The sequence below is a fragment of the Leifsonia sp. GW821-FHT13C09 genome, from assembly GCF_058806435.1.
Genome location: NZ_JBXAPS010000002.1, coordinates 501,345 through 553,881 on the forward strand (window position 1 = coordinate 501,345; position 52,537 = coordinate 553,881).

A 52,537-nucleotide genomic window follows, 5' to 3' on the forward strand; every position below is an offset into this window, starting at 1 on the left:
CGCCGACAACGGCCCGGGCGTCCCGAGCACCGAGCTGCCGCGGATCTTCGAGAACGGCTACTCGACCAAGCGCGGGTCGCTCGTGCGGCACAGCGGGCTCGGGCTGTCCCTCGTGCACTCGACGGTGACCAAGCTCGGTGGGACCGTGACGGTGTCGGACGGCCCGGGAGCGACGTTCACGATCGTGCTGCCGCGGGAGGTCGTATCCGGGCCCGCGTCGGCCCCGGAGACGCACCGGGAAGGAGCCGCACGATGAGCGGGCAGACCCCAACGCCGTCGAGGTCAGCGTCCCCGTCGCTGAGCGTGCTGGTGGTCGACGACGACTACCGGGTCGCATCCGTGCACGTCGGATTCGTGGAGGCCGTTCCCGGCTTCCGCGTCGCCGGGCAGGCGCACACCGCGGCCGACGCCCTCCGCCTGGCGGGCGAACTGCGGCCGGACCTCGTGCTGATGGACGTGTACCTGCCCGACGGGGACGGCCTCCAGGTCGTCCGGAGCCTGCTCGGCGAGCCGTCGGCGCCCGCGGTCATCGTCATCTCGGCGGCCAACGACATCGCCACCGTGCGGAAGGCCGTGCAACTCGGCGCGCTGCACTACCTCGTGAAGCCGTTCGGGTTCGCGCAGCTCGCGGAGCGGCTGCAGGCGTTCCGGCGGGCCGACGAGGATCTGGGCGGCTTCCCCGAGGAGCCGACGCAGCACGACATCGACCGGGTCTTCGACCTGCTGCGGCCCGCGACGATCGGCCAGCAGGAGGAGCTGCGCCGGCTGGCGCCCACCCTCCAGTCCGTCTACGACGCGGTCGCGGCCGGCGACGGGAGCCTGTCGGCGAACGATGTCGCCGCGGCGGTCGGGATCAGCCGCACCACGGCGCAGCGCGCGCTCACCCAGCTGGAGCAGAGCGACGTCCTCAAGCTCGAGCTCCGCTACGGCGCGACCGGCCGCCCCGAGCACCGCTACGGCGTCAAGCGCCGCTGAGCGGCATCCGCCTGGCAGGACATGCCGCGACGCACGGTCACGAGGCGGCGTGTTCTGCCAAGCGGATGCGTGTCAGCAGGGCGGCGGCGGCGACCGCGGCGCCCGCGATGAGGGCGAGCGCGATGTAGACCAGCGTGCGGCTGGCGCGCTGCTCGGTGCGCTGAAGGGACTGGCCGGCGACGAGGACGCCCGACGCGTCGGGCTTCGCGACGATCGCGAACCGGAGGCCCTGCTCGGGCTCCCAGCTGACGGCGTCCTCACCTGTCGCCTTCGCGGTGCCCAGGACGCCGTGCGGGACCTGGGCGAGCGCGCCGTCGAGGTAGCCGTTCCCGGCGATCGGGGCGCCGTGCGCGTCGTACTGCACCCAGAACGTGCCGAGGTACGAGGTCAGGTCGACCCGGTCGGGTTGGGTGGCGGCTGCCGTGGCCTCCCCCGCGGAGAGCAGCGCGCGCGGGGCGTCCTCCACCGCGCTGCGGCCGGCCTGCTGCTCGACGACGTAGAGCGTGGCGAGGCCGCCCGCGAAGAGCGCGTACGCCGCGGCTGCGACGATGATCCTGCGAAACCACATGCCCGCATGTTGCGCTCGCGCGCGGACCGGCGGCATCCGCCTCGCGAACGATTCTGCCCGGAACGCGGTCGCGCCCTCGCCTCCAACCGATCCGGAGGAGGCGAGGGCGCAACGCACGGCGTCCTCAGGGGCCCTCCAACCGATCCGGCGGAGGCGAGGGCGCAACGCACGGCGTCCTCAGGGGCCCTCCAACCGATCCGGAGGAGGCGAGGGCGCGTAGCAGCACAGCGCTTAGTGGGCCGTGGTGACCGCCGACTCGATCTGGTCGGCGACCTGCTGGACCTGCGAGCCGTAGCCGCCGCTGAGGGCGGTGGTCGCGAGGTGCTGAAGGTCGGCGGTCTGCGCCGAGGCCGGAGCCGAGGCGAGCTGCGACAGGTCGTTGCGCAGCGAGTCCGGGAGCTTCGACGCGAGCTGGCTGTCGCCGGTCACGGTCGACGCGATGCTCGTGATCTCCGTGCTGAGCTGCGAGCCGGCGTCCGAGGTGGAGCCGAGGAGGTCGCCGCTCTGCAGGCCCGAGATCAGGCCCTTGACGTCGAGGCCCTTCAGGTCGGCGTCGCCGCGGGTCTTCGAGTCCTCCGAGCCGCTGGCCGTCGCCGAGCCCTTGAGCTGCTCGGCGAGCTTCTGGATGGCGGTGCCGTAGCCGCCGTTCAGCGCGGTCGAGACGACCTTCTTGGCGTCTGCGGTGCGGTCCTGCGACGCCGCGTTCGCCAGCGTCTTCAGGTCGCTCTGCAGGGTGTCGGGCAGCAGCGAGAAGACCGGGGCGTCGGCGACGACCTTCTTGGCGAACTTCTGCGCCTTGGCGCCGTTGATGTGGCCGTTGAACAGCGCGTGGACCTGGCCGAACAGCGAGTGGCCGTGGTCGAGGTCGAACGAGGCCGAGCCTCCGGCCGACGCCGAGCCCGAGACGCCAGGGGTGGACGTCGAGGTGGAGACCGTCGCCGAGCCGGAGCCCGCAGCACCGGTGTCGCCGGTGGCCGCGAAAGCCCCCTGCGCCCCCACGCCGATGAGTGCTCCAGCCGCCACGATCGAGGCGGCGCCGATCACGACGCGACGAGCGCCGAACGCGGTGCGAGTGGTTCCGGAGGTGTTCTGGATGGTGTTCTTCACGTGGATCCTTTCCGTTGCCCCCGACGAGGCCGGCAGGGGTGCCGGCCTGGGTCGACCGAGGGCATTCGGCGACGTTACGAGACCCGTCTGGACCTCCCGTCCGTACCCTCTGCGAGGTCGCGAAGAGCACTTGAAGCCGTCCGGGCATCGCGGTAGTCGGGGAGCATACCGACCGGTATGGAGTGCCGTGCGGGGTACCGCGAGCGGGCTCCGCGGGTGCACCATGAGGGCAACGGCGGGCCAGGCCGCCCGGCCGAGCCGTGAGACAAGAGCGGGAGCACCGGGTTTCAGGCGACCCGCCCCACGGGCAGCGCCAAGCAGACCGCGGCTGGTCCCACCCGCCGCCGGGCGGCCACGCAGAGAGGGGACGCACGATGAAAGATCTGGAGGGCACGGCGGCCGAGCGGCTCGATCGGCTCGAGCACCTCGATCCCGGTGAGGCGACACCGGAGTGGATGCGGCAGCAGCTCGAACGAGCGCTGCGGGACTGGGCGCTCGACCAGGACACCTTGTCGGTGCTGCAGGAGGCCCGGGAGGACTACTGACGGCGCTCGGCGCTTCGGGTCAGGCGCATGACGTTTGATTTCACACCGTTGCGAAGACTCTAGACAAGCGCGCTCCCACGGCGATACCGTCCGAGAAGACCGTCCGCCTCACCAGAAGGAGCCAGCGATGTCCAGCACTCAGCCCTCCGCTTTCGCGTCGTTCTCGCTCAACGGGCAGGACCTGACGAAGGCGGCCATCAACAGCATCCGCGTCGCGCTCGGCATCAGCGGCGCCGTCGCGCTCATCATCGGGGTCATCATCGTGTTCTGGCCCAAGACCGCCGCGGCCGGCCTCACCATCCTGATCGCCATCTCGTTGCTCATCTCCGGGATCGCCTACCTCGGCATCGGCATCTTCGCCCGCGGGATCGGCGGCGGGGCGAGGGCGCTCGACATCGTCTTCGGCATCCTGCTGATCATCGGCGCGATCGTGGCGTTCGCCAACCTGGCGGCCACGACGGCGTTCCTCGCTGTCTTCATCGGCATCCTGGTCGGCATCGCCTGGATCGTGGAGGGCGCGGTCGCACTCGCCCAGCTCGGCGACTCGCCCTCGCGCGGCTGGTCGATCTTCTTCGGCATCCTGAGCATCGTCGCCGGCATCGTGCTGCTGTTCAGCCCGCTGTGGGGGATCGTCGTGCTGTTCATCCTCGCGGGGATCAGCCTCATCGTGCTGGGGATCGTGCAGATCGTGCGCGCCATCACGTTCGGGCGCGGGATCGCGACGCCTGCGAGCTGATCCAGGAGGGCGACGGCGTCGGCGGCCGGTGGCACACTGGGCGTGTGCTCCTCGACACGATCGTCACCACGCTGGAGACCGTCGCGGGAACGCGCTCGCGGCTGGCGAAAGTCGACGCCCTCGCGGGCCTGCTCGGCGACCTGCAGCCCGACGAGATCGCCCCGACGGTCGGGTTCCTGGTCGGCAAGCCGCGCCAGGGCCGGGTCGGCGTCGGCTGGCGCAGCGTGGGCGCCGTGCTCGGCGAGCCGGCTGACTCGCCCACGCTGACCGTCTTCGATCTGGACACGCTGCTCGGCGAGCTGGCCGCGCTCGGCGGGGAGGGCTCCGCTGGCGCACGGAGTGCCGCGCTGCGCGACTTCGCGGCCCGCGCGACCGCGGGCGAGCAGGACCTCCTGGCCCGCGTCCTGCTCGGGGAGATGCGCACCGGCGCACTCGAGGGCGTGCTCCTCGACGCGATCGCCCGCACCGCCGACCGGCCGGGGCCCGACGTGCGCCGGGCGGCCATGCTCACCGGCGACCTCGGCGCGACCGCGGTGCTGGCGCTGACCGGGACGGCGGAGGAGCTCGCGTCGGTCGGCCTGGAGGTCGGCCGCCCGGTGCTGCCGATGCTCGCGGCCACCGCGCCCTCCGCCGCGGCCGCGCTGGAGACGACCGGCCGTGCGTCGGTCGAGTACAAGCTCGACGGCGCGCGCATCCAGGTGCACCGCTCGGGCGACAGCGTGCGCGTCTTCACCCGGACGCTCGCGGACATCACCCACCGCGTCCCGGAGGTGGTGGAGATCGTGCGGCGGCTGCCCGCCCGGGACCTCGTCCTCGACGGCGAGACGCTCGCGCTGGACGAGGACGGCGGCCCGCGGCCGTTCCAGGAGACCATGAGCCGCTTCGGCGCGGAGGGCCGCGAGACCTTGTTGCACCCGTGGTTCTTCGACATCCTCCACGTGGACGGGCGCGACCTGCTGGACGAGCCGCTGTCCGTCCGCCTGGCGGAGCTGGAGCGCGTCGCGGGCGAGCACCGCATCCCCGGCGAGGTCACCGACGACCCGGACACGGCCGAGCGGGTCTCCCGCGACGCCCTCGCCGCCGGGCAGGAGGGCGTCGTCGTCAAGGCGATCGACTCGCCCTACGCCGCGGGACGGCGCGGCGCGAGCTGGATCAAGGTCAAGCCGGTGCTCACCTACGACCTGGTCGTCCTCGCCTGCGAGTGGGGCTCCGGGCGGCGGGCCGGGATGCTCTCCAACCTCCACCTGGGCGCGCGCGACCCGGATGGCGCGTTCGGCGAGCCGGGCGGCTTCGTGATGGTCGGCAAGACGTTCAAGGGCCTCACCGACGAGCTGCTGCGCTGGCAGACCGAGGAGTTCCAGAAGATCGAGGTGCGCCGCACGCCTGGCACGGTCTGGGTGGCGCCGATGACCGTGGTCGAGATCGCGATCGACGGCGTCCAGCGCTCGTCGCGCTACCCGGGCGGCATCGCGCTGCGCTTCGCCCGTGTCAAGCGCTACCGTGACGACAAGCCCGCGGCCGAGGTCGACACGATCGGCACGCTCCGCGCGCTGCTCCGCGAGTAGCGGCCGCGCCGCCACCCCCGATACCGCCTCGCCCGGCGCAGCCTCCCCCGCCGCGCAGCCACCCCCGCACGCCACCTCCCCGGACGCAGCCAACGTGTCGGCCGCCATCTCCTCCCTTCGCAACGGATGTGGGCAACGGAGGAGATGCGGGGCGACACGCCGGGAGAGGGCAGCCAATGGAGGAGTTCCCGGGCGTGCGGGGTGCGATCTCCTCCGTTGGCTGCGTGCGGGGGGGGCGGGGCGGGGCGGGGGCGGGAGGCGAAGGACGCCGAGGAGGAGCGGCTCGAACCGCGAAGATGAGCAGCGGCTCCGCTAGCGGCGGGCCGTCGCGCGCGCGCCGGCGTTGTGCGGGAGCTGGAAGGCGCCCGCCAGCGGGATCAACAGCAGCGCCGCCGCGAGCGCGAACGCCCAGTGGTACCCCGGCAGCGGCGACCCGGTGACGCCCTCCGACACCGCGGTGGACGCGCGCACGAACACGGCCACCACCGCGAGGCCCAGCGCGGTCGCGACCTGCTGCAGCGCGGAGGCGAGGGTGTTCGCGTTGTTGGTGTCCGTGGCCTCCACGTCCGCGAACTGGAGGGTGTTGTAGGCGCTGAACCCGATCGACCGGAACACGCCGCTCGCCACCAGCAGCAGGAGCAGCACCGGCAGGGGCGCGGCGGGACCGATGCCGACGAACGCGGCGAGCACCAGCATCCCGAGCAGGTTCGACCAGATCAGCACCGTCCGGAAGCCGTACCGGCGGATGAGCGGCGTCGTGAACGGCTTGATCGCCAGGTTCCCGACGAAGATCGCGATCACCGTGAGCCCGGCGACGGTCGCGGACCAGCCGTAGGCGAGCTGGAACAGCAGGGTGAACAGGAACGGCGCGCCCGTGATGATCATCCGGTAGACGCCGCCGCTGATGTTCCCTGCGCGGAACGAGTGCAGCCGCAGCACGCTCCAGTCGAACAGCGCGTGCTCGCGGCCGCGCGACCACGAGATCGCGGCCCAGCCGACCGCGATGGCGACCAGAATGGCCGCGCCACCGGCGAGCTGGAGCCGGCCGTCCTCGGCGCTCAGGCCCTCCGCGCCCGCGGTCAGCAGCACCAGCGCGACCGCGATCGCCGCGTAGCCGCGGCCGTCGAACGGGAGGTCGCGCTGCCGTTCGGTGTGCGGCACGAGCACCAGCCCTGCCACGATCGCGGCGACGCCGAACGGGAGGTTGATCAGGAAGATCCAGCGCCAGCCGATCGTGTCCGACAGGATGCCGCCGAGCGCCGGCGCGATCACCGGGGCGATCAGCGCTGGCCAGGTGAGGTAGGCGATCGCGTCGAGGAGGTCGACGGGGTCGATGTCGCGCAGCACCGCCAGCCTCCCGACCGGCACCATGAGCGCTCCGCCGATCCCCTGCAGCACCCGCGCGACCGTCAGCAGCGTCAGCGACGGCGCGAACGCGCACAGCAGCGACGCCAGCGTGAACACGACGATCGCGGTCAGCAGCACCGGCCGGATCCCGAGCCGGCGGGACAGCCAGCCGGTCGCCGGGATGCCCGCGGCCACGGCCAGCAGGTAGGCGACCATCGCGACGCTCACGTCGGCCGGGGCGACGCCGAACTCGCGCGCCATCGTCGGGGCGGCGGTCTGGATGATGGTGCCGTCCAGGTTCTCCATGAAGAACGTGGCGGCCACGAGGAGCGCGAGGCCGCGGCTGAACGACACGGCCATGCGCGTCACGCTACGGCCTGCCTCTATTGCGGCGCCGGACATCCCGCGGCGCACGCCCCGCGAGGAACGAGCGCCCAGGGTCGACGACGAAGCCCTGCCGCAGCGCCTCCCGCCCCACGAGCATCCGGAAGCCCATCTGGTCGCGGTTGCTCAGTGTGGTCTCGGCGAGGACGGTCCGTCCGGCGAGCACGAGCTCCAGCAGCACGACGATCCGGTCCTCGGCGTGACCCGACGAACTGCGCACGACGCGGCGGTCGTGGATGGGCACCTCGACCACCGACGCGTCGGTGTCCGCGTCCTGCCACGGGTGCACCATGAACCGGACGCGGTCGCCGGGCAGCTCCTCCAGGTCGAATGCGTGCAGGGCCGAACTGCGGGCCCCGGTGTCGATCTTGACTTTGATCCACGGAATGCCGATGCTGGGCAGGCTCGCCCATTCACGCCACCCCACGACGAGGGTGTTTGAATGGAGGTCACCGGCCATCCCCCTATCTTTGCAGGATCCATCGATGAAGCTCGCCATCCTCTCCCGCGCTCCGCACGCGTACTCGACCCAGCGGCTGCGTGCGGCCGCGCGCGACCGCGGCCACACCGTCAAGGTGCTGAACACGCTCCGCTTCGCGATCGACCTCTCCGGCGAAGAGCCTGACCTGCAGTACCGCGGCCGGCTGCTGTCCGACTACGACGCCGTCCTGCCGCGCATCGGCAACTCGATCACCTACTACGGCACCGCCGTCGTCCGGCAGTTCGAGCAGATGGACGTCTACACGCCCAACACGGCGAACGGCATCACCAACTCGCGCGACAAGCTGCGGGCCAACCAGATCCTGTCGCGGCACAACATCGGGATGCCGGCGACCACGTTCGTGAACAGCCGCGCCGACGTGCGCATGGCGATCGAGCAGGTCGGCGGCGCGCCCGTCGTCATCAAGCTGCTGGAGGGCACCCAGGGCATCGGCGTCATCCTCGCGCCGGAGGCGAAGATCGCCGAGTCGATCGTGGAGACGCTGCACTCCACCAAGCAGAACGTCCTCATCCAGAGCTTCATCTCGGAGAGCCGCGGCCGCGACATCCGCGCGCTCGTGGTCGGCGACCGCGTGGTCGCGGCCATGCGTCGGGTGGCGAGCGGCGACGAGTTCCGCTCCAACGTCCACCGCGGCGGCACGGTCGAGAAGGTCGAGCTGACGCCGGAGTACGAGGAGGCCGCGGTGCGCTCGGCCCAGATCATGGGCCTCCGGGTCGCCGGCGTGGACATGCTGGAGGGCAACGAGGGGCCGCTGGTGATGGAGGTCAACTCCTCCCCCGGCCTGGAGGGCATCGAGCGGGCGACCGGCCTCGACGTCGCAGGCGCGATCATCGACTTCATCGACAATCAGGTGGCGTTCCCGGAGATCGACGTCCGCCAGCGCCTGAGCGTCTCCCGCGGCTACGGCGTCGCCGAACTCCTCGTGCACGGCAACGCCGACCTGATCGGCAAGACGATCAAGGAGTCCGGGCTGTGGGACCGCGACATCACGGTGCTCACGCTGCACCGCGGCGCGACGGTGATCCCGAACCCGCGCAGCGGCGTCGAACTGCAGGCCGGCGACCGGCTGCTCTGCTTCGGCAAGCTGGAGGAGATGCGGTCGATGATCCCCGACCGGCGGAAGCGGCGCCAGAAGGTGCGGAGGCTGCCGAAGGACCACCTGGCGGAGGCGGCCACCACGTCGGTGTGAGTCAGGCCGCGGGCGTGCCCGCGTCCCACCAGCGCAGCACGCGCAGCGCCCGCAGCGTGATCCAGCGGCTCGGCATCCCCTCGTTCTCGCCGAAGTCGAACCAGGTCGGACCCTCGTGCCGGTTCTCCAGGTTCCAGAGCCCGTCGGCGTCGGCCTTGCCGCGCAGCAGCTCCACGGCCTCCGCGAGGCGCGGGTCGCGGCGGTCGACGGTGCGGAAGTGCTCCAGCCCGCGCAGGATGTCGTGGAACCAGCGCACCGGGTGACTGACCATGGTCATCCGCGGGTCGGCGACCTCGCCTGTGCTCAGCCGCCGGAACAGGCCGCGGGCCAGGAGGTACTCCTCGCCCGTGCGCTGCGCCTCGGCCGTCATCGCGTCACCGCGGCCGGTCGCGTTCCAGGCGGCCAGGCCCTCCACGGCGCAGATCGTGGAGTGGAACGACGACACCCGGGCGCCGTACTCGGCCCAGCAGTTCCAGGCTCCGTCGTCGAGGCGGCCGGCGGCGAGGGTGGCGGCGACGTTCGCGCCGTCCTGGCCGAAGTAGACGGCGAGCGCCAGCACGACGCCGTTGACGCACGGCTCGGTCTCGCCGTCGAAGTAGGGTTCGCCGGCATGGTCCCACCGGACGTGGTCGCGCACGTGGGAGAGGGCCTCCAGTGCGCGCGGGTGCGCAGGGTCGACGCCGAAGTCGGCGAGCTGCTGCAGGGTGAAGTGGGTGGCGGTCCAGGCGTCGAAGAAGGGGCGGTCCTCCTGCGCCCAGCCCGGCCGGTAGACGCCGCCGTCCCAGGTGCCGTCGGGTCCCTGGGCGTCGAGGAGCCGCGCTCCCCAGCCTTCGGTGGCGACCCGGTCGCGTTCGGCGGCGACGGTCTCGTCGGACGCGCCGGCGAGGTCGCGGAGCACCTGCCAGCGGATGCTCGGGTCGGAGTCGAGGAGCCACTCGATGGTGTCCATGCCAGGCATGCTACTCAGACCCTCGGCCGGTCGGGAGTCAGCGCCGCGCTCGCTCGGCCACCAACACGAGCACGACGATCGCGATGAGCGCCCCGATGAGGGCGACGCCGGGCAGCTCGCCGGCCCGCAGCGGCAGCATCCACGCTGCGAGAAAGCCTGCTGCGAGGCTGCCCGCGGCGCCGATGAGCCGGTACGTCCACGGCCCGAGCCGCAGCTCACGACGGTACTCGGCGTCCCCGACCAGGTAGACCGCGACGCCTCCGGAGAGCAACCAGGCCGCGGCGGGGGTCACCGGGGCGAAGGCGTCCTCGAGCGACAGGTGCAGGCCGGCCGCGACGCCGACCAGGCCGAACAGCATGACGAAATGGGCGACGTAGTACGCGGTGAGGGCGAGCGTCGTGCCGCGCCGTCCGGTCGCCCTGCCGAACGACCGCTCGGCCCGCTCGTCGTCGCCGGAGAAGTAGCACCACCACAGCGCCGCGACCATCGCGACCGTGGCCACGGCGCCGAGGACCACCTGCGGGCGAAGGCCGGACGCCGTGAGCCCGGCGCCGACCGAGACGATCGACTCGCCGAACGCGATGATCATCAGGAGGCCGTGCCGCTCGACGAAGTGCGAGGCGCCGATGGCGAACGGGCTCGACCGCGCGAGCAGGCCGCTCACCAGGAACAGCAGCAGCGGTGCGAGGAACAGCACCCACTCCAGCCAGCCGGTCGCGTAGCCGGCGGCGATCAGCAGCAGCGCCGCGACGGCGTTCAGCGGCCCGACGCGCAGCATCACGCGCACGGAGCCGCGGCCTCCCCGGGCGATGAAGAGCCCCGAGTGGATGATCACGACCGTCAGGTAGGCGACCCCGAACAGCACGCCCGAGCCGGTGAACACGTCGGGGATGGCGAGCGACAGCACGAGGAAGGCGGCCATCGCGGCGATCAGCAGCAGCCGGACGGGGACGGTGTCGGGCACGGCCTGGTTGGTGAGCCAGGCGAACGCGTCGTACATCCACCAGACGACGGCGAGGATGGCGGCGGCCCGCAGCACGGCCTCCACGCCGGGGTTCTGCACGATCACGGCGGTGAGCTGGCCGATCGTGAACACGAACACCAGGTCGAACAGCAGCTCGATCGTGGACACCCGCGACGCCACCCGCGCGATCCGGCCTCCGGTCACCCCGCTCACAGGGCAAAGGTAGCGGTGGGGGCGCCGTCTAGGCTGGCCCCATGCCCACACCTTTCGTCGCCGATCCGGCCCGCTACGACTCGATGCCCTACCGCCGCGCCGGACTCAGCGGACTCCAGCTCCCGCCGCTCTCGCTCGGGCTGTGGCAGAACTTCGGCACCGCGCGGTCGTTCGAGACCCAGCGCGCGATCGTCCTGCGGGCCTTCGACCTGGGCGTGACGCACTTCGACCTGGCCAACAACTACGGACCGCCTCCCGGCGCCGCCGAGGAGTTCTTCGGCCGGATCCTCGCCACCGACCTGCGCGCCTACCGCGGCGAGATCGTGGTGTCGACCAAGGCCGGCTACCTGATGTGGCCGGGGCCGTACGGCGACTTCGGCTCGCGCAAGTACCTGCTGTCCTCGCTCGACCAGAGCCTCCGCCGGCTGGGGCTGGAGTACGTGGACGTGTTCTACCACCACCGTCCGGACCCGCAGACGCCCCTGGAGGAGACGATGGGCGCGCTGACGACGGCCGTCGCGCAGGGCAAGGCGCTCTACACCGGGGTCTCCAACTACGACCCCGAGCAGACCACGGCTGCGGCGGCGCTGCTCGCCGACGCCGGGACGCCGCTGCTGCTGCACCAGCCGCGGTACTCGATGTTCGACCGGCACGTAGAGGACGGCGTCCTGGACGCGGTGGAGGCCGCGGGCGCGGCGGCGATCGTCTTCTCGCCGCTGGCCCAGGGGATGCTGACGGACCGCTACCTGAACGGGGTGCCGGAGGGCTCCCGCGCGGTGACCAGCGTGTTCCTGCACGAGTCGGATCTGACCGAGGACGTGCTGGCGAAGGTGCGCGCACTGAACGACATCGCCGCGGGGCGCGGGCAGACCCTGGCGCAGCTCGCGCTGCAGTGGGTGCTGCGGAACCCGGTGGTGGTGTCCGCGATCATCGGCGCGAGCAGCGTCGCGCAGCTCGAGCAGAACCTCGGTGCGCTGACCGCGCCCGCGCTGACCGCCGACGAGCTCGCCGCGATCGACCGCGTGCTCGCCTAGCGCGGTCGCTCCGCAGGCATCCACCTGGCAGGACATGCCGCGCGGGCGCGCCGCGAGGCGGCGTGTCCTGCCAATTCGATGGGTGAGGGCTACGCGAGGGTGGGGAGGGTCGCGAGGGCCTGCTCGACGTGGGACGTGAGCGTCGCGTCGGCGGGGCCAGCGATCCACTGGGCGAAGCCCACGTGGAACGCGCCCACCGCGGCCTGACCCGCGAGGCTGGCGGCCGGCTCGCCGACGCCGCGCGCGCGCAGCGCCTCGCCGGAGGCGGTGGCGAGCGCGGCCAGCTTCAGCAGCTCGCGCTCCTGCAGGCTCGGGTTCGCCGCGATGACCGCGGAGCGGCGGCGCGGGAACTCCCCGCCGGCGCTGTCGATCAGTGCGGCCGCGGCGCGCATCCCGGCCGCGGCGACGGCGAACGGCGGCGCGTCCTCCGGAGCGGCGGCGATGGCGGAGAGCACGGCGTCCTGCAGGGCGGTCGAGCCGGCGAACAGCACCTCGCGCTTGTCCGCGTAGTGCCGGAAGAAGGTGCGCTCGGTGACCCCGGCGCGCTCGGCGATGTCGGCGACCGTGGTCCCCTCGAAGCCGCGCTCGGTGTACAGCTCGATCGCCGCCTGCGCCAGGCGGCCGCGCGCATCCGGTGTCCAGCGTCCCACGCCGCAATCTTAGCGGTTTCCGGCGAAGTGACGACAGCTGCTGACATCAGTGCTATCGTGATGTCAGTCACTGACGACAGTCACTGACATCAACAAACACCACCCACGATCCCATGACTCGGGAGGTCATCCCCATGCGCGTCTTCGTCACTGGAGCATCCGGCTGGATCGGCTCCGCCGTCGTCCCCGAACTCCTCGCCGCCGGTCACGAGGTGACCGGTCTCGCCCGCTCCGAGGCCTCCGCCGAGCGGATCCGCGCCACCGGCGCGACCGCCGTCCCCGGGTCGCTCGACGACCTGGAGTGCATCCGCTCCGGCGCCGCCGCCTCCGACGCGGTCATCCACCTCGGCTTCAAGCACGACTTCTCCGACTACGCCGGCGCCGGCCGCACCGAGCGCGCCGTGGTCGCCACGATCGGCGACGAGCTCGCCGGCTCCGACCGGCCGTTCCTGTTCGCGTCGGGCATCGTGGCACGTCCCGGCGAGGTGCTGACCGAGGACGTCCCGTCGCCCTACGTCGGCGCGGACGCTCCGCGCGGCGGCGGCGAGGCGTTCGCGTTCGAGTACGCCGAGCGCGGCGTGCGGCCTGTCGCGCTGCGGTTCTCCCCAACGGTCCACGGCCGCGGCGACCACGGCTTCAGCGCCGAGCTGGTCCGCGTCGCCCGCGAGAAGGGCGTCGCCGGCTACGTCGGCGACGGCTCCAACCGCTGGCCGGCCGTCCACCGGCTCGACGCCGCCCGGCTGGTCCGGCTGGCGCTGGAGCAGGCCACCCCGGCGGCGCGTGTGCACGCGGTCGGCGAGGAGGGCATCCCGGCCCGCGACATCGCGGCGGCGATCGGCGAGGGGCTCGGCCTCCCGGTCGAGTCCATCGCGCCGGAGGACGTGGACGCGCATTTCGGCTGGATCGGCCGGTTCTTCGGAATGGACATCCCGGCCTCCAGCGCACTCACCCGCGAGCGCTACGGCTGGACGCCGACCGGGCCGACCCTGCTGGAGGACTTCGCATCCGGCTCCTACTTCGAGGCCGTCGCCGCGCGCTGAGCTGCATCGACCGGCAGTAGGCCGAGCACGGCGGCGGCGAGGAAGCAGACCGCGCCGCCGACCGTGCCCACCCCCGTCCAGAACGAGCTGAGGAGGGTGTCGGTCCCCGGCAGCTCGAACGCCCCGACGGCCGCGAAGCCGAACAGGACGGAGCCGAGCAGGTTGAGCACAGCGCCGGCTCCGTCCCGGCGCGACCCGCGCTGCCGGGCGACCGCGGCCACCGCGATCAGGCTGGAGACGAGGAAGCAGATCGACCCGTAGGCGTCCGGCCTCCAACCGGTGCCGCCGCGCGCTCCCGCGGAAATCGCCGCGGCGAGCGCGATCGACGTGCTGAGGTTGAAGAACAGCGTCCCGACGAACTGGATGATGGACGAGCTCCGGTTCGGCACACCGAGCGCCAACCCCGCGCCCAGGGTGAAGAACACCGAGCCGACCACGAACACCACGTTCGTGGCGACCGCCCCGAGCGCGGCCGCGACCGACGGCAGCGCTGCGACCGCGAAACACACCGACCCCGCGGCGAAGGAGGCGTCGGAGAGCAGGAGTCTCCTCCGCTCCCCGGCGCCCCCTCCGTCGCTCACGCCGGCCCGCTAGTGCGCGAAGTGCGTCCGCGTGCGGGCGGACTCCGTCGCCTTGGCGGCGACCTCGGTCGTGCCGGCCTTCTCGGCCTGCTCCCCCAGCTCGGCGCACACCGCGCGGATGTCGTTCACGAGGTCCTGGGCGAGGTCGGCATTGAAGCCGTCGCGCACGACGATCCGCAACACGGCGACGTCGGTCGCGTCATCGGGCATCGTGTACGCGGGCACCTGCCAGCCGCGGGCACGGAGCTCGTGCGACACCTGGAAGACCGTGTACGGCGTGCCGTCCTTCAGCGCGAACGCGATGACGGGGATCGCGGAGCCGTCGGTGATGACCTCGATCGCCCGGTCCTCGGCGAGACCCCTCGAGATCAGCAGCGCGGTGTCCCGCAGCGCCTCCATGATCGCGGTGTACCCCGACCGGCCGAGCCGCACGAAGTTGTAGTACTGCCCGACGATCTGGTTGCCGGGGCGGGAGAAGTTGAGCGTGAAGGTCGGCATGTCCCCGCCGAGGTAGTTGACCCGGAAGACCAGGTCCTCCGGCAGGTACTCCGGCGAGCGCCACACCACGAACCCGATCCCCGGGTACGTCAGCCCGTACTTGTGGCCGCTGACGTTGATCGACACCACCCGCGGGAGCCGGAAGTCCCACTCCAGGTGCGGGTGCAGGAACGGCACCACGAAGCCGCCGCTCGCCGCGTCCACGTGCACGGGCACGTCGGGTCCACCCGAGGCGGCGAGCGCGTCGAGCGCGTCGCAGATCGCCGCGATGGGCTCCAGCTCGCCGGTGTAGGTGGTGCCGAGGATGCCGACGACGCCGATCGTGTTCTCGTCGACCGCGGAGGTGACCTGCTCCGGAGTGATGACGTAGCGGCCCCTCGCGACCGGGAGGTAGCGCGGCTCCACCTCGAAGTAGCGGCAGAACTTCTCCCACACCACCTGCACGTTCGAGCCGAGCACGAGGTTCGGCACGCCACCCGGGTCGCTGCTCCCGGAGACCCCGGCCCGCTTCGCCCGCCAGCGCCACTTCATCGCGAGGCCGGCGAGCATGACGGCCTCGCTCGACCCGATCGTCGCGGCCCCGGTCGGGTCGCCGGGCTCGGCATGGAAGAGGTCCGAGACGATGGAGACGCAGCGGCGCTCCATCGCCGCGGTGGCCGGGTACTCGTCCTTGTCGATCATGTTCTTGTCGAACGCCTCGGCCATCAGGATCTCGGCCTCCGGGTCCATCCACGTCGTGACGAAAGTGGCGAGGTTGAGGCGCGAGCTGCCGTCGAGGAGCAGCTCGTCGTGGATCAGCCGGTAGGCGCTGGACGGATCGGTGGCGTCGTCCGGCAGGATCTCCGGCGGGCTCTTCCGCGACAGGCGGCCGGTGTAGGCGGGGGCGAGCCGGGTGTCACCGCTCGCCGTCTGGATGTCTGACTCGAGCCGCGCCATGCGCCGCCCCTCTCTGCCTCGGCTCCGCCACGGGTCGGCGGGGCCTGCCTGTCGGCAGCGCGATCATTTCGACTTCTCGAGCGTCCCGATCTTGCTGCCGCTGATGTTGTAGACGGTCAGGGTGTTGCCGCTGGCCGTCCCGGAGGCGGCCTTCGCCAGCCACTCGTCGATCCCCTGGCACGCCATCATGGTGCTGGCGATCGGGCCGAAGGTGATGGTGTCGCCGTCGATGGACCCCTTGCCGGTCAGACGGTTGCACCCGTCCGTGCCGGAGAAGGCGCCGTCGTTCTGGATGGTGAGGTTCGGCTGCGACGCGGCCGTCGAGCCCCAGGTGCCGACAAGCGTCGCGCCGCTCGGGGTGCCGGCGCAGCCGGCGAGGAGGGCGAGGGCCGCGGTGGCGAGGAGGCCGGTGGCGAGGAAGCCGCCGGCGAGCCGGGCCGGCGCCCGGCGGTTCGTTCGCGTCATGTCGTCCTCCCCGTCTGCGGTCCGTCCGCGTGCTGCGGACCGCGTCACGAGGCCGAGGATAGCGGCGCGCGAGGAGCGCGCAACAGGGTCGTCACCCGGGACTTCATCCGCTCGTGAGCTCGTCCACCAGCGCCAGGACGGTCGGGCTGCCGAGGATCCGGAAGTGGCCGCCGACCGGCATCCGGAGGTTGCGCGCACCCGGCAGCGCGCAGCCTCCCGGGATGTGCGGGTCGTACCAGCCCCAGATGGACACGACCCGGCCGACATCCACGCCGTCGGCCGCCAGCCTTAGCAGATCGGGGTGGCCGCGCCGCAGAGCGCGCACCGCCGGGAACGGGACCAAGGCGGCGAGCCTCGAGCCGGAGAACGGGGTGGCGATCGCGATCACGCGGCGGATCCGCGCCGACGCGTCCGGCCTCCCGAGCAGCAGCCGGGCGACGAGGCCGCCCTTGCTGTGCCCGACGACGGTCACACCGCTGAGGTGCTGCTCCCGCAGGTAGCTCTCCACCTGGTCGGCGGCCGCCTCGAGCGACATGCCCAAGTGCCCCAGCGACGTGACGACGTGGACGGGATGCCCGGCGGCGTGGAGGCGGCGCGCGAGCGGGTGCAGGAAGCGCCAGGTCTCGTAGATGCCGGGGAGCAGCACGATCGGTTCGCCCTCCCCCGCCTCGTCGACGAGCGCTTCGGGAGGGTCGCGGTCGAAGTTCGCCCGGAGCTGGTGCCGTAGAACGTACTCGTAGTCGGCGAGGAGCACGGCCGCCCGGCGGACGAAGAGCAGCGCGGCCCTTACCAGGTCAGGGCGCGCGTTCTCTTCCACCTCGCCAGCATCGCGCCGTCCTGCGCTCTTGCCAACCTCCGGGGCCGGGTGGATAGTTGCGGCATGGGCGATGTGATCGCATTCATCCTGTGCTTCGTGCTCTTCCTGGTGGGGCTGTTCCTGCTGGGCCTCGCGGACACGCTCCCCGCCTGGCAGGGGCTGGTCTTCTTCGCCGGGATCGTCTGCGTGGCGCTGTCGTTCGGCATCCCCGTGCACCTGCTCGGCCACTCCGAACTGAATCGCTGACCCCCGGCTCCCGCGCACTCTGGCGCCGGAGGCGTCAGCTGACCCCGGCGTCGGCGCGGAAGCCCGCCGTGGCCTCCTCGTAGGTGGTGTGCTTTCGGGCCGGGTGCGACTCGGCGGGCGGCGGGACCTCGGCGCGGCTCAGCGCGTGCAGCACAAGCTGTTCGACCAGGCCGGCGGCTGTCGTCTCCCGATGGCGGGCGATGCGGACCAGGGCGGCGAACTCGCGCTCGCCGAGGCGGATCGTCAGGGGGATTCCTGCAGGCGCACGACCGGGGCCGTGAGCGGACGCGGGCTCAGCGACTTCAATAGCGTGAGAATCCTTCATGAAACCGATCGTCTCATGGGCACGCTCTCTTTTGAAGAACCCAAATTCACGAACGTTACGCGCAATTCGGATCATGTCCAGTGGGACAACCGTTCTCCGCGGGGCGACATCGGCGACCACCCCCATTCGGGGACCCTGCCGTGACGGTCTGGTGAACAGCGCATGAAGCACCCTCCGCCGACGCACAGGGCGCTCCTAGGCTCGGCGTGGCCCCCGCAACACCCACTGAACAGAAGGAAGCAGGAATCGTGTCCAGACTCCATCGTCTGCGCCGCCGCCCGGTCGCCTCGGCCGGGCTGGCGCTGCTCGGCGCGGCGACCCTCGTCGGAGCCGGTGTCCTCACCGTCGCCCCCGCATCGGCGTTCCCCGCCCATGGGACGTCCGACCACTCCACACGGACCCAGACCCCGATCAAGCACCTCGTCGTGATCTTCAACGAGAACGTCTCGTTCGACCACTACTTCGGCACCTACCCGAAGGCGGCCAACACCGACGGCACGACGTTCACGGCGGCCCCGGGCACCCCGAAGGCGAACACGCTCGTCACCAGCGGCACTCTCACCAGCAACCCGAACCTGTACCCGCCGTCGCGGCTGAGCCCGGCGCAGGCGCTCACCTGCGACCAGGACCACGCCTACGCCGCCGAACAGGCCGCGGTGGACAACGGCAAGATGGACCAGTTCGTCCAGAAGACCTCCACCGATAGCTGCGCCGGCGCGTTCGGCAAGCCGGGCCTGGTCATGGACTACTACGACGGCAACACCGTCACCGGGCTGTGGAACTACGCGCAGAACTACGCGATGAGCGACAACATGTGGGACACCACGTTCGGCCCGTCGACCCCCGGCGCGCTCAACCTGATCTCGGGTCAGACCCACGGCGGCACCGCCTACGACCCGAAGACCGGGGCGGTCCTCCCGGCCTCCACGTCGGTCGTGTCGAAGAACGCCGCGGGCGTCGGCACCGTGATCGGCGACCCCGACCCGGTCTACGACGACTGCTCGGGCAGCGACCACACCTCCACCTCGGCACTGGTCGGCATGGCCGGCAAGAACGTCGGCGACCTGCTCAACGCGCACGGCGTCAGCTGGGGCTGGTTCCAGGGCGGCTTCACGCCGACCACCGCGTGGAACGGCCAGGCCGGCAGCTACGCCAAGTGCGACGCGACCACCACGAACATCGGTGGCGCGACGCCGAAGGACTACTCGCCGCACCACAACCCGTTCGCGTACTACAAGTCCACGTCGAACCCGCACCACCTGCCGCCGATCTCGACCCAGGCGATCGGTCACACCGACCAGGCCAACCACCAGTACGACCTGACCTCGTTCGACAAGGCGCTCGCGGCGAACAACCTGCCCGCCGTCTCGTTCCTGAAGGCCCCGGAGGCCCAGGACGGCCACGCCGGCTACTCCGACCCGCTGGACGAGCAGAAGTTCCTCGTCAACGAGATCAACGCCCTCCAGAAGTCCAAGGACTGGAAGAGCACCGCTGTCGTCGTCACCTACGACGACTCGGACGGCTGGTACGACCACGTCGCGCCGACCGTCGCCAACGGCTCGAACGACCCGGCCGTCGACTCCGCGGTCTGCACCGGCGTGACGACGATCGCCGGCGGCTACGCCGACCGCTGCGGCCCGAGCCAGCGCCTGCCGTTCCTCGTGGTCTCGCCGTGGGCCGCTCAGAACAAGGTCGACCACACCGCGATCGAGCAGACCAGCCCGCTGAAGTTCATCGAGGACAACTGGGGCACCGGCCGGATCGGCGACGCGTCGTTCGACGCCCGCGCCGGCTCGCTGAACGGCCTGTTCGACTGGAAGCACCCGCAGCGGCGCCAAGTGCTGCTCGACCCTGCCTCCGGCTCCGTCACCCAGGTCGTGCCCACGCACGACCACGACGACGACCGCGACGGCGACGACAACCACTAGCGGCCGAGTACGCACATAATCGGTCGGAAACCGCCGAGTACGCAGACAATCTGCGTACTCGGCGGTTTCATTCGGGGCGGGAGGTCAGGAACTCGTCGAGCGAGAGCGGCCGGCGGCCGGTGACGCGCTCGACATCGCCGCTCGGGCCGGCGAACTCCCCGGCGGCGATCGCGGTGTACGTGGACACCCAGGCGTCGTACTGCCACTGCGGGGCGTCCCACTTCTTGCGCGAGGCGTAGGCCTCCTCGATCGTCTCATCGTGGAACGAGACGGCTCGGCCGAGGTGGGCCGTCAGCTTCTCTGCGACCTGCGCCATCGTCAGGTCCTCCGGTCCGGTGAGGTCGTAGGTGACGTTCCGGTGCCGCTCGGGGCTCAGGAGCGCGGTCGCGGCCACCCGGGCGACGTCCGCGCGCGCGACCATGGCCGCCTTGCCGTGCCCGGCCGGCCCGCGGATCACTCCGTCGTCGCCGACCATGAACTCCACGAAGTCCAGATAGAGGTCGTCGCGCAGGAAGGTGTACGCCATCCCGGTCGCCTTGATCCGTTCCTCGGTGGCGTAGTGATCGCGGGCGAGAGTGAAGGTCGCGTCGGGCGCGGCCCCGAAGAACGACGTGTAGACGATGTGCCGCACGCCGGCGTCGGCCGCGGCGTCCACGAACGCGAAGTGCTCGAGGAGCCGCTGCTCGTTCTCGGCCGCCGAGACCATGAGGACGGTGTCGACGCCCTCCAGCGCGGCACGCACCGAGTCGCCGTCGGCGTACGTGGAGGCGACCACCTCGGCGTCGGGGAAGCGCGGGGCGCGCTCCGGCGAGCGCGCGAGCATGCGGAAGCGGACGCCGGCCTCCGCGAGTTCGGACGCCGCAAGGCGGCCGACCGTGCCCGTGACTCCTGTGACTGCGATGGTCATGGTGTGCTCCTCCCCACCCGTGTCCCCACATGATCGGTCAGGGGACGCCGCCGCGTCCAGCGTGCCTCGGCTCCCGCGCTTGACCCCCGACTGGCTCACCGAACTCCAGCCCCCGTCGAGCCCGTCTCCTGACCCGCCGCAATCCGTTCCGGAGTTGTGTACGTCCAGGCGCGGCGTGTCGCGTGCACAACTCCGGAGCCAGCTGTTGCGGGAGGTGGGACCCGGCCGCCGCACGCCGATGACAGGGCGGCGGCCGGGAGTTGGGGGGCGGCCGCTAGAGGCCGCGGGCTAGGCGGTAGTAGGCGGCGTTCCAGTCGAGCTCACGGGAGAAGGCGCGGAGCGTCGTGGTCTCGTCGATGATGAGCAGCTCGGTGCGGGCCATGCGGGCGAAGTCCTCGAACGCCTGGATGCCGACCGCGGTGCTCATCACGGTGTGGTGGGCGGCGCCGGCCTCCAGCCACGCAGTCGCCGAGGTGGTGAAGTCGGGGGCCGGCTTCCACACCGCGCGGCCGACTGGGAGCTTCGGCAGCGGCGCGGTCGGCTCGACGACCTCCACGACGTTGGCGACGAGCCGGAACCGGTCGCGCATGTCCGACAGGGCCACGACCACGGCGGGGCCGGGGTCGGCGGTGAAGACCAGTCGGACCGGGTCGTCCTTGCCGCCGATTCCGAGCGGGTGCACCTCCAGGGTAGGCTTCGCGCTGGTCAGCGACGGCGAGACCTCCAGCATGTGCGCGCCCAGGATGCGCTCGCCGCCGGGGGTGAGGTCGTAGGTGTAGTCCTCCATCAGAGAGGCGCCGCCGGGGAGGCCGGCGCCCATGACGTTCGCCGCGCGGACCAGGATGGCCGTCTTCCAGTCGCCCTCGGCGCCGAAGCCGTAGCCCTCCGCCATCAGCCGCTGCACGGCGAGGCCGGGGAGCTGCTTCAGCGCGCCGAGGTCCTCGAAGCTGGTGGTGAAGGCGCCGAAGCCGCCCTCCTCCAGGAACGACCGCAACCCGAGCTCGATCGCGGCCCCGTCGCGCAGCGACTGGTGCCGCTCACCGCCGCGGCGGAGCTCGGGGACGACGTCGTAGAGGTCCTCGTACTCGGCGACCAGCGCGTCGACGGCGTCCTCGGAGGCGGCGGCGACCGCGTCGGCCAGCTCGTTCACGCCCCAGGTGTTGACCTGCACACCGAAGCGCAGCTCGGCCTCGGTCTTGTCGCCCTCCGTCACCGCGACGAAGCGCATGTTGTCGCCGAAGCGCGCGAGCTTCAGGGAGCGGGTGGCCGCGTGGCCGGCGGCGGCGCGCGTCCAGGTGCCGATGCGCTGCGTCACCGCGGGGTCGCTGACGTGGCCGACGACGGTGGTGCGCGGGACGCCGAGGCGGGTCTGGATGTAGCCGAACTCGCGGTCGCCGTGCGCGGCCTGGTTGAGGTTCATGAAGTCGAAGTCGATCTCGGCCCACGGCAGCTCGACGTTCGCCTGGGTGTGGAAGTGCAGCAGCGGCTTCTGGAGGGCGTCGAGGCCGGCGATCCACATCTTGGCGGGGCTGAAGGTGTGCATCCAGGCGACCAGGCCGATCACGGCGTCGTCGGCGTTGGCCTCCAGCGCGATGCGGCGGATGGCGTCGGAGTCGGTCAGCACCGGCTTCCAGACGACGCGAACCGGCACGTCGGCGGACGCGCCCAGCCGGTCGGCGATCGCGCGGGACTGCTCGGCGACCTGCGCGAGCGTCTCCGGTCCGTAGAGGTGCTGGCTGCCGGTGAGGAACCAGACCTCGTAGTGGTCGAGGGAGGTCGTGAGCTTCGGCATCAGGCGAGAGATCCTTCCGGGTTCTGTCCGTAGACGTTCTGGTAGCGGTCGAAGAGGCTGTCGATCGCCTCCTGCGGGATCGGGACGAGCGGGCCGCCCTGCCGCGCGATGTGGACGGTGCGGGCGACGTCCTCGGCCATGACCGCGGCCTTCACGGCGTCTCTCGCGTCGCGGCCGATCGTGAAGACGCCGTGGTTCTGCATGAGGACCGCGCGGCTGCGGTGGCCCTCCAGCGTAGCGACGATGCCGCGGCCGATGGAGTCGTCGCCGATGATCGCGAACGGCCCGACCGGGATCTCGCCGCCGAACTCGTCGGCCATCGCGGTGATGACGCACGGGATCGGCTCGGCGCGGGCGGCCCAGGCAGTGGCGTAGGTGGAGTGGGTGTGCACCACGCCGCCGACCTCGGGCAGGTGGCGGTAGACGTAGGCGTGCGCGGCGGTGTCCGAGGACGGGGACCGGTCGGATCCGACCGAGCCGGGGACGACCTCCCCGTCGAGGGTGCAGAGGATCATGTTCTCCGGCGCGAGGTCGTCGTAGTCGACGCCGCTCGGCTTGATGACGAAGAGGTCCTCGCCGGGGACCCGGCCTGAGACGTTGCCACCGGTCCAGACGACGAGGCCGTAGCGGACAAGCTCGGCGTGGAGGGCGGCCACCTGCTCGCGGGTGCGACGGGTGGCGTCGGACTCGGGTGCGGAAGGGGTCTCGGCGGTCATCGGGCGGCTCCCTTCAGAGCGATGGAGGCGACGGCGGCGCGCTCGGCCGCCAGTCCGTCGTGGTAGCGGGCCAGGTACGCCGCGAATCCCGCCACGTCGCCCGGGTGGGGGTTCACCGTCTCGAAGGCGAAGCCTCCGAACACGTCGCGGTCGAGGTAGACGCTCAGCGACGTTCCCTCGCGGGCCGCCCGGAGGTACGCGGCGAGCACCGCGACGCCCCACGCGCCGCCCTCCGACGCGGTGTCGGCGACGGACACCGGCGCGTCCAGCGCCCCGGCGAGGAAGCGCTGCGCGACGCCGGCCGTGCGGAACATCCCGCCGTGCGCGAACATCCGGTCGAGAGCGGCTCCCTCCGCGTGCAGGACGCGCATCCCGAGGGCGAGCGTCCCGAACACGCCGTAGAGCTGCGCGCGGGCGAAATTGGCGAGCGTGAGCCGGCTGTCCGGGGTGCGGACGACGAGCGGGCGGCCCTCGTCCAGGCCCGTGATCGGCTCGCCGGCCAGGTAGTTGTAGGCGAGGAGGCCGCCCGCGTCGGGCTCGCCGTCGAGCGCCTCCCGGAACAGCGTCTCGAACACCGCATCGGCGGCGACCGGCGCGCCGGCGGCCTCCGCGAACCTCCCGAACAGCCCGGCCCACGCCGACAGCTCGCTCGCCCCGTTGTTGCAGTGCACCATCGCGACGGCGTCGCCGGCGGGAGTGGTGACCAGGTCCAGCTCGTGGTGCGCCTCGGCGAGCGGCCGCTCCAGGACCACCATCGCGAAGATGCTCGTGCCCGCGCTGACGTTGCCGGTGCGTGGGGCCACCGAGGCGGTGGCGACCATGCCGGTGCCGGCGTCGCCCTCCGGCGGGCAGAGCGGGATGCCGGGCTGGAGCTCGCCCGAGGGGTCGAGGAGGAGGGCGCCGGCGGGGGTGAGCTCACCGGCGGCCTCGCCGGCGACGAGGACGTCGGGCAGAAGGTCCCGGAGCGCCGGCAGCGTGGCCCTGTCCCGCACGAGGTCGTCGTAGCGGGCGACCAGCTCCGTGTCGTAGGTCTTCGTGGCCGGGTCGATCGGGAACATCCCGGACGCGTCGCCGACGCCGAGCACGCGGCGCCCGGTGAGGCGTTCGTGGACGTGGCCGGCGAGCGTGGTGATCGAGTGCAGCCGCTCCAGGTGCGGCTCGGCGTCGAGGACGGCCTGGTGGAGGTGGGCGATCGACCAGCGCAGCGGGATGTTGACGCCGAACAGCGCGCTGAGCTCGGCGCTCGCCGGGCCGGTCGTGGTGTTGCGCCAGGTGCGGAACGGGACCAGCAGCTCCCCCGCGGCGTCGAATGCGAGGTAGCCGTGCATCATCGCGGAGACGCCGATGGCGCCGAAGGTCCGCGGGCGGACGCCGTGGCGCGCCTCCGCGTCCGCGACGAGCGCGGCATAGGCGGCCTGGAGGCCGGACCAGACGGCGTCGAGGGAGTAGGTCCAGACCCGATCGGCGAAGACGTTCTCCCAGTCGTGGGAGCCGACGGCGAGGACGGTCGCGGGGTCGTCGGCGTCGACAAGGCAGGCCTTGATCCGGGTCGAGCCGAGCTCGATGCCGAGGGCCGTGCGTCCGGCGACGAGGGCGTCGCGGTGGGTGTTCATCGTTCTCTCACTCTGTTGTGACCGGTCACATTGCGTCGTAAAAGTCTCCCCCGCACCCACGCCCCCTGTCAAGCCGCCTCCGCCGGCGCCCGCATTCGTGCCGAATCGCGGCTCTCACCCGCGCAAACGCGACATTCGTCACGAATCGCGTCGTGCGCATTCGTCACGAATCGCGGGTTTGGTGGGGGCAAACGCGACATTCGTTACGAATGTCGGAGGGTGTCAAGCCGAGTCGCGGATCACCAGCACCGGCGCGACGGGGGCGTCGAAGGCGAGCTCGCGGCCTTCGATGAGCGCGACCAGACGCGCGACGCCGCGGCGACCCAGCTCGGCGAAGTCCTGCCGCACGGTCGTCAGCGGCGGCGCGAAGTACGCGGCCTCCGGGATGTCGTCGAAGCCCACGACTGCGAGGTACTCGGGCACCAGGCGCCCCCGCTCCCGCGCCGCGTGCAGCAGCCCGAGCGCCATCTGGTCGTTCGAGGAGAACACCGCCGTCAGGTCCGGGTCGGCGAGCAGCTCCGCACCGATCGCCGCTCCCGAGGCGGCGGTCCAATCGCCGTCGCGGGAGACAAGCGGGTCCAGCCCGGCGGCAGCCAGTTCGGCGAGGTAGCCGTCGCGGCGCGCCCGCGCCTCCGACCAGTCGCCGGGACCGCTGAGGTGCGCGATCCGCGTGTGACCACGCGCGATCAGGTGGCGGGTGGCCAGCCGCGCGCCCTCCACCTGGTCGACGAAGACGCCCTCGTCGCCCGCGACCCCGGCGCCGTGCAGGGTGACCGACGGGACCGCCAGCGAGAACGCGGCCATGGCCTCCTGCACCGCCCGCTGCGGAGCGATGACGATGACGCCTTCGACGGACTGCGCCCCGAGGTGGTCGACGGCCGCGCCGAGGTCCGCGGGATCGAGGGAGGCCGCGTGCGCGACGGTCACGAAGTAGCCCGCGTCGCGCGCGGCCTGCTCGACGGCGTCGATGCTGGAGGCCGGGCCGAACAGGGAGGACGCCGACGACGCCAGCACGCCGATGGTCCGCGAACGGGCGGTGGTGAGCATGCGCGCGGCCCGGTTGGGCCGGAAGTTGAGGTCGGCCATCGCCGCCAGCACCCGCTCGCGCGTTCCCGGCCGGATGCTCGGATGGTCGTTGAGCACGCGCGAGACCGTCTGCCGCGAGACGCCCGCCGCGGCCGCGACCTCCCGCACGCCCGGTGCTCGTCCGCTCTCACTCACATCCACACCCTAGTGGGCGGCCTGGCCGCCTCGAGGGGCACGCCGTCGTCGCTTCCGGGGCGGGAAGCGCGAAGGACGTTCCCCTCGGGAGGATGCGGTCCGGGATCCTACGGTGGCTACGCCACGACGGCGAAGCCGCCCGTCCACGAGACGCGCTCGGCGGCGGCGAGCGTGATCTGCAGGAAGCCGAGGGCCTCCAGCTCGCGGGCGCGGCTGAGGGCGCCGGCGTCGACCGCGTTCAGGCCGCCCGCGCGGACGAGCGCGGCGAGCTCCGCCTTGGCGTCGTCATCGTCACCGGCGATCAGCACCGTGGTCGTGTGCGATCCGTTGGTGCCGGAGGCGAGCGTGGCGGCGAAGGTCGTGTTGAAGGCCTTGAGCACGCGCGACTCGGGCAGGGCGGCGGCGATCGTCGCTGCGGCGGACGAGTCGGCCGGGACGGTCAGGCCGTCGAAGGTCGCGAAGTCGACCGGGTTGGTGATGTCGACCACGGTCTTCCCCGCCAGCTGGTCGCCGTAGGTGGCGAGGACCGCGTCGACCTCCGGGTACGGAACAGCCAGCACCACGATCGAGCCCTCGACCGCTCCGCCTGCGCGGCCCAGGTACTCGACCGTGCTGCCGCCCGCGGCCAGGACGCCGCCGATCGCCTTCGCCATGTTGCCGTTCCCGATGATGCTGACCGTGGTCATGAGTTCTCCTTCTCGAGTCCCGCGTCCACTTTTGTTGACGCTTCAACTAAAAGATACCCCCAATTACTTGAAGCGTCAAGTATTGCGATACAATGCTAAGCATGACGACGAACGAGGAGCTCGCCGGTCGCGAACGCGACGCCTGGCTGGGCCTCGTCGCGCTCACGCAGCTTCTGCCCCCCGTGCTCGACGGGCAGCTCGCCCGCGACGCCGCAGCGACGCACTACGAGTACTTCGTGCTCTCCCGCCTCGCTGAGGAGCCGAACCGGCGGATGCGCCTCAGCGCCCTCGCGACGGCGACGAACGCTTCGGTCTCCCGCCTCAGCCACGTGATCACCCGGCTGGAGGCCCGCGACCTGGTCAGGCGGATGCCCTGCGAGGAGGACGGGCGCGCGACGAACGCCGTCCTCACCGACGCCGGCGTGGCGATGGTGGCGGACGCCGCGCCCGGGCATCTGGAGACCGTGCGCGACCGCATCCTCGGCGCGCTCCGGCCCGAGCAGGTGGAGCAGCTGGCGGATATCTCCGCCGCGCTCGTCGGCGCGATCGACCCCGCGCGGCGCCCCTCCGACGCCTGCGCCGCCATCGTGGAGGCCGCGGAGGGCGCACGCGCGAGCGCGTAGCGCATCGAAGGCCGCCGAGGCGCTCAGTCGATGAGGTCGAGGGCAGCGAGACGGTCGAGGACGACATGGCCCGCAGGCGGGCACCGCCCGGCGTCGGCCGTCGTCACCCAGTGCACCGCGTCCACCTCGCCGGACGCCCGCGGCTCGGCCGCGGTCTCCGCCCGGAAGACGCGCATGTGCACCTGCCGGCCGTCCGGCTCGCCGTGGGCCTGCGTCCGCACCTCGAACAGCTCGGCCAGCGCGTCCGCGTCCAACGCGAGCGCGACCTCCTCCTCGGCCTCCCGTGCCGCCGCCTCGGCCGCCGACTCGCCGGGGTCGATCTTCCCGCCTGGCAGGTAGTAGACGTCCCGGCCGCGGGAGGTCACCATCAGCACTCGCCGGTCGCGCACCACCGCGACGGCCGACACCAGCAGCGGAGCGAGCGTCATGACTCGACCAGCTGCTTGAGCTGCCGGAGTCCCTTCTCGAAGTCCGGGCCGATCAGCTTGTCCAGGTTGAAGAAGCGGCTGAAGAACGTCCGCGCGCTCTCCATCCGCCAGATGACGCGCGTACGGTCGCCCTCCGGCGTCAGCAGGAAGCGCACGTGGCTGCTCGAGCGGAACGGCCGCGTGAAGTCGAGCGCGACGCCGACGCCGTCGGCCTGCACCGACTCGATCCGCATCCGGCCGGCGCCCGCCTTGCGGTTGCCGCTCCAGGCGTAGGTGGAGCCGACCGCGCCCGGCTCGCCCGTGTACTCGCGCTTGAGCGCGGGGTCCATGCCCTCCCACGGCGACCACTCCACCCAGCGCGGCAGCTCCGCGAGGTAGGGCAGCAGCTCCTCTGGCGTGGTCTGGATGGTGTCGGTGCGCTCCACGACGATGGTTCCGGCCATGCGCACACCTTAGCGGCATGGCATGATCGGGCTGTGACCGGGCGAACGATGCTCCTCGACAGCGCTTCCCTCTACTTCCGCGGGTTCTACGGCGTCCCCGACACGGTCCGCGCGCCGGACGGCACCCCGGTGAACGCGATCCGCGGCTTCCTCGACATCATCGCGAAGCTCGTCACCGACTTCGGCCCCGAGTCGCTGGTGGCGTGCTGGGACGACGACTGGCGGCCGCGCTGGCGCGTCGACCTCATCCCCAGCTACAAGGCGCATCGAGTCGCACAGGAGGTCCCGGGCGGGGTCGACGTGGAGGAGGTGCCTGCCGAGCTCGTCGCGCAGGTGCCGGTGATCCGGGAGGTGCTGGACGCGCTCGGCATCGCGATCGTGGGGGCGGCGCAGCACGAGGCGGACGACGTGATCGGAACGCTCGCCACCATCACCCCGGGGCCGGTGGATGTCGTCACCGGCGACCGGGACCTGTTCCAGCTCGTGGACGACGAGCACGACGTGCGGGTGATCTACACGGCACGCGGGATGAGCAACCTCGAGGTGCTGACGGACCCGGCGGTCGTGGCCAAGTACGGAATCCATGCCCGCCAGTACGCGGATTTCGCGGTCATGCGCGGCGACTCGTCGGACGGCCTGCCCGGCGTGGCGGGCGTCGGCGAGAAGACGGCGAGCGCACTGCTCGCCGAGCACGGCGACCTGACCGGGATCGAGGCGGCCGCCGCCGATCCGGCGAGCGGGATGAAGCCGGCACTCCGCGCCCGATTCGCCGCGGCCGTCGACTATCTCGCGGTCGCCCCGAAGGTCGTGGCGGTCGTCCGCGATCTCCCGCTCAACGACATCGAGGCGCGCCTGCGGACGCCCGGCGACGAACAGCGCGCGGCCCTGGCGGAGCTCGGCGAGCGTTGGGCGCTGGGCGGCTCGCTCGACCGCTGCCTCGCCGCGCTGACCGCCGCCGCCCACTGAACCGCCCCGCAGGCAGCCGCCGAGTACGCGGATTATCTGCGTACTCGAGCGTTTTTGCCTTACTTCTTGCGTACTCGACGGTTAGGCGGTGGGGTCGAAGCGCCAGAGTTCGCGCTGGGCGAGGAGGGCGAGCTCGCGGAGCACGTCGAGGTCGCTCTCCGACTCGGCGGGCTGCCGCGGGGAACGGCCGAAGACGCACATCGCGCCGATGCGGGTGCCGTCCGGCGCCTCCACCGGGTACCCCGCGTAGAAGCGGAGGTGCGCGGGCCCCGTGACCAGTGGACTCGACGCGAACCGGTCGTCGCGTTCGGCGTCGGCCACGAACATGCCGTCCGGCGTCTGGAGGGTGTGCAGGCACGCCGAGTGCTCGATCGGGATCTCGGCGGGCGACGCGCCGACCGCCGCGAGCGGCCACTCCACACGGTCGTCGAGCACGGTGAACATGGCGATCTCGGCGCCGAGCGTGCGCTGGGCCGTGCCGACCAGTCCCTCCAGCCGGCCGTCGCGCGTGTGCTCGCCGAGCCGGAGGCGCGCGATCGCCGCGACGCGGTCCCGCGCGGTGGAGGCGTGGTGCGCGGACTCGACCGGATGGCCGATCAGTGCCGGAGCGAGCGCGTCCGTGATCCAGCGCGCCCAGAACAGGTAGTCGGCCGGGCTCCGGTGCCGCCCACCCTCGGGCTTCGGCGACGCGGGCAGCGGGAGGAAGATCGCGCCCGTGTCCGCGCAGGCCTGCGTCGCCGCGTGGTTCAACCGCTCGGCGTGCTCCTGCACGACGTCGCGGAACCCGTCGTCGAACGGCGGCAGCGTCCGGATCGGCTGGGCGCCGAGCCAGGCGACCACCCCCGCCCCGCTGCCGCGCACCTCGCGCAGCAGCGCGGCGACGCGGGCGCCCCAGCGCTCCGGCTCGACCATCCGGACCGCGTCCGCGACGGTCGCGCTGAGGATGACGACGTCGTAGCGGCCGGCCTCCGCCGCGTGCACCATCCCTGCCAGCCGGCGCACGCCCGCAGACGGGTGCGCGAGGACATCCACCACGACGCCGCGTCCGGTGGTCGCCGCGATCGCCCGGGCGAGAGCGCCCGGCAGTGCGAGGTCGTGGCTGCCGACGCCCCAGCCGATCACCGGCCCGGAGCCCGCCAGCAGCACGCGGAGGCTCTGCCGGCCGGCGACGAAGGCCTGCGGCGAGTCCGCCGGGCGCGCCAGCCCCTGCCGGACTCCGCCGACACGCAACAGTCTCAGCCGCGCAGCGAACCGCCGCGAGGCGCCGAGCCGGACACCTTCCACTCGGATGACGGTATCCCGCCCCTGCGCTTCACGGCACCCGCGGCTCGCCGGGGCGGCCGCCGTGCCGGGCCGTGGCTGTCGGCGTGTTGAACGGGATGCCGCCCATTCAGCCCCCGTCAACCCCCTGTCCAGATTCCCTCGACACACTTACTGTCTACTGTGCGGGGAGGTCGGGGCTCCGTTGAGCGGAGGAGGGGACCGATGACGATGACGCCAGCGGCGAGGACGGCGGTCGAGGGGTTCCGGCAGGAGACGCGGCTCACGTCCCCGCAATCCCACGGTCCGGGCTACATCGTGCATGCGCTCGGACGCGACTTCCACGTCACCGACGAAATGGCCCGCATCTTCCTCAACCAGGTCGAGCGGGTGGCCGACTCGGACGCCTCGGCGCTCGTGATCCTGCGCCACGCGCACGGCGTCGAGCTGCTGATGATCACGGACGCGACCTCGTTCTCGATCCGCCCGTCGACGGCGGCCGATCGGAGCACGGCGCAGGCGGCCTATCCTCGGATGCGTGGATGAGCTGAGCGACGCGGACTCCCGCGACCGGGAGACCGTCGCCGGGATCCGTGACGCGCTCGCGGCGGCCGTGCGACAGCTGACGGACGCCGGCGCCCGGGACGAGGCGCTCGCGGTGATGGTGCCGCGGCGCCGCACGTTCGGCATCCCGCGCGAGCCGGTCCTGCGCCCGGCAGGGCGGGTCTGGCGGCTCGGCGTGCTGCTGCTCGGCCGCGACGACACGCTCTACGCCACCGGTCAGCTCGTGCGTGCAACGCCGCCCGGCCGGACCCAGTACGTCTCGGTGTCGGCCGAGACCCGGCGCGCGTACCGGGCAGCGGCGGAACGCGGGCACTTCCGCGACGGCGAGACGGTGGACTTCGACGCGCCGGAGATCGAACTGACGGCGCAGGCGTTGCGGGCCTCCACGGGCCCGTTGCTGCTGAGGGACGGCGAGGCGCTCGTGCGCTGGAGCGCGTCGTCGGAGCAGACCGTCGGCTTCAGCGCCTACCTGGCGGAGCGCGTCGAACTGCTGGCGCACCCGCCCCAGGGCGCCTGAAGCGAGCCGGCTCTCACGCCTCGCTGGACGCGCTGTCCGCCTTCTTGCCGGTGACCTCGTCGACCTTGTCCGACGCCTTTCCCACGGCCTCCGTCACCTTGTCGCTGATGTCGGAGGCTGCCCGTCCGGCGAAGTCGCGGACGCCCTCCTTCACCTGCTTCACCTGGTCGGATCCGGAGATCCCCTGCCACTTGTTCCGCATGTTCTCGTACGCGCCGCGGCCCGCGCGGGTGCCGACCACGAAGCCGACGGCGACGCCTGCCAGAAAGATGATGACCTTCATGGGCTGCACCGTACGCGCGCGACGCCGACGGCGCCAGGAGCAGAATGGGCGGGTGAGGCCAACGACGCTCGATGGCGAAGGGGCGGTGGCGCGCTTCGAGCGCGCGACGGCCGCGTGGTCCGAGCGGGCCGGCGCCACCCCGGTCCCCGTGCCGCCGGAGCTCGCCGGGGCGCTGCTGGTGGAGGGGGCGAGCGACCGCGCCGCGTGCCGGGAGGCCTCCCGGCTGCTCGGGGTCGACCCGGCCGCCGCGGGCGTGGCGATCCTCCCGATGGGCGGCGCGATGAGCGTGCGCCGGTTCGTCGGCCTGCTCCGCCCGGCGCACCTCCGGCTGCACGGACTCTGCGACGCGGGCGAGGCGGCCTTCTTCGAGCGCGCGGGACTGGGTGAGGGCGCCGTGTCGGTGTGCCGGCCCGACCTGGAGGGCGAGCTGCTGCGGGCACTCGGCGCCGAGCGGGCGGAGGCCGTGCTCGCGCGCGAGGGCGACCTGGGGCTGTTCCGCACGTTCCAGCGGCAGCCGGCGCAGCGCGAACGGCCCGTGCTCGCCCAGCTGCACCGGTTCCTGGGAACGACCTCCGGGCGCAAGGAGCAGTACGGGCGCGTCCTCACCGAGGAGCTGGCGCCGGCGGAGCTGCCCACGCCGCTGCGGGAGGCCGTCGAGCGGGCCGTCGGCGCCTAAGCTGGGCCGCATGCCCGCCTCCCCCGAACTGATCGACCGTCTCGCCCTCCTGTTCGCCGCACGCGACCGGGAGAACATGGCGCCGACCATCGACGCCTTCCTCGGGGTGCTCGCCGAGTATCCCGACGACCCGCACGTGCTGTACGAGGTGGGCGGCTCCTACGACACGGCGGGCGAGGAGGAGACCGCCGCCGGCTACTACGAGCGCGCGCTCGCGGCGGGGCTGGAGGGCGACACGCTCCGCAAATGCCTGCTGCAGTACGGCAGCACCCTGCGCAACCTCGGGCGCTTCGACGAGTCGCTGCGGGCGCTCGACCGGGCGCTGGCGGCGTTCCCGGAGTCCGAGTCGGTGCGGGTCTGGCACGCGCTCTCGCTGCACGCCGCAGGACGCAGCGACGGCGCCGTCGCGGAGCTGATGGAGCTCGCGGCCGACCGCATCCGCACCCCTGACCTGCTGCGCTACGAGGCCGCCGTACGCGGCAACGCCGAGTACCTGCGCGAGCTCGACGCCGCCCGCTGACCAACCCGCGAGTACGCGAATTGTCTGCGGACTCGAGGGCTTTCGCCTGATTTTGCGCGTACTCGCGTGTTTCAGGCCAGGAGGGCGGCGATGACGAGCAGCACGGGGACGGCGAAGAGGGTGGTCAGCAGCACGATGTCCCGCGCCACCGGCATCCCGCGCTCGTAGCGGGCGGCGAAGTTGTAGACGTTCTGCGCTGTCGGCAGGGCGGCGAGCGCCACAGCCGCGAACAGCGCGTGACCCTCGAGGCCGAACGCGAACCGCGCCACGGCGAACGCGATCAGCGGCATCCCGACCGACTTGAGTACCACGGCGGTCGCGATCTCCGCCCGTCCGTGACCCGCCTGCAGCGGACGCGACCCGTGCAGCGACATCCCGAACGCCATCAGCACGAGCGGCACCGCGGCGCCGCCGAGCAGCTCGAACGGCTGGTAGACGGCGGCCGGAATGGGGATGTGGAGCACGTCCACAAGGATGCCGAGCAGCGACGCGATGATCATCGGGTTGCGCACCGGCTGGGTCAGGATCGACCGCACCGACACCGACCCGCGGCTGGTGACGTCCAGCACGGTGAGGGCGATCGGAGCGAACACGATGAGCTGGAGCAGCAGCACCGGCGCCACGTACGATGCGCTGCCGAGCACGTACACCGCCACCGGGAGGCCGATGTTGTTCGCGTTCACGTAGCCGGCGCCGAGCGTGCCGATCGTCGTCTCGGCCGCCGGCCGCCGGAAGAACAGCCGCGACAGCAGCAGGAAGAGCCCCGCGGCGGCGACCGCGGCGATGGCCGCGACGACGAGCTGGGTCGAGAACACCACCTTCAGGTCGGCGTGCGCGAGCGTCACGAACAGCAGCGCCGGGTTGGTGACGAAGAACGCGATCCGGTTGAGCACGTACGGCGCGGTGGGGCCGCCGACCCGGAACCGACCGGCGAGGTAGCCGACCAGGATGACGAAAGCGATGATCCCGAACCCGGTCAGCACTCCAGCCATCGCGTCGGCGTCTCCTCTCGTCTCCCCTGGACGATCATGTCAGGAAGACGATCCTGTCAAAGATTCGCGCCGGTCGCGGGGGCCCGCGCGCCGCCGCGCCGCGATCAGCACCCCGATCCCGGTGCCGAGCAGCGCCCCGAGGGTGTTGGCGATCACGTCGTTCACGGTCCCCAACCGCGCGGGCAGCAGGAAGTGCTGGGTGAGTTCGATGGCGATGCTGCAGAGAAGGCCGGCGAGCGGGGCGACCCACCAGCGCCGGAGGCCGACGATCAGCACGATGAGCACGGCGGGCGGCACGAAGAACGCCACGTTGGCCGTGAACTCGATCGCGTCGTACGCGTCGATCGCCCGGACGCCGACGGACGCCACCGCGCCCAGGAGCCGGAACAGCAGCGGATCGAGGGGCCGGTCGACCGGCGTCGGCCACAGACCGACGGCGGCCACGAATCCGGTGTACGCCAGGAGACCGACGATCGCGCGGTGTCGTGGTCTGCGGTCGGCGGGCATCGCTCCAGGGTAGAGCGGCCCCATCCGGGATTCCTGTGTGTCAGACCTCAGGTTCCGCTGAGGACGTGGGGCTTCCGGTGACGGGCCTAGCCGCGCCGCACCCGGTCGCCGCGCGCCACTCGCACCGCTACCGCGACCATGATCACGAGGATCCCCGCGGCGAGCGCCGTGACCGCCACCACCGCGCTCGGGAGGGCGCCCACGACGCGCGAGACCGCGATCCACACCAGGCCCCACGCGGACGCGAGCGCGGGGGCGAGCCGGCCGCGGTCCCACACTGCGAGCGCACACGCCGCCGCGGCGAGCGCCACCAGGGCCGCCATCGCCCAGATCTCCGGCGGCAACCCCCACCCGGTGAAGCCGGCGGTCTGCAGCCACGCCGCCGCGTTCGCCGCCGTCGCGACCATCACCCAGCCCAGGGAGAGGCCGACCGTCCCGTCGAGGAGGACGGCGTCCGCCGTCGTGCCGCCGGGCTCGTGCCGCAACCGCACGAACCCCACCGCCAGCACGGCGAGCAGGACGACGATCAGCGGCACGCTCAGCGCGAGCAGCCCCGCCTGCACCGACAGGATCCAGGCGGCGTTCAGGAGCAGCGAGGCGATGATCCAGAAGCCCACGGCCCGCTGTCTGCGGCGGGCGGCCTGCGAGGGCATCGCCTGCCAGATCGCGTAGCCGGCCAGTCCCAGGTAGATCGGGGCCCAGATGGCGAACGCGGGGCCGGCCGGGGCGAGGAGCGTGGCGTCGGGGCCGAGCGCCCCTGCGTCCACCTGGGGAATGGGGCGCCCCCCGGCCAGCCCGGAGCCGTACACGGCACTGCCCAGGGCGACGACAGTCGCGGCGATCACTCCGCTCTGCCGGATGCGGTCGGAGGCGGTCGGGTGCGTCACACCGAGCGGCAGCCTTCGGGTCAGGCTGGTCATGGCCTGGAATTTAGACCGAAAACAGGAAAAGCGGTATCCCTCGCGGTTCCGAGCGTTCTAGCTTTTCGGGAGCCGCCGTGACGCGATCACGACGGTCCCGTCGAGGTCGTCGTCGGACACGACGTGCGCCGCGAGGCCCGCAGCCTCGAACAACGCGGCCGTGCGCGCCGCCTGCTCGACACTGGTCTCGATGACGATCGAGCCCCGGGGCGCGAGCCACTCCGGGCCCTCGGCGGCGATCCGGCGGTGCAGGTCGAGGCCGTCCGCTCCGCCGTCCAGCGCCGCCGCCGGCTCGTACAGGCGTGCCTCCGGCGGCATCAGCCCGATGGCGTCGGTCGGGACGTACGGCGCGTTCACGGCGATCACGGCGAGCGCGCCCTTCAGCCCGGCAGGCACCGGAGCGAACAGGTCTCCCTCGAACACGCGGGCGGGATCGAGGTTCGCCCGAGCCGCACGCACGGCGGCGGGGTCGACGTCGGCCGCGTACACGACGACGCCGGGCACGCGCGCGGCGATGACCGCGCCGATCGCGCCTGCCCCGCAGCACAGGTCGAGTACCGCGTCGCCCGGCCGGGTCAACGCGGCCGCCTCCCGCGCGAGCAGCTCGGTGCGGCGGCGCGGGACGAAGACACCTGCGTCCACGCGGACGCGCAGACCGCCGAACTCGGCGAAGCCGAGCAGCGGCTCCAGCGGCTCGCCCGCGACGCGGCGGGCGACCAGGGCCTCCAGCTCCGCCGGTGACGTGGCGGCCTCGAGGAGCAGCGCGGCCTCCTCCTCGGCGAAGACGCAGCCCGCGGCCCGCAGCCGGCGGACGACGTCCTCCTCCTCATCGCGCGCACTCACCGGGCCATGCTAGCCGGGGCGCGCCGCGGCTCACGTGTCCTCCGCGTTGCCGACGACCCCGAGGATCGCCACCGTGGCCTCCCGGACGGAACCGCCTTCGCGCGCGAGCGCAACCCCCCTGCCGGAGCCTTGACCGCCCGTCGTTCGGCACGTATTGATGGGATATGAAGAGGATCCACTACGCGAGCGGCTCGCTGCTCACCGGCGACGCGATTGCGGATGTGCTGGTGAAGTACGCGGCCGCGCTTGCGCTCAACACGGCGGCGGCCGAGGTGCGCGCGCCGGCGGTCCTCGAGTCCGGTGAGGTGGGCGAGGCCGTGCTGTTGCTCGGCCCGGCCAGTCAGATCCTCGCGGAGACCGAGAGCTTCCCCGGCCCCGAGTTGCGCGACGACGACTTCGTCAGCGAACTCGACGTCCGTATCAAGGCGCTCGGCCCGCGCAGGGCCACCTTCGTCAAGCTCGGCACGGAGGGCGTGGACGACCTCGATATGGACCTGTTGTGATGCGTGTAGCCGACACACTGCGACCGGGTGCTAGCCGATCCCGATACAGTTTCTGCACTGGCAGAACAGCGCTGGGCGCGTACTATCTGGCGGGAAGAGCAACTCCGGGGAGTAGGACATGCAGGTGTTCCACGTCTACATCGACGAGCTGAGGTTCACGTTCGTCGATCGCGAGCCTGTCGAAGAGCTGAAGCGGCGGGTGATCCAGGCGAGCCGGAGCGAAGGCGATTTCGTGGCCATCACGCAGTCCAGCCGCCCGCCGAGCGAGATCTTCGTGACGAGTCAGACCCGCATACGCATCGAGACGGCCAGCATTCCCCGAGAACCGGCCACGGCGTCCGACCACGAAGAGGACGACTCCTTCTGGTTCGACTTCGACTCGCTGACCTGAGAGCCGCTGGGCCACGCAGGATGCGCGCCACGCGCGCGCACTATAGCCCGACTTCGCGTCTTCCAGTATCGTCGCGGGCATGACCATTCCTGAGGACGAGAACAAGCCGCAGCCTCCCGAGGGCGGCACTCCAGCCGGCGCCGTCCCGCCGGTCCCCGAATCCCCCGAGCCCGTCACCGGCCCGGAGCTCACGCCGTCCGAGCCCGAAGCGCCCGCGTCCGAGGTGCCTCCGGCGCCTCCCGCGCCGCCCGTGACCCCGCCGCCTGCCGAGTCGGCCGGCGGTTTCCCGCCCGCGCCGCCGCCCGGGGCGTTCCCGTCGTACGCGGCCGCGCCTCCGCAGCCCGTCGCCGCGCCGACCCACATCCCGACCACCGTCAACACGGCGTTCTGGCTGTACATCGCGAGCGCGGTGCTCAGCGTGATCAGCGGCATCATCACCGTCAGCACCGTCGGCGGGGATCACGCGGCCATCGTCCGGCAGCTCCAGAACTCCGGGGCCGACCTGCACGGCCAGAACATCGACACCGTGGCCAGCGCGGCCCTCGGCGTCGCCATCGGTTTCTCGGTCGTCACGCTGATCTTCTGGGCCGTCACGTTCGTGCTGTTCGCCTTCTTCATGCGCCGCGGAGCGAACTGGGCGCGGATCGTGCTCACCGTCCTGACCGCGCTGTCGCTGCTCAACATCCTGAACGGCTTCGGCACAGGCGCCCTGCAGGTGGTGCTCTCGATCGTCGCGCTCGTCCTGATCTGGCTGCGGCCGTCGTCCGAGTGGTTCGCGGCCGTCAAGGCGTCGAAGGCGCCCCGCGCGTAAGGTTCGTCGTCGAAGGGGTCCGCGGCCGTCCGGTCGCGGACCCCTTCGCCGTTCCTCCCCCTGACGACTGCGGCGCCACGGCGTACCGTGCGGGCTGAAGGACGAGAGGAGCACACCATGCCCGGACGGGAGAACTCGCTGAAGGACCAGGAGCTCTACGAGAAGCTGCGAGACGAGGGCAACTCGAAGGAGAAGTCCGCGCGCATCTCGAATGCGGCCGCCGCGCGCGGCCGGAAGTCCGTCGGCCGCAAGGGCGGCGAGTCCGGCTCGTACGACGACTGGACGGTGACGGAGTTGAAGAAGCGCGCGAAGGAGCTCGGCCTCAGCGGCTACTCGAAGAAGACCAAGTCCGAGTTGGTCGAGGAGCTGCGCGACCACTGAGCGGCGCGGCCACTGAGCCGCACGACCACTGAGCCGCTCGACCACTGACGGGCGCGTCACGCGTACACTCGCGCCATGAACCTGCGCGACGTGGCCGCGGACCTGTACGGGGTCGAGCCCGCGGAGTTCGTCAGCGCGCGGGCCTCCGCCGCCGCGGGCGCCGACCGCGAGCTCGCGAAGAGCATCAAGGCGCTGAGGAAGCCGACGGCGTCGGCCGCCGCGGTCAACGCACTGACCCGCCGCGACCCCGACCTGGTCGAGCGCATCCTGCAGCTCGGCGACCGGATGCGGGACGCGTTCGCCGCCCGTGACCGGGACTCCATCCGCGACCTGACCCGGGAGCGCCAGCGCCTGCTGCAGCGCGCCCTGCGCGACCTGGGCACCAGCGCGGCGGTCGGCCGAGAGGTCGAGGAGACCCTCCAGGCCGCGGTCGTGGACCCGGTCGCCGCCGCGGCGGTGCGGAGCGGGATGCTGGTGCGCGCTCTGGAGTCGACCGGTGTGGAGTCGGTCGACGTGTCCGACGCGGTCGCGCTGCCGCTGGACGAGGAGGCACTCGCCGCCGCGGCGGAGCGGAGTGCTGCGCCGACCGCCGTGGCTCCGGCCCCACCGGAGAAGAAGGTTACGCCGGCGAAGAAGGCCGCGCCGCCGGAGAAGGCCGCGCCGCCGGAGAAGGCCGGCCCGTCGAAGAAGGCCGCCGCGTCGAAGACGCAGAAAGCCGCCAGCCCGGAGACGGCCGGCGATGCCGAGGACACGGGCCGCCGATCCGAGACGGCGAGCGAGCGCCGCGAGCGCGAACGCACGATCCGCGCGGCCGAGCGCGTCCTCGAACGCGCGCGTGCCGACGCCGAGGCCCTCGACGACGAACTGGACGCGGAGGTCGACCGCCGTGCCGACCTGCAGGCCGAGCTCGACGCGCTCGAGCGCCGTCTCCAGCGCACCGAATCCGAGCTGACCGAGTCGAAGGCCGCCGAGCGCGCGCTGCGGAGGCGCATTCCCGAGCTGCAGCGGGCCGTGCGAGACGCCGAGCGCGCACTGGACGACGCCCGCGGCGAGTGATCAGCCCGGAAGGTGCTGCTGGAGCTCGTCCTCCGCCATCACGACCATGCCGCCGGTGCGCTGCGAGGAGTGCATGAGCGCCTCCAGCCAGTGCGGGTTGATCGCGGGAGGCCGGCTGCCGGCGAACTGGAAGGCGAGCGGGATCTCACGGCTGATCCACAGCGAGACGCGCCCCGAACCCTGGTCGACGGGGACGTCCCAGTTGAGGAGGAAACTCTCGTGGCGACGGAGTTTTGCGACGATCGCGAGCTTGACGTGACTCAGCACGCGGTCGTCGAGGTCATATTCCTGACCCGCGCCGTAGAGCAGTTTTCCCATAGTTGCCATAGTGCCTCAGAACGGGGCCGCGGTGCTGGGCGAATAAAGGGGATTGACACACCTCTCGAATCCCGATAGACGACGTCAGGTCAGCCGGCCGTCCAGGAACGCCAGCAGGTGCGGGAGGAAGGCGCGCAGCGCGCGGTCGTCCCCACCGGCGGCCAGGACCTCCCCGAGGTAGTCGCCGTGGTTTCCCGGCACGATCAGCAGGCGCGCGTCGGGCAGGAGCGCCGCGACCTCCACGAAGTGCCCGGCCCGGACCACGTCGCGGTCGGCGCCGACCACCAACGTCGGTGCGGTGACCGACGCGACCAGCTCGTCCGGGACGTCCTCGAAGCCGAGCATGAGCGCGCGGTCGAGTTCGAACATCCGCCTGGCATGCTCCGGATCCCGGCTGACGGCGAGGTCGGCCTGCGTGTAGACCGCGGGCAGGTCCTCGAACCGGCCGGCCTCCAGGCCCTCCCAGAAACCGTCGACCATCGCGTCGCGTCGCAGCGGTGCGGAGGCCAGAACCAGCTTGCGCACGAGCGCGGGATGCCGCGCCGCGAGCTGGAACGCCACCTGTCCGCCGTTGCTGAAGCCGAGCACGTCGACCGGGCCGACGTGCAGCTCGGCGAGCACCGCGGCGACATCGTCTGCCGAGTCCTCGAACGACGCTTCGCGGTCGCCGGAGGCCGTCCGGCCGTGACCCTGCAGCTCCACCGCGAGCACCGAGCGGCCGCGCTCCAGGAGCGGCAGCAGCATCCCCCAGTTCGAGTCGATCGTGGAGCCGCCGCCGTGGAGGAGCAGCAGCGGCGGGTGCGGCGAGTCCTCGTCGCCGTGCCATTCGCGATGCAGAGGGATGCGCGTCACAGTGCCTGACGCTACCGCCGGAGAGCGCCGCGCACTACTTCTGCTGACAATCCGGCAAAAGACGTGCGGTGGACGCGGAGAAGTGGTTAGGCTGGTCTGGTTCGCGCGCATCGAATACCAGGCAAGGAGGCCTTCACAGGCATGTCCCAACCACTCGCTGTCGCTGCGCTCGGCTTCTGGCACGTCCACGGGCGCGATTACGCCCGCGACGCCCAGGAGCATCCCGGCACCACGCTCGTCGCCATCTGGGACGACGACCCCGAACGCGGCCGGGAGGCCGCCGAGAAGTTCGGCGTCGAGTTCGTCGCCGACCTCGACGAGCTGCTCGCCCGTGACACCCTCGACGGGGTCACGGTCACCACCTCCACCGACCAGCACGTCGACGTGATCTCGCGCGCGATCGCCGCGGGCAAGCACGTCTTCACCGAGAAGGTGCTCGCGCCGACCGTGGCAGACGCCGACGCACTGGTCGCCGCCGCCGACGCCGCGGGCGTCTCCCTCGTGGTCTCACTCCCGCGCCTCCACCACGGCTACACCGCCGCGATCGAGGAGGTCCTGGACGCCGGCACGCTCGGCGACCTGGCCTACAGCCGGGTGCGCCTCGCGCACGACGGCTGGATCGCCGGCTGGCTGCCCGACCGCTTCGGGAACCTCGCTGAGGCCTACGGCGGCGCCCTCACCGACCTCGGCTGCCACCCGATCTACCTGACCCGGCTCTTCCACCGGAGCGAGCCGCAGCGGATCACCGCGACCTACGCGAGCCTCACCGGCCGGGAGGTCGACGACAACGCCGTGGTCACGGCGGAGTTCGAGGGCGGCCGCATCGGCGTCATCGAGGCGAGCCTCGTCCAGACGCCGGGCGACTTCACGATCGAGCTGCGCGGCACGCAGGGCGCACTCTCCTACGGCGGCGCCGCGGGCGGGCTCTTCCTGAACACCGGCGACGGCTGGCAGGAGCTTCCCGTGCCCGACAACGGACCGGGCGCGTTCGACGAGTGGGTGCGCCGCATCCACGACGGCAGCAGGGCCGACGCGAACCTCGACCACGCGCTCGCGCTCACCCGCGTCGTGGTCGCCGCGAACGCCGCCGCCGCCGAGGGCCACCCGGTCGCGCCCGCGGTGCCCGCCGCGACGCGCTGACCCGCGCCCTCCCATCACACACCACCGCCGCGGGGCACGTGAACGCCCTGCACGGCACTCTTCAGGGGCGTTCCGTGCCCCTCGATCTTGCTTTGGAGACTTCAATGTCCAGTGAAACCGTACGAATCGGACTCATCGGCGCCGGCGGCATCGCCGGGGCCCACGTGGAGGGCTACCTCCGCAACCCCGACGTCATCACCTTCGCGGCCGTGGCCGACCCGGTGCGCGAGAGCGCCGAGAAGCGCGCCGAGGCGGCCGGGGCGGCGATCTACGCCGACTACCGCGTCATGCTCGCCGAGGCGGACATCGACGCCGTCGACATCTGCCTGCCCCACCACCTGCACAAGGACGCGATCGTCGCCGCGGCCCGCGCCGGCAAGCACATCCTCTGCGAGAAGCCGCTCTGCCTGACCCCGGAGGAGGCCGCCGAGGTCTCCGCCGCGGTCGAGGAGGCCGGCGTGACCCTGATGTGCGCGCACAACCAGTTGTTCCTCCCCGCCGTCGCCCGGGCGAAGGAGCTGATCGAGTCCGGCACGATCGGCCGCGTCTACGAGGTGCGGACGACCGACTCGTTCTTCAACGACTTCGACCCGGCCAACATGGGCTGGCGCGCGCACGCGTCGACCTCGGGCGGCGGCGAGCTGATCGACACCGGGTACCACCCGACCTACCTGCTGCTGCATCTGGCAGGAGGCGCCCCGGTGGAGGTCACCGCGATGCTGGCCACGCACCGGCTGTCATTCATGGAGGGTGAGGACTCCGCGACCGTGCTGGTGCGGTTCGACAACGGCGTGATCGGCACCGTCGTCACGAGCTGGGCCTACGAGGCGGCGCCGGGCACCGAGAAGTTCTCGGCCGTCGGCGAGCTCGGCAGCCTCACTTCGGACGGCACGACGCTCACGCTCAAGAAGCGCGGGGAGGCCGCGCCGACCGTGATCGAACTGGAGCCGGTGCACCAGTTCGGCGAGGAGCTGAAGCACTTCGCACGCAGCATCCTCGACGGCACCCGCCCGCTGCACACGCAGAAGGAGGGCATCGAGGTGCTCGGCATCATCCTCGGCGCCTACGAGTCGGTGCGCACCCGCGCCGTCGCGGCGATCCCCGCCCTGTCCCCCGCCGGCTGACCACCCACCGAGTACGCACTGAATCAGCCGGAGACAGCCGAGTACGCAGACTATTCGCGTACTCGGCTGTTTGCGGCTTCGGTAGGGTCGGGGGGTGGATGCTTTCCCGGTGCGGGTGCCGCTCGACGGGCACGACGGGGTCGTGCTGCGGCGGCTGGAGGAGGACGACTGGCCTGTCGAACTGATGCTCGCCCGGGTCGAGGACGTGCCGACCTGGACCATGTATCCGGCCGACCTGGACGAGGACGGCGCCCGGCTGCGCGCCCAGCGCAACGTGCGCGCGACCGACGCCCGCCATGGCATCCGGTACGTGGTCGACGAGGGCGGCGACGCGCTCGGGACGGTCGGCTTCGGGAAGTCGGAGGACGGCTTCGAGGTCTTCTACGCCCTTCGCCCCGACGCGCGCGGCCGCGGGCTCGTGACGAGCGCCGTCGCCGCGCTCTCCGCGTGGCTCGGCGCCCAGGGCGAGCGCGTCGTATGGCTTAGCACGCTGGACGGGAACGCCGCCAGCGAGGCTGTCGCGCTGCGCTGCGGCTTCACGCCCTTCCGCTCCGGGACGCACGTCGACGGCCGCTCGCTGACGGTCTGGACCCGCCGACTGGAGTAGCGAATACTTCGATGATTGACACGAAATCTATTTCATTTCAACAGGCTCACACCTGTTCCCAAATGGCGGCCCTTGGGGTTAAAGTGACGCATGAGCACTCCGAGGACGGGGCGCCCGACCGGCGGTCAGGAACATCCGCGACACGATGACTTCGTCGCGGTGCCCTACCTGCGCCAAGGGCAACTCATCTCTCTGATCCGCTGGAGCCAGGTGAACGGCGAATGGCGGTACACCACCATGCTCGCTCAGTACCTGCACCGCGACGAGGAGAGCTGGTATCTCGTGATCAACGGCCAGCGCGCCAAGATCAGCCGAGCGGAGTGGGCCATCTTCAACTGAGCCGGCGGCGCGTGCGCGCGCGTCTACTCAGTTGCGCCGCCAATCGTCGGCCTGCAGGTGCGAGCCGGCCTGCGGGCCCATCTGCAGCATCCCGCCGTCGACCGCCCACGACGCGCCCGTGACGTAGGACGCGGCGGGCGAGGCGAGGAAGGCGATCACGGCCGCGACCTCCTCCGGGGCGCCGGGCCGGCCGAGCGGCACGCCGGGACGGTGGACCTGCCGCGCGTCGACGTCCTCCGCGTCGTTCATCGGGGTGGCGATCTCGCCAGGAGCGACCGCGTTGCAGGTGATGCCGTACTCGCCGAGCTCGAGGGCGAGCGTCTTGAGGAGGCCGCCGAGCCCGTGCTTGGCGGCGTCGTAGGCGGCGGAGCCGACCCGCGGCTGGTGCTCGTGCACGCTGGTCACACCGATGATCCGGCCGCCGCGACCGGCGTCGACCATCCGGCGGGCGATCCGCTGGATGCAGGCGAACGGGCCGTCCAGATCGGCAAGCAGTGTCGTGCGCCAGGTGTCCCAGTCGGTGTCGAAGAACGCCGGGCCGCCGTTCACGCCCGCGTTGTTCACGAAGACGTCGCAGCCGCCGAGCCGGTCGGCGAGCGCGTCGACCACGTCGGCGCAGGCGGGCGCGTCCGTCGTGTCGAGCCGCGTGACTTCGGCCCTCCGGCCCTCGGCGCGGACCAGGCGCGCCGTCTCGGCCGCACCCTCCTCGTCGGAGTGCCAGGTCACGCCGACGTCCATCCCGGCGCGGGCCAGCGCGACCGCCGTCGCCCTCCCGATGCCGGAGTCGGAGCCGGTCACGATGGCGGTGCGCGGGTCGGTCAGTTCCGGAGAGGTCATGCCCCGCACCCTGCCCCCGCCTCGGGCGCACGGCAAGGGGATGAGACCTGGAGCGGAGAGGTGTACGACGTGGAGGATGACCATCCGCACCGTGCTCTTCGACGTCGACGGCACCCTCGTCGACTCGAACTACCTCCACATCGACGCCTGGCAGCGCGCGTTCGCCGAGCTGGGCACGCCCGTCGAAGCGTGGCGCATCCACCGCGCCCTCGGCCGGGACTCGCGCCAGCTCCTGCGGGAACTCGCGGGCGAGCGCGACGACGGGTGGAACGACCAGGCGCGCGCGCTGCACGCGCAGCACCTCCGCGAGCTCGCGCCGAGGCTGCGGGCCTTCGACGGCGCCGCCGACCTGCTGCGCGCGGTCGCCGACCGCGGCATCCGGGTCGTGCTCGCCACGTCCGCCGCCGATGAGGAGCTGACGATGCTGCGGCGCGCGATCGACGCCGACGACGCCGTGCACGCGGCCACCTCCGCCGACGACGTGGACGAGGCCAAACCGAACCCGGGCATTCTGGAGGTCGCCCTGAGCCGCGCGGACGCCGCCGCCGAGGAGGCGCTCGTCGTCGGCGACTCGGTGTGGGACATGACCGCCGCGGGACGGGCGCACATCCGCTCGGTGGGCGTGCTCTGCGGCGGGGTCGGGGCCGGCGAGCTCACGGACGCGGGGGCCGAGAAGGTCTACGACGGTCCCGCCGCGGTGCTGGCGGAGCTCGACCGGCTGGTGTGAGCCCGGCTCAGTCCGGCAGCTCGCGCAGCGCGCTCGTGCGCTCCCCGGGCCGGTCGCCGGTGTTCACGGTGCCCTTCGGCTCGAACAGCACGACCAGTGCCTCCTCCTCGGCGAACGGGCAGTGTTCGGCGCCCTTCGGGACCACGAACACGTCGTGCGGCCCCAGCTCCACCTCGCGGTCGCGGAGCTGGATGGTCAGCCGTCCGGAGATCACCAGGAACAGCTCGTCGGTGTCCGGATGCGCGTGCCAGATGAACGAGCCCTGCAGCCGGGCGACCTTCACGTCGTAGTCGTTGACGCTGGTCAGCCGGTGCGGCTGCCAGGGCTCCGGGACGAGCGCGAACGCCGCGTCGAGGTTGTGGACGCCGTCTGTGGTCATGGGGTCAGCGTAGGGAGCGCACCTTGCCAAGGACAGTCCCTCGGGCGTTTGATGCTCACAGGAGCGTCCACCGACGGAAGGATGGCCATGTCCGCGAGCGAACTCGAGATGTCCAGCGTCCGCTACCCGTACCGGGGGCGCATCTTCCACGTGGAGAAGAAGGCGCCGGGCGAGTGGGTGGTGCTCGACGAGAGCCACGCCGAACTCGGACGCCTCGTGCGCGTGTCGGCCGAAGGCGAGGAGCACGAACCCGTTTTCGGGGCCATCCCGATCGGCTACCTGGAGACCTTGCACGAAGGATCGGACTGGAAGTTCCTGGTCGCGTCGCTGATCAACGAGGCGCTGGACGAGGAGCCCGCAGCGACGGGCAACCAAGGACAGGCGTAGGGCCGCCGCGGGAACGATGACGCCGGGACCGGCGGCCTGAGGCCCGGCGAAGAGGGGCGGGCTACGATCCCCGCAATGAACGCAGCGCTGCGCACGACGCTCGGCTGGGTGGCCGCGGTGCTGCTCAACCTCGGCGCCGTGCTGTTCGTGGTGGGCCTGATCGTGCCCCGCTCCGGCGACGCGTCCATCCTGGAGGTCGGGATCGGGATGCTCAGCGCCGGCGTGATCGTCGGCGCGGTGTGGCTCTACGGGAGCCGGCGCGCGGGGAGGCGCTGAGGGAACCCGCAGGCTCGCGCCGGGACGCGAAGCGGCCCCGCCCGGGATGACGTGGGCGGGGCCGCGGTCTGTGCGCCGCGTTCGGCAGTCGGAGCCGATCTCGCGGCGGTCCGCTCAATCCGGCGGCTCGGTGCTCTCGACCAGGTCCGGGTTGGACGGCTGCTGGGCCGGGTCGAAGTCCGCGGGCGGCGGCTCGGCGCCGCCGGAGCCCTCCGAGGCCGGTCCCTGGGTGTCCCTGGTTGTCACATCCTCGGCGCCCTCGGGTGCGATGCCCGTCTCGTGCGGGGCGGAGACGTCGTCGCCCTGACCCGGCTCGTCCTGGCCCGGCTCGTCCTCGTCGGGCTCGGCGGCCTGGGCGTCGCGTCCGGCGCCGGAGTCCTGGCCCTGCTGCTGGCCCTGCTGCTGGCCCTGCTGGCCCTGACCCGACCGGCCTCCGCTCTCGAAGCGCTCCGGCTCGTCCTCGGCGGGGACGCCGAGGTCGTCCGTGTTCGGGAGCCCGCTGGTGTCGCTCATGCTCTGCCCTCCTCGCTGTACGACGTGGCCGAGTCGTCGTCCTCGTTCCTCGGTCGGTCCGGGTCGAGGTCGGCGATCACGTCCTGGATCACGTTTTGGTCGGCTGTGGGCGTGACGGCGCCGCCGTCGTCGCCCTCGAGGTCGCCGGCGAGCCCGTTGGTCGGGTCGTGGCCGGTGACCGCATCCTTGTCTTCGCGCTGATCGCTCATACGGCCCACGCAACGCCGAACCCCCCTGCGTCCGCAAGGGGGTTCACCGTCACCGAAAGGGGCGTACGCTACCGGTTCGCCGCCGCCACCAGCTGGTCCAGTTGCTCCGCGGTCACGGGGCTGCCCGGGAACGCGGCGGCGCGCACGAGCGGGATGGACTCCGCCATCCGGCGCAGGCCCGGGTCGTTGAGCATGGCTCCCATGCCCTGCGCCTGCGCGCTCTGGGAGAGCGCAGACATCAGGATGGGGCCGCCGACCGGGTGGTTGAGCCACTCGCCGAGCGTCGAGTCGACGGTGAGCGGCGCCGCGCGGCCGTCGCCGGCGAGCGTCACCACGACGGAACCGCGCAGGTCGCGGGACGACGCCCCGACCGCCACGATGTAGTCGCCGCCCTCCACCGTCCAGCCGTCGAGCTCGGTGTCGAAGTAGGCCAGGTCTTCGGCCGCCAGGTCGATCACGACGGTCTCGGTGGCGCCAGCGGCCACCGCGACGGTGGCGAAGCCCTTCAGTTCGCGGACCGGCCGCTGCACGCGGGAGCCCGGCACCGACACGTAGACCTGCACGACCTCCCGGCCGTCACGGCCACCGGTGTTGGTGACGTCCACCGACACCCGGACGCCGCCCTCCGCCGTGACCGTCGCCGTGGGCTCCCCGAACGCGAAGGTCGTGTACGACAGGCCGTGGCCGAACGGGAAAGAGACCGCCGCGGCACGCGCGTCGAAATCGCGGTAGCCGACGAAGAGGCCCTCGCCGTAGCGCACGTGCCCCTTCTCGCCGGGGAAGTTGAGGTACGAGGCGGTGTCCTCCAGCCGCACCGGGATGGTCTCCGCGAGCCGCCCGGACGGGTTGACGACGCCGAACAGCACGTCGGCGATCGCCCCGCCGCCGGCCTGGCCGAGCAGCCAGCCCTCCACGATCGCGGGCGCGCGGTCGGCCCAGCCGGAGACGCGCACGACGCCTCCGTTGGAGAGCACGACGGTCACCCGCGGGTTGGCGGCGATCACGGCCTCCAACAGCCCGGTCTGCGCAGGCGGCAGCTCCAGGTGCTCGCGGTCGAAGCCCTCCGACTCGTCCTCGCTCGGCAGGCCGAGGAACACCACGACGTCGTCGGCCCCGGACGCGACCGACACGGCCTCCGCCGTCAGCGCCACCTCGTCGGCGTCCGCCCCGAGCGTGTAGCCCGGGGCGAAGACGACCGTCGCGTCCCCGGCGAGCGCGTGCAGCTCGTCGAGCGCGTTGTCCAGCCGGGTCGGGACGATCTGCGAGGAACCGGCGCCCTGGTAGCGAGGCGTGCGCGCGAACTCCCCGACGACCGCGATGGTGCGGCCCGCGTCGGTCGCGAGCGGCAGGACGCCCTCGTTCTTGAGCAGCACGACGCTGCGGCCGGCGACCTCCCTGGCGAGCGCGTGGTGCGCCTCCGCGTCGTAGGTCGCGGCGGCGTCAGCCCCGGCGAGCGCCTTGCCGACCAGGTCGATCACGCGGTCCGCCGCGGTGTCGAGCACCGGCTCCGCCAGCGAGCCGTCGCGCACGGCGGCGACGAGCCGCGCGTCGGTGATGCCGCCGCTGGATGGCATCTCCAGGTCCAGCCCGGCGACGAGCGCGCTCACCCGGTCGTTGACCGCGCCCCAGTCGGAGACGACGAGCCCGTCGAAGCCCCACTCGTCGCGGAGGACGGAGGTGAGCAGCCACGGGTCCTCGCTCGCGTAGACGCCGTTGATCCGGTTGTAGGAGCACATGACCGTCCACGGCTGGGCGTGCGTCACGACATGCTGGAAGCCGCGCAGGTAGATCTCCCGCAGCGGGCGCTCGTCCACGTCGGCGCTCACGCGCAGCCGGTCGGTCTCCTGGTTGTTGGCGGCGAAGTGCTTGAGCGAGGCGCCGACGCCCTGCGACTGGAGACCGCGCACCAGCGCGGCGCCGAGCCGGCCGGAGACGATCGGGTCCTCGGACAGGTACTCGAAGTTGCGTCCGCACAGCGGCGAGCGCTTGATGTTGATGCCCGGCCCGAGCAGCACGCCGACGCCTTCGGCTTTGGCCTCCTCGCCGAGCGCCGCGCCGACCCGCTCCAGAAGTTCGGCGTCCCACGAGGAGCCGAGCGCGACGGCGGGCGGGAAGCAGGTGGCCGGGACGCTGTCCCCGATACCGAGGTGGTCGCCGCCCTGCGCCTGCTTGCGGACACCGTGCGGTCCGTCGGTCAGGTAGATGGACGGGATGCCGGCGCGCTCCACGCCCTCGGTCTCCCAGAAGCTGCGGCCGCTCGTGAGCGACGCCTTCTCCTCCAGGGTGAGTTCGGTTGCTCGGGGCAGGCTGTCGACCATGATTCTCCTTCGAACGGCGGCGTAACAAAACCTTACACCACTCGGTTTTATGGTTCAGGGGCCGCACGCATTCGTGACGAATGTGGCGAAAGCGACGCTGAGAACGGACATTCGTGACGAATCGCGGTAGGGCGTCGCCGTCACAGGCGGCGCATGAGGTCGCGGAGCGCGGTCATGTATTGGGTGGAGGCCTGGTAGTTGGGGTGCGTCGCCACCTTCACAAGGTAGAGCGGCGGTCCGAATTCGTCTGCCCCCCGGTCGATCTCGTTGTCCTTGAAGGACGCGTCAGGGAACCCGAGGTAGTCGGTGCGCCGCCACAGGTTCACCCAGGCGATCTGGCCGTCCGGCTGGGTCAGGAGCTCGCGAAGGGTGGGCTTGTCGCGCTCGGCGGGGTCGCGGCCTCCTGAGCCCTCGGCCCGGTGGTCCTCCACGACCTGCTTCAGCCACGGATCGGCCGTCCACAGCGACGGCGCGCGGCTGGGGAGAGTGCCCAGCGCGGCCGGCCCGAACAGCTCGGGGAAGAACCGGCCGAAGTAGGCGCGGAGCTGCGTGCCGTAGGTGAGCAGGCCGATGTTCCTCAGGCCGTCGGTGGTGTCGGCGCCGAGGGTGAAGATCGTGGAGACGGCGAGGACTGCGCCGAGGCTGTGCGCACTGAGGACGACCTTGCGGCGCTGGCGCGTGGTCAGCGCACGCAGCTCGTCCCTGGCGCGCTCCTCGGCGGTGCGACGGTCGCCCACGGTCCCCGCGCTGGCGGAGATGTCCGCCTCCAACCAGGCGACGATGCGGTCGCGCAGCTCCGGGATGACCCGCTCGGCGTAGCAGGGCGGCCCGAACGGATGGCCGGCGCGGGGCAGGAAGCACATCAGGTCCCACATCACGCCGATGGGACGCTCCTTGGTCGTGATCGCGTTCTCCGCGATCGTTACCACAGCGGCGACCGAGATCACGCCGAGCGCCGGGAGGGCGAGGTCGAGGAGAACCGGACGCAGCGATTGCGGGAGCGCGATTGCGGCCATGACGCCGAGGGCGAGAAGCGCCGCGAGAACGCCGAGCACAGGCTCGCCGCGGTGGAACAGCGCGGCCGACCGGCGGGCGTTCAACATCCGGAAATCCAGCTTCCCCGCCGACTTCACCTGGGGCACGCGCCCGTCGCGGTAGCTGCGCAACGGCTCGCGCAGCGCCCGGCCGCCGACGGTCTCCGGCGTCGTCAGCCGCGGCGTGGTCCGCATCCGCAGCAGGGCGACGACCAGGACGAAGAGGACGAGCAGGACGGCCATCACCGGCACCGTCTCACCGAAGGTGCGGTATGCGACCGGGGTGGTCAGGCCGCCGGGCGTCAGCGGGCAGATCGGGGTCGGGCCGCCGGATGAGGCGAGCGCACACTGAGTGCCGAGCACGAGGAGCGTGGAGAGCAGCATCGCGCCCCCGAGCGAGAGCAGCATGATCACTCCGGGACCGGCGCCGCGCCAGCCCTCGTAGGCGAAACTGCGGCGGCGGCCCATCGGCCAGAAGATCACCAGCGCGGCGAGCAGCACGGCGGACAGCGCCGCGAGCAGGTACGCGACGGTGGTGAGCGGCGCGAGGTGCATGTCCTTCGGCGTCGAGACGACGGCGACCAGCAGGGCGACGCCGCCCACGGCGACCACGAGCACCGACAGCCAGCGCGGCACGCCGCGGCGCCAGCCGAGCGCCGAGAGTGCGATGGCGAGCAGGACGCCGAGGATGATGGAGGGCGCGATCACCAGCCCGAGGAACGACGGGGCATGCCCGCCGGTGCGCCCGGAGGGAATCGCGACCGGCACTGCCACGGCCACCGCGACCGCGGCGTACACGACGATCGCGGCCAGCAGCACCCAGCCGGCCACGGCCTCCCGCTGCCGCAGCTTCAACCGGATGAGCGAGTGCCGGCGAGCGTCCCGGACGGCCGCCTCCTCGCCCTGCATCGCCCGCTCGTCGCGGCGGCGCACCGTCGTGTCCACGTTGCGCACGACGAGGACGACGATCAGCATCAGGCCCGCTGCGGCGAGCGCGGCGCCCAGCGTCAGCCACCAGCGCGACAGGAGCGGCGTGGTCGCCGGGTCGAGGCACTCCGGAGGGAGGTCGACGCCGGCGGGCGCGCACGTCCAGAACACGCCGTCCCAGCCGACCAGCAGCGCCGTAAGGAAGAACGCCGCCGCCGTGTGCAGCAACTCGCTCGGGGCCTTCACGCGGGTGATCCCCCAGAATCCGTCGGTCGCGAGAGGGCGGCGCGGGGTGGCGGCTTGGCCCTCCGCGACACCGCTGAGGTCGCCGGCGGTGCGGATCTTCGCGACGGTCCCGAAGATCCCGGCCTCGTAGCGGGTGCGCGCCTGATGCGAGACGAAGAACAGCAGCAGTACGCCCGCGATCGGCACCAGCGAGAGGAGCGCGACGCGGATGCCGCGGTGGTCGAGCCCGGGCGACATGAAGAAGGCGGTCACCCAGCCGGGCAGCGCCGGGCACAGCGACGGGCGGGCCAGGCACTGCGTCCCGATCAGGTCGAGGCTCACCGACGCGAGCGCGCACACGTACAGCAGGGTCAGACCGAGCGCGAACACCCGCAGCGACGCCGCGCCGCGGCCGGCCTGCCATTCGCCGGTGCGCGGCTGGTCCGGGATGCGACGCGTCCAGTACGCGGTGTTGCACAGCCCGAACGGCAGGATGAGGAGCCAGGCGAGCTGCACGAAGAACTGGCCGATCGCCACGAGCGCGCCGCCGCCGTAGCGGGCCAGCATCCCCCACGAGTAGCCCTCGCGCCGGATCACCGTCGGCGGCGTCGCCGGATCGGTCGGATCGACGGGGTCGGCCGTCGGCACGTAGAAGCCGCCGTTCTCGTCCGCCTGGTCGGGGCGCACGTCGCCCGGCGCGACGCCGAGCATCTCCGCCGGCGGCGTGTTCTTGATCCCGTGGATCCGGAGCTCCAGGACGGTCGGCCCGCGCGAAGCGAAGACCGACGGCGACCGCGCCATGCCCGCAGGGTACCGGGGGGCGGACCGGGGCGTCTACAGCTTCTGCACGACTGTGCAGGACTCTGGTCGAGCGGGCCGCGACAGCGTACTCTCCTCGCTATGAGCAACCCTGAAGAGCCCATCGGCGACGCCCGCGAGAACCTCGAGGGCAGCTACACCGAGTCCGACGACGAAGGACCCCACGAGCGCACGGTCCACGGTCAGTACACCGAGAGCGAGGAGAACCCCGGCCCGGTGCCCGACGTCGAGGGCACCTACACCGATGTCGAGGAGCCCGCTGAGGCGCCGGAGGGCGACTACACCGAGGGCGACTACCGCGAGCCGTGAGCCGCGAGCCGCGA

63 protein-coding genes (1 of these 63 running past the window's edge) are annotated in these 52,537 nt (G+C 72.1%); 29 read left to right on the plus strand and 34 right to left on the minus strand.

Annotation, left to right across the window (positions count from 1 at the left end):
- Positions 1–256 carry the 3' portion of a sensor histidine kinase gene (locus AC1ROW_RS10565; protein WP_493018840.1) on the plus strand. It extends 1,331 nt beyond the left edge of the window, so the window shows 256 of its 1,587 coding nt (coding positions 1,332–1,587); the start codon falls outside the window, past its left edge; it ends in the stop codon at positions 254–256.
- Positions 253–975: a response regulator gene (locus tag AC1ROW_RS10570; RefSeq protein ID WP_493018841.1), complete on the plus strand. Its 723-nt coding sequence runs from the start codon at positions 253–255 to the stop codon at positions 973–975. The genes AC1ROW_RS10565 and AC1ROW_RS10570 overlap by 4 nt, the downstream gene beginning before the upstream one ends.
- A gap of 37 nt (positions 976–1,012) precedes the next feature.
- Here the strand turns inward: AC1ROW_RS10570 and AC1ROW_RS10575 are convergent, their stop codons facing one another.
- Positions 1,013–1,543, minus strand: a complete 531-nt coding sequence (locus AC1ROW_RS10575; protein WP_493018842.1) for a hypothetical protein — start codon at positions 1,541–1,543, stop codon at positions 1,013–1,015.
- 231 nt (positions 1,544–1,774) lie between these two features.
- Positions 1,775–2,650: a hypothetical protein gene (locus tag AC1ROW_RS10580; RefSeq protein ID WP_493018843.1), complete on the minus strand. Its 876-nt coding sequence runs from the start codon at positions 2,648–2,650 to the stop codon at positions 1,775–1,777.
- A 374-nt stretch (positions 2,651–3,024) separates the two neighbouring features.
- On the opposite strand from AC1ROW_RS10580, the gene AC1ROW_RS10585 reads away from it, so the two are divergent.
- The 3 genes from AC1ROW_RS10585 to AC1ROW_RS10595 all read left to right on the plus strand — a co-directional run bounded on the left by AC1ROW_RS10585 (position 3,025) and on the right by AC1ROW_RS10595 (position 5,496).
- Positions 3,025–3,195 carry a hypothetical protein gene (locus AC1ROW_RS10585; RefSeq protein WP_493018844.1) on the plus strand — a complete coding sequence of 57 codons (171 nt, stop codon included), beginning with the start codon at positions 3,025–3,027 and terminating at the stop codon, positions 3,193–3,195.
- Between the two features lie 127 nt (positions 3,196–3,322).
- Positions 3,323–3,931: an HdeD family acid-resistance protein gene (locus AC1ROW_RS10590; RefSeq protein ID WP_493018845.1), complete on the plus strand. Its 609-nt coding sequence runs from the start codon at positions 3,323–3,325 to the stop codon at positions 3,929–3,931.
- Positions 3,932–3,975: 44 nt separating this feature from the next.
- Complete coding sequence (locus AC1ROW_RS10595; protein WP_493018846.1) at positions 3,976–5,496, plus strand: ATP-dependent DNA ligase; 1,521 nt, start codon at positions 3,976–3,978, stop codon at positions 5,494–5,496.
- 312 nt (positions 5,497–5,808) lie between these two features.
- On the opposite strand, the gene AC1ROW_RS10600 is transcribed toward AC1ROW_RS10595, so the two are convergent.
- Together AC1ROW_RS10600 and AC1ROW_RS10605 are read right to left on the minus strand one after the other, a co-directional pair.
- The gene (locus AC1ROW_RS10600; RefSeq protein ID WP_493018847.1) at positions 5,809–7,203 is read right to left on the minus strand and encodes an MFS transporter; all 1,395 of its coding nucleotides are present in this window, start codon (positions 7,201–7,203) and stop codon (positions 5,809–5,811) included.
- 10 nt (positions 7,204–7,213) lie between these two features.
- Positions 7,214–7,687 (minus strand): ATP-dependent zinc protease family protein, encoded by a 474-nt coding sequence (locus AC1ROW_RS10605; RefSeq protein ID WP_493018848.1) that lies wholly within the window; start codon positions 7,685–7,687, stop codon positions 7,214–7,216.
- Positions 7,688–7,712: 25 nt separating this feature from the next.
- Between AC1ROW_RS10605 and rimK the strand changes: the two genes are divergently transcribed.
- Positions 7,713–8,918 (plus strand): 30S ribosomal protein S6--L-glutamate ligase, encoded by a 1,206-nt coding sequence (rimK, locus tag AC1ROW_RS10610; protein WP_493018849.1) that lies wholly within the window; start codon positions 7,713–7,715, stop codon positions 8,916–8,918.
- A 1-nt stretch (position 8,919) separates the two neighbouring features.
- Here rimK and AC1ROW_RS10615 read toward each other — a convergent pair whose 3' ends face one another.
- Complete coding sequence (locus AC1ROW_RS10615) at positions 8,920–9,867, minus strand: hypothetical protein (protein ID WP_493018850.1); 948 nt, start codon at positions 9,865–9,867, stop codon at positions 8,920–8,922.
- 37 nt (positions 9,868–9,904) lie between these two features.
- Positions 9,905–11,044 carry a low temperature requirement protein A gene (locus AC1ROW_RS10620; RefSeq protein WP_493018851.1) on the minus strand — a complete coding sequence of 380 codons (1,140 nt, stop codon included), beginning with the start codon at positions 11,042–11,044 and terminating at the stop codon, positions 9,905–9,907.
- A 41-nt stretch (positions 11,045–11,085) separates the two neighbouring features.
- Here AC1ROW_RS10620 and AC1ROW_RS10625 point away from each other — a divergent pair, with 41 nt between their 5' ends.
- Positions 11,086–12,078: an aldo/keto reductase gene (locus AC1ROW_RS10625; RefSeq protein WP_493018852.1), complete on the plus strand. Its 993-nt coding sequence runs from the start codon at positions 11,086–11,088 to the stop codon at positions 12,076–12,078.
- Positions 12,079–12,167: 89 nt separating this feature from the next.
- Here AC1ROW_RS10625 and AC1ROW_RS10630 read toward each other — a convergent pair whose 3' ends face one another.
- The gene (locus AC1ROW_RS10630; protein ID WP_493018853.1) at positions 12,168–12,728 is read right to left on the minus strand and encodes a TetR family transcriptional regulator; all 561 of its coding nucleotides are present in this window, start codon (positions 12,726–12,728) and stop codon (positions 12,168–12,170) included.
- A gap of 134 nt (positions 12,729–12,862) precedes the next feature.
- Here AC1ROW_RS10630 and AC1ROW_RS10635 point away from each other — a divergent pair, with 134 nt between their 5' ends.
- Positions 12,863–13,768, plus strand: coding sequence for an SDR family oxidoreductase (locus tag AC1ROW_RS10635; RefSeq protein WP_493018854.1), 906 nt, complete (start codon positions 12,863–12,865; stop codon positions 13,766–13,768).
- On the opposite strand, the gene AC1ROW_RS10640 is transcribed toward AC1ROW_RS10635, so the two are convergent.
- The 4 genes from AC1ROW_RS10640 to AC1ROW_RS10655 all read right to left on the minus strand — a co-directional run bounded on the left by AC1ROW_RS10640 (position 13,741) and on the right by AC1ROW_RS10655 (position 17,065).
- Positions 13,741–14,349, minus strand: coding sequence for a hypothetical protein (locus AC1ROW_RS10640; RefSeq protein WP_493018855.1), 609 nt, complete (start codon positions 14,347–14,349; stop codon positions 13,741–13,743). The two genes, AC1ROW_RS10635 and AC1ROW_RS10640, sit on opposite strands and share 28 nt — an antisense overlap.
- Positions 14,350–14,358: 9 nt before the next feature.
- Complete coding sequence (gene gad / locus AC1ROW_RS10645) at positions 14,359–15,783, minus strand: glutamate decarboxylase (RefSeq protein WP_493018856.1); 1,425 nt, start codon at positions 15,781–15,783, stop codon at positions 14,359–14,361.
- Between the two features lie 63 nt (positions 15,784–15,846).
- Entirely contained in the window at positions 15,847–16,248 is a 402-nt protein-coding gene (locus AC1ROW_RS10650; protein ID WP_493018857.1) for an META domain-containing protein, read from the minus strand.
- Positions 16,249–16,351: 103 nt separating this feature from the next.
- Positions 16,352–17,065, minus strand: coding sequence for an esterase/lipase family protein (locus AC1ROW_RS10655; RefSeq protein WP_493018858.1), 714 nt, complete (start codon positions 17,063–17,065; stop codon positions 16,352–16,354).
- A gap of 63 nt (positions 17,066–17,128) precedes the next feature.
- Between AC1ROW_RS10655 and AC1ROW_RS10660 the strand changes: the two genes are divergently transcribed.
- Complete coding sequence (locus AC1ROW_RS10660; RefSeq protein ID WP_493018859.1) at positions 17,129–17,311, plus strand: hypothetical protein; 183 nt, start codon at positions 17,129–17,131, stop codon at positions 17,309–17,311.
- A 34-nt stretch (positions 17,312–17,345) separates the two neighbouring features.
- Here the strand turns inward: AC1ROW_RS10660 and AC1ROW_RS10665 are convergent, their stop codons facing one another.
- The gene (locus tag AC1ROW_RS10665) at positions 17,346–17,636 is read right to left on the minus strand and encodes a hypothetical protein (protein ID WP_493018860.1); all 291 of its coding nucleotides are present in this window, start codon (positions 17,634–17,636) and stop codon (positions 17,346–17,348) included.
- 248 nt (positions 17,637–17,884) lie between these two features.
- Between AC1ROW_RS10665 and AC1ROW_RS10670 the strand changes: the two genes are divergently transcribed.
- The gene (locus AC1ROW_RS10670; protein ID WP_493018861.1) at positions 17,885–19,564 is read left to right on the plus strand and encodes a phospholipase C; all 1,680 of its coding nucleotides are present in this window, start codon (positions 17,885–17,887) and stop codon (positions 19,562–19,564) included.
- 67 nt (positions 19,565–19,631) lie between these two features.
- Here the strand turns inward: AC1ROW_RS10670 and AC1ROW_RS10675 are convergent, their stop codons facing one another.
- The 6 genes from AC1ROW_RS10675 to AC1ROW_RS10700 form a co-directional block, all read right to left on the minus strand.
- Positions 19,632–20,471, minus strand: a complete 840-nt coding sequence (locus AC1ROW_RS10675; protein ID WP_493018862.1) for an SDR family oxidoreductase — start codon at positions 20,469–20,471, stop codon at positions 19,632–19,634.
- A gap of 274 nt (positions 20,472–20,745) precedes the next feature.
- Complete coding sequence (gene araA, locus AC1ROW_RS10680; RefSeq protein ID WP_493018863.1) at positions 20,746–22,263, minus strand: L-arabinose isomerase; 1,518 nt, start codon at positions 22,261–22,263, stop codon at positions 20,746–20,748.
- Positions 22,263–22,979, minus strand: coding sequence for an L-ribulose-5-phosphate 4-epimerase (locus tag AC1ROW_RS10685; RefSeq protein WP_493018864.1), 717 nt, complete (start codon positions 22,977–22,979; stop codon positions 22,263–22,265). The genes araA and AC1ROW_RS10685 overlap by 1 nt, the downstream gene beginning before the upstream one ends.
- On the minus strand, positions 22,976–24,592 hold the full coding sequence (locus tag AC1ROW_RS10690; protein WP_493018865.1) for a xylulokinase: 1,617 nt from the start codon (positions 24,590–24,592) through the stop codon (positions 22,976–22,978). The genes AC1ROW_RS10685 and AC1ROW_RS10690 overlap by 4 nt, the downstream gene beginning before the upstream one ends.
- 222 nt (positions 24,593–24,814) lie before the next feature.
- Entirely contained in the window at positions 24,815–25,813 is a 999-nt protein-coding gene (locus tag AC1ROW_RS10695) for a LacI family DNA-binding transcriptional regulator (RefSeq protein ID WP_493018866.1), read from the minus strand.
- Between the two features lie 116 nt (positions 25,814–25,929).
- Positions 25,930–26,499, minus strand: coding sequence for an NADPH-dependent F420 reductase (locus AC1ROW_RS10700; protein ID WP_493018867.1), 570 nt, complete (start codon positions 26,497–26,499; stop codon positions 25,930–25,932).
- A gap of 101 nt (positions 26,500–26,600) precedes the next feature.
- Here AC1ROW_RS10700 and AC1ROW_RS10705 point away from each other — a divergent pair, with 101 nt between their 5' ends.
- Positions 26,601–27,122 carry a MarR family winged helix-turn-helix transcriptional regulator gene (locus AC1ROW_RS10705; RefSeq protein WP_493018868.1) on the plus strand — a complete coding sequence of 174 codons (522 nt, stop codon included), beginning with the start codon at positions 26,601–26,603 and terminating at the stop codon, positions 27,120–27,122.
- 23 nt (positions 27,123–27,145) lie between these two features.
- Here the strand turns inward: AC1ROW_RS10705 and AC1ROW_RS10710 are convergent, their stop codons facing one another.
- Positions 27,146–27,550 carry an NUDIX domain-containing protein gene (locus AC1ROW_RS10710; protein WP_493018869.1) on the minus strand — a complete coding sequence of 135 codons (405 nt, stop codon included), beginning with the start codon at positions 27,548–27,550 and terminating at the stop codon, positions 27,146–27,148.
- Entirely contained in the window at positions 27,547–27,993 is a 447-nt protein-coding gene (locus AC1ROW_RS10715) for an SRPBCC family protein (protein WP_493018870.1), read from the minus strand. The genes AC1ROW_RS10710 and AC1ROW_RS10715 overlap by 4 nt, the downstream gene beginning before the upstream one ends.
- 48 nt (positions 27,994–28,041) lie before the next feature.
- Between AC1ROW_RS10715 and AC1ROW_RS10720 the strand changes: the two genes are divergently transcribed.
- Positions 28,042–28,959 (plus strand): 5'-3' exonuclease, encoded by a 918-nt coding sequence (locus tag AC1ROW_RS10720; protein ID WP_493019019.1) that lies wholly within the window; start codon positions 28,042–28,044, stop codon positions 28,957–28,959.
- A gap of 81 nt (positions 28,960–29,040) precedes the next feature.
- On the opposite strand, the gene AC1ROW_RS10725 is transcribed toward AC1ROW_RS10720, so the two are convergent.
- Positions 29,041–30,243 (minus strand): GDSL-type esterase/lipase family protein, encoded by a 1,203-nt coding sequence (locus AC1ROW_RS10725; RefSeq protein ID WP_493018871.1) that lies wholly within the window; start codon positions 30,241–30,243, stop codon positions 29,041–29,043.
- A gap of 201 nt (positions 30,244–30,444) precedes the next feature.
- Between AC1ROW_RS10725 and AC1ROW_RS10730 the strand changes: the two genes are divergently transcribed.
- Together AC1ROW_RS10730 and AC1ROW_RS10735 are read left to right on the plus strand one after the other, a co-directional pair.
- Positions 30,445–30,765: a TetR family transcriptional regulator gene (locus AC1ROW_RS10730; RefSeq protein ID WP_493018872.1), complete on the plus strand. Its 321-nt coding sequence runs from the start codon at positions 30,445–30,447 to the stop codon at positions 30,763–30,765.
- Entirely contained in the window at positions 30,758–31,300 is a 543-nt protein-coding gene (locus tag AC1ROW_RS10735; RefSeq protein WP_493018873.1) for a hypothetical protein, read from the plus strand. Before AC1ROW_RS10730 ends, AC1ROW_RS10735 begins: the two co-directional genes overlap by 8 nt.
- 13 nt (positions 31,301–31,313) lie before the next feature.
- Here AC1ROW_RS10735 and AC1ROW_RS10740 read toward each other — a convergent pair whose 3' ends face one another.
- On the minus strand, positions 31,314–31,583 hold the full coding sequence (locus AC1ROW_RS10740; RefSeq protein WP_493018874.1) for a hypothetical protein: 270 nt from the start codon (positions 31,581–31,583) through the stop codon (positions 31,314–31,316).
- Between the two features lie 52 nt (positions 31,584–31,635).
- Here AC1ROW_RS10740 and AC1ROW_RS10745 point away from each other — a divergent pair, with 52 nt between their 5' ends.
- Together AC1ROW_RS10745 and AC1ROW_RS10750 are read left to right on the plus strand one after the other, a co-directional pair.
- Entirely contained in the window at positions 31,636–32,259 is a 624-nt protein-coding gene (locus AC1ROW_RS10745; protein ID WP_493018875.1) for a TOPRIM nucleotidyl transferase/hydrolase domain-containing protein, read from the plus strand.
- 10 nt (positions 32,260–32,269) lie between these two features.
- Complete coding sequence (locus tag AC1ROW_RS10750; protein WP_493018876.1) at positions 32,270–32,779, plus strand: tetratricopeptide repeat protein; 510 nt, start codon at positions 32,270–32,272, stop codon at positions 32,777–32,779.
- Positions 32,780–32,850: 71 nt separating this feature from the next.
- Here the strand turns inward: AC1ROW_RS10750 and AC1ROW_RS10755 are convergent, their stop codons facing one another.
- From AC1ROW_RS10755 to AC1ROW_RS10770, 4 genes are all read right to left on the minus strand, one after another.
- Positions 32,851–33,771 carry an AEC family transporter gene (locus AC1ROW_RS10755; protein ID WP_493018877.1) on the minus strand — a complete coding sequence of 307 codons (921 nt, stop codon included), beginning with the start codon at positions 33,769–33,771 and terminating at the stop codon, positions 32,851–32,853.
- A 39-nt stretch (positions 33,772–33,810) separates the two neighbouring features.
- Positions 33,811–34,278, minus strand: a complete 468-nt coding sequence (locus AC1ROW_RS10760; RefSeq protein WP_493018878.1) for a VanZ family protein — start codon at positions 34,276–34,278, stop codon at positions 33,811–33,813.
- An 86-nt stretch (positions 34,279–34,364) separates the two neighbouring features.
- The gene (locus AC1ROW_RS10765) at positions 34,365–35,198 is read right to left on the minus strand and encodes a TspO-related membrane protein (protein WP_493018879.1); all 834 of its coding nucleotides are present in this window, start codon (positions 35,196–35,198) and stop codon (positions 34,365–34,367) included.
- 57 nt (positions 35,199–35,255) lie between these two features.
- On the minus strand, positions 35,256–36,041 hold the full coding sequence (locus AC1ROW_RS10770) for a putative protein N(5)-glutamine methyltransferase (protein WP_493018880.1): 786 nt from the start codon (positions 36,039–36,041) through the stop codon (positions 35,256–35,258).
- 164 nt (positions 36,042–36,205) lie between these two features.
- Between AC1ROW_RS10770 and AC1ROW_RS10775 the strand changes: the two genes are divergently transcribed.
- The 5 genes from AC1ROW_RS10775 (at position 36,206) to AC1ROW_RS10795 (ending at position 39,183) form a co-directional block, all read left to right on the plus strand.
- Positions 36,206–36,544, plus strand: coding sequence for a hypothetical protein (locus tag AC1ROW_RS10775; RefSeq protein WP_493018881.1), 339 nt, complete (start codon positions 36,206–36,208; stop codon positions 36,542–36,544).
- Positions 36,545–36,662: 118 nt separating this feature from the next.
- A complete protein-coding gene (locus AC1ROW_RS10780) occupies positions 36,663–36,935 on the plus strand; it encodes a hypothetical protein (RefSeq protein WP_493018882.1) in 273 nt (90 codons plus the stop codon).
- Between the two features lie 79 nt (positions 36,936–37,014).
- Positions 37,015–37,746, plus strand: a complete 732-nt coding sequence (locus tag AC1ROW_RS10785; RefSeq protein WP_493018883.1) for a hypothetical protein — start codon at positions 37,015–37,017, stop codon at positions 37,744–37,746.
- Positions 37,747–37,863: 117 nt separating this feature from the next.
- Positions 37,864–38,127, plus strand: a complete 264-nt coding sequence (locus AC1ROW_RS10790; protein WP_493018884.1) for a DUF7218 family protein — start codon at positions 37,864–37,866, stop codon at positions 38,125–38,127.
- A gap of 75 nt (positions 38,128–38,202) precedes the next feature.
- Positions 38,203–39,183 carry a hypothetical protein gene (locus AC1ROW_RS10795; protein ID WP_493018885.1) on the plus strand — a complete coding sequence of 327 codons (981 nt, stop codon included), beginning with the start codon at positions 38,203–38,205 and terminating at the stop codon, positions 39,181–39,183.
- On the opposite strand, the gene AC1ROW_RS10800 is transcribed toward AC1ROW_RS10795, so the two are convergent.
- Positions 39,184–39,501 (minus strand): DUF7882 family protein, encoded by a 318-nt coding sequence (locus AC1ROW_RS10800; RefSeq protein ID WP_493018886.1) that lies wholly within the window; start codon positions 39,499–39,501, stop codon positions 39,184–39,186. It abuts the gene before it with no gap.
- Between the two features lie 84 nt (positions 39,502–39,585).
- Entirely contained in the window at positions 39,586–40,353 is a 768-nt protein-coding gene (locus AC1ROW_RS10805; protein WP_493018887.1) for an alpha/beta fold hydrolase, read from the minus strand.
- Positions 40,354–40,494: 141 nt separating this feature from the next.
- Between AC1ROW_RS10805 and AC1ROW_RS10810 the strand changes: the two genes are divergently transcribed.
- The 4 genes from AC1ROW_RS10810 (at position 40,495) to AC1ROW_RS10825 (ending at position 43,563) form a co-directional block, all read left to right on the plus strand.
- Positions 40,495–41,493 carry a Gfo/Idh/MocA family protein gene (locus tag AC1ROW_RS10810; RefSeq protein ID WP_493018888.1) on the plus strand — a complete coding sequence of 333 codons (999 nt, stop codon included), beginning with the start codon at positions 40,495–40,497 and terminating at the stop codon, positions 41,491–41,493.
- 104 nt (positions 41,494–41,597) lie between these two features.
- The gene (locus AC1ROW_RS10815; protein ID WP_493018889.1) at positions 41,598–42,617 is read left to right on the plus strand and encodes a Gfo/Idh/MocA family protein; all 1,020 of its coding nucleotides are present in this window, start codon (positions 41,598–41,600) and stop codon (positions 42,615–42,617) included.
- Between the two features lie 94 nt (positions 42,618–42,711).
- A complete protein-coding gene (locus AC1ROW_RS10820) occupies positions 42,712–43,224 on the plus strand; it encodes a GNAT family N-acetyltransferase (RefSeq protein ID WP_493018890.1) in 513 nt (170 codons plus the stop codon).
- Positions 43,225–43,314: 90 nt separating this feature from the next.
- Positions 43,315–43,563: a hypothetical protein gene (locus AC1ROW_RS10825; RefSeq protein WP_493018891.1), complete on the plus strand. Its 249-nt coding sequence runs from the start codon at positions 43,315–43,317 to the stop codon at positions 43,561–43,563.
- Between the two features lie 27 nt (positions 43,564–43,590).
- On the opposite strand, the gene AC1ROW_RS10830 is transcribed toward AC1ROW_RS10825, so the two are convergent.
- Positions 43,591–44,400, minus strand: a complete 810-nt coding sequence (locus tag AC1ROW_RS10830; RefSeq protein ID WP_493018892.1) for an SDR family oxidoreductase — start codon at positions 44,398–44,400, stop codon at positions 43,591–43,593.
- A gap of 76 nt (positions 44,401–44,476) precedes the next feature.
- Here AC1ROW_RS10830 and AC1ROW_RS10835 point away from each other — a divergent pair, with 76 nt between their 5' ends.
- Positions 44,477–45,127, plus strand: coding sequence for an HAD family hydrolase (locus AC1ROW_RS10835; RefSeq protein WP_493018893.1), 651 nt, complete (start codon positions 44,477–44,479; stop codon positions 45,125–45,127).
- 7 nt (positions 45,128–45,134) lie between these two features.
- Here AC1ROW_RS10835 and AC1ROW_RS10840 read toward each other — a convergent pair whose 3' ends face one another.
- Positions 45,135–45,506 (minus strand): cupin domain-containing protein, encoded by a 372-nt coding sequence (locus tag AC1ROW_RS10840; protein ID WP_493018894.1) that lies wholly within the window; start codon positions 45,504–45,506, stop codon positions 45,135–45,137.
- An 87-nt stretch (positions 45,507–45,593) separates the two neighbouring features.
- On the opposite strand from AC1ROW_RS10840, the gene AC1ROW_RS10845 reads away from it, so the two are divergent.
- Positions 45,594–45,893: a hypothetical protein gene (locus AC1ROW_RS10845; protein ID WP_493018895.1), complete on the plus strand. Its 300-nt coding sequence runs from the start codon at positions 45,594–45,596 to the stop codon at positions 45,891–45,893.
- Positions 45,894–45,968: 75 nt separating this feature from the next.
- On the plus strand, positions 45,969–46,169 hold the full coding sequence (locus tag AC1ROW_RS10850; RefSeq protein WP_493018896.1) for a hypothetical protein: 201 nt from the start codon (positions 45,969–45,971) through the stop codon (positions 46,167–46,169).
- 114 nt (positions 46,170–46,283) lie between these two features.
- On the opposite strand, the gene AC1ROW_RS10855 is transcribed toward AC1ROW_RS10850, so the two are convergent.
- From AC1ROW_RS10855 to AC1ROW_RS10870, 4 genes are all read right to left on the minus strand, one after another.
- A complete protein-coding gene (locus tag AC1ROW_RS10855; RefSeq protein WP_493018897.1) occupies positions 46,284–46,682 on the minus strand; it encodes a hypothetical protein in 399 nt (132 codons plus the stop codon).
- Positions 46,679–46,891 (minus strand): hypothetical protein, encoded by a 213-nt coding sequence (locus AC1ROW_RS10860; RefSeq protein ID WP_493018898.1) that lies wholly within the window; start codon positions 46,889–46,891, stop codon positions 46,679–46,681. The genes AC1ROW_RS10855 and AC1ROW_RS10860 overlap by 4 nt, the downstream gene beginning before the upstream one ends.
- 68 nt (positions 46,892–46,959) lie before the next feature.
- On the minus strand, positions 46,960–49,209 hold the full coding sequence (locus AC1ROW_RS10865) for a glycoside hydrolase family 3 C-terminal domain-containing protein (protein ID WP_493018899.1): 2,250 nt from the start codon (positions 49,207–49,209) through the stop codon (positions 46,960–46,962).
- Positions 49,210–49,349: 140 nt separating this feature from the next.
- Positions 49,350–52,196, minus strand: coding sequence for a hypothetical protein (locus AC1ROW_RS10870; protein ID WP_493018900.1), 2,847 nt, complete (start codon positions 52,194–52,196; stop codon positions 49,350–49,352).
- A 99-nt stretch (positions 52,197–52,295) separates the two neighbouring features.
- Here AC1ROW_RS10870 and AC1ROW_RS10875 point away from each other — a divergent pair, with 99 nt between their 5' ends.
- Positions 52,296–52,523 (plus strand): hypothetical protein, encoded by a 228-nt coding sequence (locus AC1ROW_RS10875; RefSeq protein WP_493018901.1) that lies wholly within the window; start codon positions 52,296–52,298, stop codon positions 52,521–52,523.
- Positions 52,524–52,537: the final 14 nt, after the last annotated feature.

Bases quoted from the DNA above. Each gene is read 5' to 3' on its own strand.
- AC1ROW_RS10830 (WP_493018892.1), bottom strand. From the start codon at position 44,400: ATGACCTCTCCGGAACTGACCGACCCGCGCACCGCCATCGTGACCGGC.
- gad (WP_493018856.1), bottom strand. From the start codon at position 15,783: ATGGCGCGGCTCGAGTCAGACATCCAGACGGCGAGCGGTGACACCCGG.
- AC1ROW_RS10585 (WP_493018844.1), top strand. From the start codon at position 3,025: ATGAAAGATCTGGAGGGCACGGCGGCCGAGCGGCTCGATCGGCTCGAG.
- AC1ROW_RS10715 (WP_493018870.1), bottom strand. From the start codon at position 27,993: ATGGCCGGAACCATCGTCGTGGAGCGCACCGACACCATCCAGACCACG.
- AC1ROW_RS10870 (WP_493018900.1), bottom strand. From the start codon at position 52,196: ATGGCGCGGTCGCCGTCGGTCTTCGCTTCGCGCGGGCCGACCGTCCTG.
- AC1ROW_RS10800 (WP_493018886.1), bottom strand. From the start codon at position 39,501: ATGGGAAAACTGCTCTACGGCGCGGGTCAGGAATATGACCTCGACGAC.
- AC1ROW_RS10815 (WP_493018889.1), top strand. From the start codon at position 41,598: ATGTCCAGTGAAACCGTACGAATCGGACTCATCGGCGCCGGCGGCATC.
- AC1ROW_RS10845 (WP_493018895.1), top strand. From the start codon at position 45,594: ATGTCCGCGAGCGAACTCGAGATGTCCAGCGTCCGCTACCCGTACCGG.
- AC1ROW_RS10780 (WP_493018882.1), top strand. From the start codon at position 36,663: ATGCAGGTGTTCCACGTCTACATCGACGAGCTGAGGTTCACGTTCGTC.
- AC1ROW_RS10840 (WP_493018894.1), bottom strand. From the start codon at position 45,506: ATGACCACAGACGGCGTCCACAACCTCGACGCGGCGTTCGCGCTCGTC.
- AC1ROW_RS10625 (WP_493018852.1), top strand. From the start codon at position 11,086: ATGCCCACACCTTTCGTCGCCGATCCGGCCCGCTACGACTCGATGCCC.
- AC1ROW_RS10875 (WP_493018901.1), top strand. From the start codon at position 52,296: ATGAGCAACCCTGAAGAGCCCATCGGCGACGCCCGCGAGAACCTCGAG.
- AC1ROW_RS10760 (WP_493018878.1), bottom strand. From the start codon at position 34,278: ATGCCCGCCGACCGCAGACCACGACACCGCGCGATCGTCGGTCTCCTG.
- AC1ROW_RS10730 (WP_493018872.1), top strand. From the start codon at position 30,445: ATGACGATGACGCCAGCGGCGAGGACGGCGGTCGAGGGGTTCCGGCAG.
- AC1ROW_RS10855 (WP_493018897.1), bottom strand. From the start codon at position 46,682: ATGAGCGACACCAGCGGGCTCCCGAACACGGACGACCTCGGCGTCCCC.
- AC1ROW_RS10570 (WP_493018841.1), top strand. From the start codon at position 253: ATGAGCGGGCAGACCCCAACGCCGTCGAGGTCAGCGTCCCCGTCGCTG.
- AC1ROW_RS10615 (WP_493018850.1), bottom strand. From the start codon at position 9,867: ATGGACACCATCGAGTGGCTCCTCGACTCCGACCCGAGCATCCGCTGG.
- AC1ROW_RS10860 (WP_493018898.1), bottom strand. From the start codon at position 46,891: ATGAGCGATCAGCGCGAAGACAAGGATGCGGTCACCGGCCACGACCCG.
- AC1ROW_RS10810 (WP_493018888.1), top strand. From the start codon at position 40,495: ATGTCCCAACCACTCGCTGTCGCTGCGCTCGGCTTCTGGCACGTCCAC.
- AC1ROW_RS10795 (WP_493018885.1), top strand. From the start codon at position 38,203: ATGAACCTGCGCGACGTGGCCGCGGACCTGTACGGGGTCGAGCCCGCG.
- AC1ROW_RS10705 (WP_493018868.1), top strand. From the start codon at position 26,601: ATGACGACGAACGAGGAGCTCGCCGGTCGCGAACGCGACGCCTGGCTG.
- AC1ROW_RS10690 (WP_493018865.1), bottom strand. From the start codon at position 24,592: ATGAACACCCACCGCGACGCCCTCGTCGCCGGACGCACGGCCCTCGGC.
- AC1ROW_RS10740 (WP_493018874.1), bottom strand. From the start codon at position 31,583: ATGAAGGTCATCATCTTTCTGGCAGGCGTCGCCGTCGGCTTCGTGGTC.
- AC1ROW_RS10825 (WP_493018891.1), top strand. From the start codon at position 43,315: ATGAGCACTCCGAGGACGGGGCGCCCGACCGGCGGTCAGGAACATCCG.
- AC1ROW_RS10575 (WP_493018842.1), bottom strand. From the start codon at position 1,543: ATGTGGTTTCGCAGGATCATCGTCGCAGCCGCGGCGTACGCGCTCTTC.
- AC1ROW_RS10790 (WP_493018884.1), top strand. From the start codon at position 37,864: ATGCCCGGACGGGAGAACTCGCTGAAGGACCAGGAGCTCTACGAGAAG.
- AC1ROW_RS10750 (WP_493018876.1), top strand. From the start codon at position 32,270: ATGCCCGCCTCCCCCGAACTGATCGACCGTCTCGCCCTCCTGTTCGCC.
- rimK (WP_493018849.1), top strand. From the start codon at position 7,713: ATGAAGCTCGCCATCCTCTCCCGCGCTCCGCACGCGTACTCGACCCAG.
- AC1ROW_RS10710 (WP_493018869.1), bottom strand. From the start codon at position 27,550: ATGACGCTCGCTCCGCTGCTGGTGTCGGCCGTCGCGGTGGTGCGCGAC.
- AC1ROW_RS10660 (WP_493018859.1), top strand. From the start codon at position 17,129: ATGGGCGATGTGATCGCATTCATCCTGTGCTTCGTGCTCTTCCTGGTG.
- AC1ROW_RS10675 (WP_493018862.1), bottom strand. From the start codon at position 20,471: ATGACCATCGCAGTCACAGGAGTCACGGGCACGGTCGGCCGCCTTGCG.
- AC1ROW_RS10590 (WP_493018845.1), top strand. From the start codon at position 3,323: ATGTCCAGCACTCAGCCCTCCGCTTTCGCGTCGTTCTCGCTCAACGGG.
- AC1ROW_RS10755 (WP_493018877.1), bottom strand. From the start codon at position 33,771: ATGGCTGGAGTGCTGACCGGGTTCGGGATCATCGCTTTCGTCATCCTG.
- AC1ROW_RS10600 (WP_493018847.1), bottom strand. From the start codon at position 7,203: ATGGCCGTGTCGTTCAGCCGCGGCCTCGCGCTCCTCGTGGCCGCCACG.
- AC1ROW_RS10775 (WP_493018881.1), top strand. From the start codon at position 36,206: ATGAAGAGGATCCACTACGCGAGCGGCTCGCTGCTCACCGGCGACGCG.
- AC1ROW_RS10720 (WP_493019019.1), top strand. From the start codon at position 28,042: ATGCTCCTCGACAGCGCTTCCCTCTACTTCCGCGGGTTCTACGGCGTC.
- AC1ROW_RS10665 (WP_493018860.1), bottom strand. From the start codon at position 17,636: ATGAAGGATTCTCACGCTATTGAAGTCGCTGAGCCCGCGTCCGCTCAC.
- AC1ROW_RS10635 (WP_493018854.1), top strand. From the start codon at position 12,863: ATGCGCGTCTTCGTCACTGGAGCATCCGGCTGGATCGGCTCCGCCGTC.
- AC1ROW_RS10765 (WP_493018879.1), bottom strand. From the start codon at position 35,198: ATGACCAGCCTGACCCGAAGGCTGCCGCTCGGTGTGACGCACCCGACC.
- AC1ROW_RS10685 (WP_493018864.1), bottom strand. From the start codon at position 22,979: ATGACCGCCGAGACCCCTTCCGCACCCGAGTCCGACGCCACCCGTCGC.
- araA (WP_493018863.1), bottom strand. From the start codon at position 22,263: ATGCCGAAGCTCACGACCTCCCTCGACCACTACGAGGTCTGGTTCCTC.
- AC1ROW_RS10865 (WP_493018899.1), bottom strand. From the start codon at position 49,209: ATGGTCGACAGCCTGCCCCGAGCAACCGAACTCACCCTGGAGGAGAAG.
- AC1ROW_RS10700 (WP_493018867.1), bottom strand. From the start codon at position 26,499: ATGACCACGGTCAGCATCATCGGGAACGGCAACATGGCGAAGGCGATC.
- AC1ROW_RS10835 (WP_493018893.1), top strand. From the start codon at position 44,477: ATGACCATCCGCACCGTGCTCTTCGACGTCGACGGCACCCTCGTCGAC.
- AC1ROW_RS10850 (WP_493018896.1), top strand. From the start codon at position 45,969: ATGAACGCAGCGCTGCGCACGACGCTCGGCTGGGTGGCCGCGGTGCTG.
- AC1ROW_RS10605 (WP_493018848.1), bottom strand. From the start codon at position 7,687: ATGGCCGGTGACCTCCATTCAAACACCCTCGTCGTGGGGTGGCGTGAA.
- AC1ROW_RS10650 (WP_493018857.1), bottom strand. From the start codon at position 16,248: ATGACGCGAACGAACCGCCGGGCGCCGGCCCGGCTCGCCGGCGGCTTC.
- AC1ROW_RS10785 (WP_493018883.1), top strand. From the start codon at position 37,015: ATGACCATTCCTGAGGACGAGAACAAGCCGCAGCCTCCCGAGGGCGGC.